General features: G+C 33.3%; 51 protein-coding genes (2 of these 51 only partly in view). 26 read left to right on the forward strand and 25 right to left on the reverse strand.

All coding sequences use genetic code 11. The features are described from left to right. Positions 1-519: the beginning of an NAD(P)H-hydrate dehydratase gene (locus CL818_RS09360; protein WP_272973844.1), read on the reverse strand. Its footprint begins 1,017 nt before the window's first position; only the first 519 of its 1,536 coding nucleotides appear in the window; it begins with the start codon at positions 517-519; the stop codon falls past the left edge of the window. A 134-nt stretch (positions 520-653) separates the two neighbouring features. Between CL818_RS09360 and gcvT the strand changes: the two genes are divergently transcribed. The 8 genes from gcvT (at position 654) to CL818_RS09400 (ending at position 9,670) form a co-directional block, all read left to right on the forward strand. Then, entirely contained in the window at positions 654-1,736 is a 1,083-nt protein-coding gene (gene gcvT, locus CL818_RS09365; protein ID WP_272973845.1) for a glycine cleavage system aminomethyltransferase GcvT, read from the forward strand. 47 nt (positions 1,737-1,783) lie between these two features. Continuing rightward, complete coding sequence (locus tag CL818_RS09370) at positions 1,784-2,587, forward strand: sugar nucleotide-binding protein (RefSeq protein ID WP_336380116.1); 804 nt, start codon at positions 1,784-1,786, stop codon at positions 2,585-2,587. Positions 2,588-2,621: 34 nt separating this feature from the next. Next, complete coding sequence (locus CL818_RS09375) at positions 2,622-2,906, forward strand: 4a-hydroxytetrahydrobiopterin dehydratase (RefSeq protein ID WP_013187976.1); 285 nt, start codon at positions 2,622-2,624, stop codon at positions 2,904-2,906. 30 nt (positions 2,907-2,936) lie between these two features. Then, positions 2,937-6,623, forward strand: coding sequence for a ShlB/FhaC/HecB family protein (locus CL818_RS09380; RefSeq protein ID WP_272973846.1), 3,687 nt, complete (start codon positions 2,937-2,939; stop codon positions 6,621-6,623). A 75-nt stretch (positions 6,624-6,698) separates the two neighbouring features. Continuing rightward, positions 6,699-7,256, forward strand: coding sequence for an RNA polymerase sigma factor (locus CL818_RS09385; RefSeq protein ID WP_272973847.1), 558 nt, complete (start codon positions 6,699-6,701; stop codon positions 7,254-7,256). After that, positions 7,253-7,816 (forward strand): DUF4179 domain-containing protein, encoded by a 564-nt coding sequence (locus CL818_RS09390; RefSeq protein ID WP_272973848.1) that lies wholly within the window; start codon positions 7,253-7,255, stop codon positions 7,814-7,816. The genes CL818_RS09385 and CL818_RS09390 overlap by 4 nt, the downstream gene beginning before the upstream one ends. After that, complete coding sequence (locus CL818_RS09395) at positions 7,797-8,903, forward strand: hypothetical protein (RefSeq protein WP_272973849.1); 1,107 nt, start codon at positions 7,797-7,799, stop codon at positions 8,901-8,903. The genes CL818_RS09390 and CL818_RS09395 overlap by 20 nt, the downstream gene beginning before the upstream one ends. A gap of 32 nt (positions 8,904-8,935) precedes the next feature. Beyond that, on the forward strand, positions 8,936-9,670 hold the full coding sequence (locus tag CL818_RS09400; RefSeq protein WP_272973850.1) for a head GIN domain-containing protein: 735 nt from the start codon (positions 8,936-8,938) through the stop codon (positions 9,668-9,670). 56 nt (positions 9,671-9,726) lie between these two features. On the opposite strand, the gene CL818_RS09405 is transcribed toward CL818_RS09400, so the two are convergent. Continuing rightward, entirely contained in the window at positions 9,727-10,347 is a 621-nt protein-coding gene (locus CL818_RS09405) for an L-threonylcarbamoyladenylate synthase (protein ID WP_272973851.1), read from the reverse strand. A gap of 9 nt (positions 10,348-10,356) precedes the next feature. Further along, positions 10,357-10,566, reverse strand: coding sequence for a hypervirulence associated TUDOR domain-containing protein (locus CL818_RS09410; protein ID WP_272973852.1), 210 nt, complete (start codon positions 10,564-10,566; stop codon positions 10,357-10,359). 70 nt (positions 10,567-10,636) lie between these two features. Between CL818_RS09410 and CL818_RS09415 the strand changes: the two genes are divergently transcribed. Next, on the forward strand, positions 10,637-11,581 hold the full coding sequence (locus CL818_RS09415; protein WP_272973853.1) for an alpha/beta hydrolase: 945 nt from the start codon (positions 10,637-10,639) through the stop codon (positions 11,579-11,581). Positions 11,582-11,653: 72 nt separating this feature from the next. On the opposite strand, the gene CL818_RS09420 is transcribed toward CL818_RS09415, so the two are convergent. After that, the gene (locus CL818_RS09420) at positions 11,654-11,935 is read right to left on the reverse strand and encodes a type B 50S ribosomal protein L31 (RefSeq protein WP_013187985.1); all 282 of its coding nucleotides are present in this window, start codon (positions 11,933-11,935) and stop codon (positions 11,654-11,656) included. Between the two features lie 169 nt (positions 11,936-12,104). On the opposite strand from CL818_RS09420, the gene CL818_RS09425 reads away from it, so the two are divergent. The 4 genes from CL818_RS09425 to CL818_RS09440 are packed head-to-tail and all read left to right on the forward strand — an operon-like array spanning position 12,105 to position 17,202. Further along, on the forward strand, positions 12,105-12,635 hold the full coding sequence (locus tag CL818_RS09425; RefSeq protein ID WP_219360176.1) for a DUF4199 domain-containing protein: 531 nt from the start codon (positions 12,105-12,107) through the stop codon (positions 12,633-12,635). Between the two features lie 3 nt (positions 12,636-12,638). Beyond that, complete coding sequence (locus tag CL818_RS09430; protein WP_013187987.1) at positions 12,639-13,592, forward strand: glycosyltransferase family 2 protein; 954 nt, start codon at positions 12,639-12,641, stop codon at positions 13,590-13,592. A gap of 46 nt (positions 13,593-13,638) precedes the next feature. Continuing rightward, the gene (locus tag CL818_RS09435) at positions 13,639-15,366 is read left to right on the forward strand and encodes a phospho-sugar mutase (RefSeq protein WP_272973854.1); all 1,728 of its coding nucleotides are present in this window, start codon (positions 13,639-13,641) and stop codon (positions 15,364-15,366) included. A 9-nt stretch (positions 15,367-15,375) separates the two neighbouring features. Then, positions 15,376-17,202, forward strand: a complete 1,827-nt coding sequence (locus CL818_RS09440) for an ABC transporter ATP-binding protein (protein WP_272973855.1) — start codon at positions 15,376-15,378, stop codon at positions 17,200-17,202. Positions 17,203-17,276: 74 nt separating this feature from the next. On the opposite strand, the gene trxB is transcribed toward CL818_RS09440, so the two are convergent. Next, positions 17,277-18,257, reverse strand: coding sequence for a thioredoxin-disulfide reductase (gene trxB / locus CL818_RS09445; protein WP_013187990.1), 981 nt, complete (start codon positions 18,255-18,257; stop codon positions 17,277-17,279). Positions 18,258-18,463: 206 nt separating this feature from the next. Here trxB and CL818_RS09450 point away from each other — a divergent pair, with 206 nt between their 5' ends. After that, positions 18,464-19,459 carry an NADP-dependent oxidoreductase gene (locus tag CL818_RS09450; RefSeq protein WP_272973856.1) on the forward strand — a complete coding sequence of 332 codons (996 nt, stop codon included), beginning with the start codon at positions 18,464-18,466 and terminating at the stop codon, positions 19,457-19,459. On the opposite strand, the gene CL818_RS09455 is transcribed toward CL818_RS09450, so the two are convergent. The 4 genes from CL818_RS09455 to holA are packed head-to-tail and all read right to left on the reverse strand — an operon-like array spanning position 19,456 to position 24,444. Further along, positions 19,456-20,496: an o-succinylbenzoate synthase gene (locus tag CL818_RS09455; protein ID WP_272973857.1), complete on the reverse strand. Its 1,041-nt coding sequence runs from the start codon at positions 20,494-20,496 to the stop codon at positions 19,456-19,458. The two genes, CL818_RS09450 and CL818_RS09455, sit on opposite strands and share 4 nt — an antisense overlap. A 22-nt stretch (positions 20,497-20,518) precedes the next feature. Further along, positions 20,519-22,465, reverse strand: coding sequence for a sensor histidine kinase (locus CL818_RS09460; RefSeq protein WP_272973858.1), 1,947 nt, complete (start codon positions 22,463-22,465; stop codon positions 20,519-20,521). Positions 22,466-22,499: 34 nt separating this feature from the next. After that, positions 22,500-23,432 carry a 1,4-dihydroxy-2-naphthoate octaprenyltransferase gene (gene menA / locus CL818_RS09465; protein WP_272973859.1) on the reverse strand — a complete coding sequence of 311 codons (933 nt, stop codon included), beginning with the start codon at positions 23,430-23,432 and terminating at the stop codon, positions 22,500-22,502. Between the two features lies 1 nt (position 23,433). Next, on the reverse strand, positions 23,434-24,444 hold the full coding sequence (gene holA / locus CL818_RS09470; protein ID WP_286972803.1) for a DNA polymerase III subunit delta: 1,011 nt from the start codon (positions 24,442-24,444) through the stop codon (positions 23,434-23,436). A 44-nt stretch (positions 24,445-24,488) separates the two neighbouring features. Here holA and CL818_RS09475 point away from each other — a divergent pair, with 44 nt between their 5' ends. The 6 genes from CL818_RS09475 (at position 24,489) to CL818_RS09500 (ending at position 29,442) form a co-directional block, all read left to right on the forward strand. Then, positions 24,489-24,938, forward strand: a complete 450-nt coding sequence (locus CL818_RS09475) for a type I restriction enzyme HsdR N-terminal domain-containing protein (protein WP_041241005.1) — start codon at positions 24,489-24,491, stop codon at positions 24,936-24,938. Between the two features lie 130 nt (positions 24,939-25,068). Continuing rightward, positions 25,069-26,019, forward strand: coding sequence for an aldo/keto reductase (locus tag CL818_RS09480; protein WP_272973861.1), 951 nt, complete (start codon positions 25,069-25,071; stop codon positions 26,017-26,019). Positions 26,020-26,097: 78 nt separating this feature from the next. Beyond that, positions 26,098-26,295 (forward strand): membrane protein, encoded by a 198-nt coding sequence (locus CL818_RS09485; RefSeq protein WP_013187998.1) that lies wholly within the window; start codon positions 26,098-26,100, stop codon positions 26,293-26,295. A 115-nt stretch (positions 26,296-26,410) separates the two neighbouring features. Beyond that, entirely contained in the window at positions 26,411-27,109 is a 699-nt protein-coding gene (locus CL818_RS09490; RefSeq protein ID WP_272973862.1) for an SDR family NAD(P)-dependent oxidoreductase, read from the forward strand. A 1-nt stretch (position 27,110) separates the two neighbouring features. Then, complete coding sequence (locus tag CL818_RS09495; protein WP_272973863.1) at positions 27,111-28,415, forward strand: cryptochrome/photolyase family protein; 1,305 nt, start codon at positions 27,111-27,113, stop codon at positions 28,413-28,415. A gap of 184 nt (positions 28,416-28,599) precedes the next feature. Next, positions 28,600-29,442: an OmpA/MotB family protein gene (locus CL818_RS09500; RefSeq protein ID WP_013188001.1), complete on the forward strand. Its 843-nt coding sequence runs from the start codon at positions 28,600-28,602 to the stop codon at positions 29,440-29,442. A gap of 53 nt (positions 29,443-29,495) precedes the next feature. On the opposite strand, the gene CL818_RS09505 is transcribed toward CL818_RS09500, so the two are convergent. Together CL818_RS09505 and CL818_RS09510 are read right to left on the reverse strand one after the other, a co-directional pair. Continuing rightward, positions 29,496-30,731, reverse strand: coding sequence for a class I SAM-dependent rRNA methyltransferase (locus CL818_RS09505; RefSeq protein ID WP_272973864.1), 1,236 nt, complete (start codon positions 30,729-30,731; stop codon positions 29,496-29,498). After that, positions 30,725-30,880: a hypothetical protein gene (locus tag CL818_RS09510; RefSeq protein ID WP_013188003.1), complete on the reverse strand. Its 156-nt coding sequence runs from the start codon at positions 30,878-30,880 to the stop codon at positions 30,725-30,727. The genes CL818_RS09505 and CL818_RS09510 overlap by 7 nt, the downstream gene beginning before the upstream one ends. A gap of 202 nt (positions 30,881-31,082) precedes the next feature. On the opposite strand from CL818_RS09510, the gene CL818_RS09515 reads away from it, so the two are divergent. Further along, positions 31,083-31,949 carry a sigma-70 family RNA polymerase sigma factor gene (locus CL818_RS09515; RefSeq protein ID WP_013188004.1) on the forward strand — a complete coding sequence of 289 codons (867 nt, stop codon included), beginning with the start codon at positions 31,083-31,085 and terminating at the stop codon, positions 31,947-31,949. Between the two features lie 78 nt (positions 31,950-32,027). Here CL818_RS09515 and CL818_RS09520 read toward each other — a convergent pair whose 3' ends face one another. Continuing rightward, positions 32,028-34,484, reverse strand: a complete 2,457-nt coding sequence (locus CL818_RS09520; protein WP_272973865.1) for a zinc-dependent metalloprotease — start codon at positions 34,482-34,484, stop codon at positions 32,028-32,030. A 107-nt stretch (positions 34,485-34,591) separates the two neighbouring features. On the opposite strand from CL818_RS09520, the gene CL818_RS09525 reads away from it, so the two are divergent. Next, complete coding sequence (locus tag CL818_RS09525; protein ID WP_272973866.1) at positions 34,592-35,911, forward strand: dipeptidase; 1,320 nt, start codon at positions 34,592-34,594, stop codon at positions 35,909-35,911. Positions 35,912-35,995: 84 nt separating this feature from the next. Here the strand turns inward: CL818_RS09525 and CL818_RS09530 are convergent, their stop codons facing one another. The 11 genes from CL818_RS09530 to CL818_RS09580 form a co-directional block, all read right to left on the reverse strand. Then, a complete protein-coding gene (locus CL818_RS09530; RefSeq protein WP_041241212.1) occupies positions 35,996-37,501 on the reverse strand; it encodes a DEAD/DEAH box helicase in 1,506 nt (501 codons plus the stop codon). Between the two features lie 159 nt (positions 37,502-37,660). Continuing rightward, positions 37,661-39,202: an acyl-CoA carboxylase subunit beta gene (locus CL818_RS09535; protein WP_272973867.1), complete on the reverse strand. Its 1,542-nt coding sequence runs from the start codon at positions 39,200-39,202 to the stop codon at positions 37,661-37,663. Between the two features lie 7 nt (positions 39,203-39,209). Next, on the reverse strand, positions 39,210-40,652 hold the full coding sequence (locus CL818_RS09540) for an acetyl-CoA carboxylase biotin carboxylase subunit (protein ID WP_272973868.1): 1,443 nt from the start codon (positions 40,650-40,652) through the stop codon (positions 39,210-39,212). After that, positions 40,649-41,143, reverse strand: a complete 495-nt coding sequence (locus tag CL818_RS09545; RefSeq protein WP_272973869.1) for an acyl-CoA carboxylase biotin carboxyl carrier protein subunit — start codon at positions 41,141-41,143, stop codon at positions 40,649-40,651. Before CL818_RS09545 ends, CL818_RS09540 begins: the two co-directional genes overlap by 4 nt. Before the next feature lie 113 nt (positions 41,144-41,256). Beyond that, positions 41,257-42,942, reverse strand: coding sequence for an efflux RND transporter periplasmic adaptor subunit (locus CL818_RS09550; protein ID WP_272973870.1), 1,686 nt, complete (start codon positions 42,940-42,942; stop codon positions 41,257-41,259). Between the two features lie 5 nt (positions 42,943-42,947). After that, positions 42,948-43,433 carry a DUF305 domain-containing protein gene (locus CL818_RS09555; RefSeq protein WP_272973871.1) on the reverse strand — a complete coding sequence of 162 codons (486 nt, stop codon included), beginning with the start codon at positions 43,431-43,433 and terminating at the stop codon, positions 42,948-42,950. Positions 43,434-43,445: 12 nt separating this feature from the next. Further along, a complete protein-coding gene (locus CL818_RS09560; protein ID WP_272973872.1) occupies positions 43,446-45,947 on the reverse strand; it encodes a heavy metal translocating P-type ATPase in 2,502 nt (833 codons plus the stop codon). 72 nt (positions 45,948-46,019) lie between these two features. Then, positions 46,020-46,544 (reverse strand): DUF3347 domain-containing protein, encoded by a 525-nt coding sequence (locus CL818_RS09565; protein ID WP_272973873.1) that lies wholly within the window; start codon positions 46,542-46,544, stop codon positions 46,020-46,022. Positions 46,545-46,555: 11 nt separating this feature from the next. Next, a complete protein-coding gene (locus tag CL818_RS09570; RefSeq protein WP_272973874.1) occupies positions 46,556-47,776 on the reverse strand; it encodes a TolC family protein in 1,221 nt (406 codons plus the stop codon). Positions 47,777-47,778: 2 nt separating this feature from the next. Next, a complete protein-coding gene (locus tag CL818_RS09575; RefSeq protein ID WP_286972815.1) occupies positions 47,779-51,555 on the reverse strand; it encodes an efflux RND transporter permease subunit in 3,777 nt (1,258 codons plus the stop codon). Positions 51,556-51,650: 95 nt separating this feature from the next. Next, complete coding sequence (locus CL818_RS09580) at positions 51,651-52,064, reverse strand: HYC_CC_PP family protein (protein ID WP_502692238.1); 414 nt, start codon at positions 52,062-52,064, stop codon at positions 51,651-51,653. Positions 52,065-52,186: 122 nt separating this feature from the next. Between CL818_RS09580 and CL818_RS09585 the strand changes: the two genes are divergently transcribed. Then, complete coding sequence (locus tag CL818_RS09585; protein WP_286972819.1) at positions 52,187-52,729, forward strand: acyl-CoA thioesterase; 543 nt, start codon at positions 52,187-52,189, stop codon at positions 52,727-52,729. Between the two features lie 468 nt (positions 52,730-53,197). Further along, positions 53,198-53,713 (forward strand): phosphatase PAP2 family protein, encoded by a 516-nt coding sequence (locus CL818_RS13600; protein ID WP_502692242.1) that lies wholly within the window; start codon positions 53,198-53,200, stop codon positions 53,711-53,713. Here CL818_RS13600 and CL818_RS09595 read toward each other — a convergent pair. Then, positions 53,703-54,593, reverse strand: a complete 891-nt coding sequence (locus CL818_RS09595; protein ID WP_286972823.1) for an SdiA-regulated domain-containing protein — start codon at positions 54,591-54,593, stop codon at positions 53,703-53,705. The genes CL818_RS13600 and CL818_RS09595 overlap by 11 nt on opposite strands. 54 nt (positions 54,594-54,647) lie before the next feature. Continuing rightward, a complete protein-coding gene (locus CL818_RS09600; RefSeq protein WP_286972825.1) occupies positions 54,648-55,193 on the reverse strand; it encodes a DUF421 domain-containing protein in 546 nt (181 codons plus the stop codon). Positions 55,194-55,391: 198 nt separating this feature from the next. On the opposite strand from CL818_RS09600, the gene sbnA reads away from it, so the two are divergent. Next, positions 55,392-56,369, forward strand: a complete 978-nt coding sequence (gene sbnA / locus CL818_RS09605; protein ID WP_286972827.1) for a 2,3-diaminopropionate biosynthesis protein SbnA — start codon at positions 55,392-55,394, stop codon at positions 56,367-56,369. Then, positions 56,369-57,671 carry the 5' portion of an FAD/NAD(P)-binding protein gene (locus CL818_RS09610; RefSeq protein ID WP_286972829.1) on the forward strand. It continues 440 nt past the right edge of the window, so 1,303 of the gene's 1,743 nt are visible here — the first part of the coding sequence; the start codon lies at positions 56,369-56,371; the stop codon falls past the right edge of the window. Before sbnA ends, CL818_RS09610 begins: the two co-directional genes overlap by 1 nt.

Below are 57,671 nucleotides of genomic sequence, written 5' to 3' on the forward strand. Positions count from 1 at the left end.
AGATTTTGTAGCTTCATCAACAAATAAACCCGAAGGCACATCAATAGCTAAAGTAAACGCTCTACTTGCATTAATATGTTTTACTAAATTGGCAACCCAAGGTACTAACGGCCTGTTTAAACCTATTCCAAAAATTGCATCAACAATAAAATCATTATGAGTTAGTTCTGGAAAATCGTCTTCAGATTTTAAAAGCTCTGGCCATTTATTAGTAAGCTCTTTATACCTATCATAATTAATAAGAAAATCTTTAGATCGTTTATCACTGTAGTTAACAACAAAAGCTTTTACGTTGTAACCGTGTTCCAACAAATGTCTAGCAATGACCAAACCGTCTCCACCGTTATTTCCTATACCGCAAAATATCTTTATTTCCATTTGCGCACCTTGTATACGCTGGTGTATTTGGTTAAACACTAAAGTACCAGCGCGTTCCATTAACTCCGTAGAGGTTAAGGATTGGTTTTTTATGGTTAATTGGTCTGCTTCGTGAAGTTGTTTTGCCGTGAAAAGTTTCATTAATACTGGGTTGGTTCTTAAAATTTAAAAGTAAGCAAAAGTTATGCAAAAATCTAACCTTTAAACTACTCAACATTTTTAAAATCCTATGAAACAATGCTTACATTTGCAAACTGAAAATTAATACACTATCAATGAAAAATACAGCACTTACATCAATTCACGAAGCACTTGGCGCTAAAATGGTTCCGTTTGCAGGTTACAATATGCCAGTTTCTTATGAAGGCGTCACTATTGAACATGAAACTGTTAGAAAAGATGTTGGCGTTTTTGATGTTTCTCATATGGGTGAGTTTTTAATTTCTGGCCCAAATGCTTTGGAGTTAATACAAAAAGTAAGTACAAATGATGCCTCTAAACTTACAGATGGTAAAGCACAATACAGCTGCCTTACAAATACAGAAGGTGGTATTGTAGACGATTTGATTATTTACTGTCTAAATCCAGAAAAGTATCTTTTAGTTGTTAATGCTTCAAACATAGAAAAAGATTGGGATTGGATCTCTATGCACAATACTATGGAGGCAGATATGAAAGATTTAAGCTCAGAATATTCTTTACTTGCAATACAAGGTCCTAAGGCTGTTGAAGCTATGCAATCGTTATCACCATACGATTTAAGTAGTATAAAGTTTTACAATTTTGTGGTTGAAGAATTTGCAGGAATAGAGAATGTAATAATTAGTGCTACTGGGTATACTGGTAGTGGTGGTTTTGAGATTTACTGTAAAAATTCTGAAGTAGAACAAGTTTGGAATAATGTATTAGAAGCTGGTAAAGAATTTGGTATTAAGCCAATTGGTCTTGCTGCCAGAGACACCTTACGTCTTGAAATGGGTTATTGTCTTTATGGTAATGATATAGATGATACCACATCTCCACTTGAAGCAGGTTTAGGTTGGATTACTAAATTCACAAAAGACTTTATTAATAGTGATGCTCTTAAAGCTCAAAAAGCTGAAGGTCCACAACGCAAACTTATAGCGTTCGAGATTGAAGATAGAGGTATTCCAAGACAAGGTTATGATATTGTAGATGAAGCAGGAAATACAATTGGTATAGTAACATCTGGTACTATGTCTCCTTCTTTAAATAAAGGTATTGGTTTAGGTTATGTCCCTAGCAATATGTCTGGATTTGGAGAACCTATTTACATTCAAATACGTAAGAAAGCTGTAAAGGCAACAATTGTAAAACTTCCGTTTTACAAGGGCTAAGTAAGCTGTAAACTACATTTTATATCTCAGATTCTAAAAAAATATTAATTCTTGGAGGCAGTGGCTTTTTAGGTAATGCGCTCTATAGGGAACTACTACCCTATTTTAATACGCATGCTACCTATTATACAGACAATGCTACCTTTGAGTCTAACTTTAAATTTCACCAATGGGATTTAGAGTCTGAAGATGTATCAATATTATTAGAGCAGGTTAAACCAAATGTTATAGTTTCTGCATTAAGAGGTTCTTTTGATGCTCAGGTGCACCAACACCTGTCAATTATAAATTACATTTTAAAAAACCCTTGCAAACTTATTTTCTTATCGTCTGCTAATGTGTTTGATGCCTTTACAAACTATCCGTCTTATGAATATGATAAAACATTATCTGAAAGTGTGTATGGTAGATTTAAAATTAAGATTGAAAATGCACTGTTAAGACTGCCAAATAATAAATATAATATCTGTAGGCTTCCTATGGTTTTTGGGGCAAAATCTCCACGATTAATAGAACTTACAGAGCATTATAAAAATAATGTCCCTTTTGAGGTATTTCCTAACGTAGTAACTAATGCTACTACCCACAAAAAACTAACACAACAATTACACTATATAATTAATAGAAACCGTAAAGGAGTATTTCATTTGGGAAGTAAAGACTTAGTGCACCATGACGATTTAATACAGGATATTTGTAAAGAATTAAAGTTTGAAAACCCATTACTTAAAAGTGTATACAACTCAAACGAAGATCGTTATTTAGCTGTAATGCCAAAAGACAACCTATTGCCTAAAAATTTACAGATGACAATTCAGGAAGTTATTAAAGACTCTGTAATCATCTCGTAATTAATTATTACCTTAACATTAAAATATATATACTATGAAACTTACAGAACAACAAATAGAAAACGCATTAAAAGAATTAAAAGGTTGGGAATTTGGAGATGATGCCATTCATACATCTTTTGAGTTTAATAATTTTAAAGAAGCATTTAGTGTAATGACAAGAATAGCTTTTGAAGCAGAAGCACAACAACATCATCCAGAATGGACAAATGTTTATAATGAACTTTCTATAACGTTAAGTACACATGATGCTGGTGGCGTAACAGAAAAAGATATTGAGATGGCTAAAACCATTGAAGATATAATTGACGCAGACTAACCATACTTACATTTAATTAAACCCTAATTAATGCCAAAAAACTATTTTAAAAGTGCCGTATATCTTGCGGTTGTAACATTATTATGCGCCTGTGCGTCCAAAACCACAAGGTATCTTAATACAGAGGACAAAATGTACAACCCAATTTCTTTAGATACTTTAGGAAGTACTAAAGAGTACCAAAGTGTATACCTATATGGTAATGCAGGCAGCAATAAAAATGGTCCAGATGAGGCATTATTACAAAAGTTCCAACAGTTTACTAATCAACATTCAACCAAAGACGATTATTTAATTTTTCTTGGTGACAATGTGTATGCCAACAGGCTAAAAAAAGATAACAACAAGGAACAGTTAGACATGTTGTTAAATGTCTTTAAAACCTTTAATGGCACACCATTAATAATTCCCGGAGAAAATGATTGGAATGAAAATGGTGTTGAAGGTCTTGAAAAATTAGAAGACTACGTTGAAGAGTTTATGGGTAAAGATGAAAATTACCTTCCAGAAAATGGCTGTCCAATAGAAACTATTGATGTAAGTTTTAATACAGAAATCATTGTTATAGATACACAATGGTATATTGAAGATTGGAGCAAGCAAGCAGAATTTAATGCTAAATGTGAAATAAAAACTAGGGAGAAGTTTATAAAAGTTCTTACAGACGAAGTTAGAAAAGCAAGACACAAAAATGTGCTTTTAGTAATGCACCATCCTGTTTACTCTAACGGTATTTATGGCGGAGAAATTTCTAATGATATTCTATTTAACCCTAAACCAGAAAACTTATTCTTACCAACCATAGGTGCACCTTGGACGTTTATGAGAACTCAAGGAGGTTTGTCTAAACAAGATTTACTCAACCCTTTAATGAACGAGCTAATCTCTGAGGTTAAAACAATAGCAAGACAAGCACCCTTAATGTTTGTCTTATCTGCCCACGAACAATCTTTACAGTATATTATACAAGACAACCTACATCAAATTATTTCTGGTACAGGTGGAAAAAAAGAAGGTTCTAGACTAGGAAAGAATGGTATTTATTCTTCTGGAAAAGCAGGATTTGCTGAGTTAAGATTATATGAAGACAGATCTTCAAGAGTTATTTTTTATGAGATAGATGAGAAAGAGAATATAGTTAAAGCTTTTGATAAAGAGGCCTTTGCCTCTCCAGAAGATTATGACCTCTCACAACTACCTAAAACATATCCAAAAACAGTAAAAACAACAATTTATCCTCCAGAAGAAACTAAGGTAAGTAAACGTTATGAAGAGTTTTTTGGAGAACATTACCGCTATTTATACGGTAAGGAAATTGAAGCACAAGTAGTATTACTTGATACATTATATGGTGGTTTAAAAGTAGAACGTGCAGGCGGCGGAAACCAGACCCAATCTTTAAGATTGGTAGATAAGAATGATAAAGAATACAACATGCGTGCTATTGCTAAAGATGCAGAACGCTTTTTACAATCATCTGGTTACAATGATTTAGATTCTGATGTGTATTTTGAAGACACAATTCCTCTGGAAATTATTGAAGACTTTTATACAGCTTCTCATCCTTACGGTGCATTTGCCATACCAAAGCTTGCTGGTGCTATAAATTTAGGACACACCCATCCAAAATTATTTTATGTTCCCAAACAAAAAACATTAGGAGAGTTTAATGAGTATCATGGTGATCGCTTGTATATGATTGTTGAAAAACCAGATAGCGATTTTAACAACGCACATATGTTTGGTTTTAATAAAGAAGTTGAAAGTACTTCAGATTTATTTGAAGAGCTTAGGAAAGATGAAACGAACGTTATTAATGAGAAAGAATATATAAAAGCAAGAATATTCGACATACTTGTAGGAGATTGGGATAGGCACGAAGACCAATGGCGTTGGGCACTTTTAGAGGACACAGAAAATACTGGTAAAAACGTTTACCTACCAATACCAAGAGATAGAGATCAAGTTTTTGCAAAGTTTGATGGAACATTTATTAAAACATTACAAAGTATAGTATCGAGCACTAAACAATTAGGGTTATATGGTCCAGATATAGAGTTTATAGATCCTTTTAGTGAAAGTGCTTTAAACTTAGACCGTGCGCTACTTCAAAAAACTAGTTTAGAAGATTGGCACGAGCAAATTGAACTCATACAAAAAAACATTACTCCAGAAATTGTTGACAAGGCTTTTAATGATATGCCTGTAGAATCTCAAGATGAAGTAACAGAACAAATTAAGAAAGATTTCTTAGCAAGGAAAGCTAATTTAAAAAGCATAATAGAGCGTTATTATGAGAATATTATAAGTTTTCAAACCTTACTCGGTACAGATAAAGATGATCATTTTATCATAACTAAATTACCCGATGGTAAAATTAACATTGAAGCCTATAGAATTAAAGATGGCAAAGATGAAGATCTTATTTTTAATAGAACGTTTAATGATAAAGACACGCATACCATCTGGATTTATGGCTTAGGAGATGATGATGTTTTTGAAATTAAAGGTGATAACACATCTAAAATTAAAATAACAATTGCTGGTGGTCTTGGTGAAGACACCTATAATTTTAGCAATGGAAAAAATGTAATTGTATATGATCAGGAACACCAAGACAATGTAGTTAAAGAAGAAAACGGTGCAAGATTTAGAATAAATGATGTGTATGAAAACCATATTTATGATCCAGAACGCAGGCCAAGTTCTGGAAGTGTATTTGGGCTAAATGTAGCCTATAATCCAGATTTAGGAGCTGTCACAAAGTTGCTTGTGGGCAAAGAGACACTAAAGTTTGAGCGCAACCCATTTACAAAAAAGTTTGACTTACTTACAACTTACTACCCATTAACACAAGCTGTAAGTTTTGAAGGCTCTGCTCAATTTGCCCATTTATTTCACGATTGGAATCTTAAAATCTCAAGCAGAGTAACCAGCAACAATTATACAGAGAACTTCTTTGGTTTTGGAAACTCTACAGACAATCCGTTTTCTAATTATGATGCTAATAGAATTTACACAAGACATTTTTCTGCAGGCGCATCAACTTACTATAAAGGAGAGTTTGGTAGTGCTTTTGAGATTGGTTTCAACTATTACAATGTAGGTACAGAAGCTTCAGAAGTAATATCTGGAACTGGTATAGGAGAGCAAGAAGACTTTGCCCAAATACATTCTACATATCATTATTTAAGCACAAATAGTAAAGGCTTCCCAAATAGAGGAATGGAGTTTAAAGCTAAAGGCTATTTTTCAGATAATTTATCAAGTTCTCAAACAACATTAGCTGTTGATCCGTCATTAACGTTCTGGAATGCTATAGATTCTTCTAGAGATGTTATTTTAAAAACATCTGCTTCTGGGCAATTACGTTTTGGTGATGCCATACCATTTTACCAAAGCGCAAGAATTGGAGGAGAACACAGCTTAAGAAGTTACAGATTACAACGCTTTACAGGACAACAATCTTTAGTAGGAAATGTGGAGTTACAGTATAATTTTAAACCGCTTAAAACTGTTTTCTTACCTATACGCAGTTTAGGATATTTAGGATATGATACTGGTAGAGTTTGGATAGATGATGAGTCTAATTCAAACTGGCACTATAGTTATGGTGGTGGTATAATATTTTCCGTTAGCGGCCTTACCTCTAACCTATCTTACTTTCATGGCGAAGAAGGTGGCAGATTTGCATTCAATATTTCTTTCGGAATTTAAATTTTTTCAAAATACTTTTCTAAAAGTGTAACAAACTTACAATAGCTGTATCTTTAGTATAAAGCAATTGTTTTTTTGACACTAACCGCCACACATATTAATGAAACATTAGAGCGTTGCCGCAAAGGTAATCAACAAGCGCAGCTTTTAATTTACAAACAGTATTATCGTGCTATGTACAACACGGCATTACGCATTGTGAAAGACGAAGCAGAAGCCCAAGATGTCATGCAGGAATCGTTTTTAAACGCCTTTACTAAACTCGATTCTTTTAAAGGAGATGCCACTTTTGGTGCTTGGCTTAAACGTATTGTTGTAAATAACAGCCTAACAGCTTACAGAAAAAACTCTAAATTCAGTGTGGTTGCTTTTCAAGATGTAGAAGAACGGTTAGATGTTCCTGAAGATCAAGGAATATCTAATTCAGACTCAGAAAGCAGTCCTAAAGTAAAACTCATACTAAATACTATGAACTCACTTAAGGATAATTACAGAGTGATCTTAACATTACATCTTATTGAAGGTTATGACTATGAAGAAATTTGTGACATTATGAATTTAACCTATGCAAATTGTAGGACAATGCTGTCACGCGCAAAAGAAAGTTTACGTTCTAAATTACCAGAACTATGAAAGATGAAGAATTAGATAACGTGTTTAAAGATTTAAATTTTGATGTCTTTGAGCCTGAAGAAAATCATGAGGAAGCGTTTTTAAAAAAGCTAAACGCACAAAGTATAGCACAAGCTAAACACCAAAAGGGTGCCATATTTAATCTATGGAAACCGCTTTTATCTGTTGCTGCCTGTGTATTGGTTGGTGTATTTCTTTTTAAAAGCTACACCTCTCCAACTCACGAAGAAACTGCAGATTTAGCAAGTGTTTCTAAGGAAATGAAACAAACTCAAGATTTTTACAGTGTTCTAATTACATCTGAGTTAAGTAAGTTAGAACAACAACAAACACCAGAAACAAAACAATTAATAGACGATACAATGCGCCAGTTAAATGTTTTAGAAAAAGACTATCAAAAATTAAAAAAAGACCTAGTAGATAGCGGTGAAGACAAACGTGTTATTTATGCAATGGTCACAAATTTTCAACAGCGTACTGCATTACTTCAAAATGTATTAGAAACTATTGAGAACATTCAAAAATTAAAAGAACAAGACAATGAAAGCAATATACTTTAATCTACTACTCATACTGGTTTTTCCAGCATTGGTTTTAGCAAATCCTGTTCATGACAAGAACTGGAAAGGAAAATATACTAAAGAGAAAAAAATTAATAAAGAGTTTTCTGTTACCTCAGATGCATTGCTAAACATAAGTAATGATTACGGCAATATAGATATTACCACTTGGGAAGAAAATAGAGTTGTTATTCAAGTTATTATTAAAACAAATGGAGATGATGAGCAAAAGGTAAGAGAAAAGCTAAATGACATTACAGTTAATTTTGAAGCATCAAGTTCTTATGTAACTGCAAAAACTAAGATTGATAAAAATGAAAGTCAAAGTTGGTGGAGTAGCTGGACTGGCGGCAACAATAGCCACAGTATAAATATGGAAATTAATTATATTATAAAGTTGCCAGCCACAAATGCTGTTACTTTAGAAAATGACTATGGTAATATCTCTATAGACAGATTACTAGGTAACGCCAATTTAGATTGTGATTATGGTAAACTTAATATAGGCGAATTATTGGCTGATAATAATAAAATTTCATTCGATTATAATACGGGTTGCACCTTCGATTATATTAAAAGCGCTACAATTAATGCAGGATACAGTACATATTCAATAGAGAAAGCAGGAAATCTTATTATAAGTGCAGATTACTCTAACGGAAGCATTAAAGAAGTAAAAAACCTTCAATTTAATGCAGACTACGGAAGTTTTAAAATTGACAAAGTAAACAACATTCAAGGTGATGGTGATTATTGCACCGTTAAGTTAGGAGATGTTTTTGGCAATGTAGAGTTAACTTCAGATTATGGGAATTTTATAATAGAACGGCTAACCAAAAATGCTGGAAACGTTAGTTTAAACGGCGACTACGCAGGTATGAAAATTGGGTATGACGCCGCTTATGAATTTACATTTAATGTAAATCTTAGCTATGCTGGCTTTACGGGAACAGATGGTTTACAGTTTACGCTTAAAAATAAAAGCAACTCCAATTCTACATACGAAGGATATAACATTTCTAAATCTGCTAAAAACAATTTATTTATAGATTCAGATTACGGAAGTGTAAAAATGAATCGACTTTAATCAATTATCTAATCAATCATAAAAACGAACACATGAAATTTAAATTAATAATCCTCGCAACACTTTGCTTTAGCTTACAATCTATTAATGCACAATGGTGGTCTAATGGTACAAAAGTAGAAGGCAACGGAACTATTAAATCCGAAAATAGATCTGTAGGTACTTATGATGAAGTAAATCTCTCAGGCTTTTTTGATGTTATTTTAGAACAAGGAACCGAAGGAAACTTAACGGTACAAGCAGAGAGCAATTTATTAGAGTACATTACTACAGAAGTAGAAAATAACGCTCTAAAAATTTCAACTAAAAAAGGGTACAACTTACGTACATCTAAACGCATGCAGGTAATAATTACCGTACCGTTTAAAGATATTGACAAAGTTGCGTTATCTGGATCTGGTGATATTATAGGAAAAGATCTCATAACAGCTAAGAACTTTAAGGCCCTTATTTCTGGTTCTGGTGATATCTCTTTAAGTGTTGAAGCTAAAACTATTGAGACTGCTCTATCTGGCTCTGGAGATATCAAGTTAACCGGTACAACAGATAAATTATCTGCAAAAGTTGCCGGCTCTGGAGATATTTCTTGCTATGATTTGAAAGCAAAAGATGTAGAGGCTAAAGTAAACGGTTCTGGAGATGTAGAAGTTTATGCAAGCAAATCATTATATGCTAGAGTTTCTGGTTCTGGAGATATTGATTATAAAGGAAACCCAGCAAATGTAGATAAAAAGACAAGTGGGTCTGGAGATGTTACAGCGCATTAAAAATTTTTACTCAAATAGTAAAACGCCAACTAAAGTTTTTAGTTGGCGTTTTACTTTTAATATATTTCTAAACTTCCTTTACCTTCTCGTATTACTTCGGCTTCATCACCTGTAAGATCTATAACTGTTGAGGCTATATTATCTCCATAGCCTCCATCTATAACAATATCTACGTGCTTGTCCCATTTTTCTAAAATAAGACTTGGGTCTGTAGTATACTCTATAACGTCATCTTCATCTCTAATAGATGTTGAAATAATTGGATTACCTAGCCCACTTACTAATGCATTGCAAATACTGTTATCTGGCACTCTTATTCCAACAGTCTTCTTTTTCTTAAAGACGTTTGGTAAGTTATTATTTCCTGGAAGAATAAATGTATAAGGTCCTGGCAAACAACGCTTCAATATTTTAAATGTACGCGTATCTATTTGCTTTACATAGTCTGATAGGTTACTTAAATCTTCACAGATAAAAGAAAAATTTGCCTTCTCTAGTTTTATATTTTTTAGCTTAGCAATACGCTCTAAAGCGCTTACATTAGAGATATCACAACCAAGCCCATAAACTGTGTCTGTTGGGTAAATAACCAAAGCTCCATCACGCAATGCATTTACCACTTGCTTAATTTGTTTAGGATTTGGGTTGTCTTCGTATATACGTATTAGTTCTGCCATATTTTTAATTTAATCTCTATTAACTTCACTTTCTAACTTTAAGACGTGGTCTCCATCTTCCTGCTTAATATAAAGTGCTTTATTATTTGTCTCTCCATCTCTAGTAACGTCTGTACCTTTTATGGTTTTAGTTACAGATTTAGTATAAGTTTCTACAACCTTTCCGAAAGCTTCACCACTTCCCCATTTCCAGGTTACACTAGTACCTTCTTTAATCATGTTTAGTCTTTTTCTTTAAAATTACTACAAAATATATAATCATATTAGGTTTTTTATGAAGCTTTAACAGTTGTTACACAGTTTTAGCACGACATTTGATTTAGAGGAATTAAAAAAGAAAAATATGACCATTATAAAATCTATATGTATTGCAGTATCTCTTATGCTGTCTCTTTCATGCAGTTCAGATAATTCTAGTACTACAACTCAAGATCCTGTTACAGAAAATCCTCAAGAAGAACCACAAAACCTTGAAGCAGAAGATATATTTGATGTAAGCTATGGCGACCATCAACAACAGGCTTATGACATATACTTACCTGCAAACAGAACTACAGAAGCCACTAAAGTAATATTATTAATACATGGTGGTAGTTGGACAGCTGGTGATAAAAGTGATATGAATTATTTTCTACCTATTTTACAACCACAACTTTCCGAATATGCAATAGTAAATATGAACTATGTACTTGCTAATGAAACTACAGCTGCATTTCCTAATCAGATAACTGATGTTGGTGCAGTAATAGAACACGTGAAAAATAATGCCTCAGAATATCACATAAATCCAACATTTGGAGTTATTGGTCTTAGCGCCGGCGCGCATATTGGATTGCAGTATACATATGCAGAAGATACTAACCAAGATATTAAAATGGCTTGTAGCGTTGTTGGACCTGTAGATTTTACAGATCCTTATTATTCTGAAAACCCTCAATTTCAATTTGTAAACGATTTGGTAGATGAAGATGCTTATCCTGAAGGTACAAATTTCGAAGAGGTTTTAAGTCCTGCATTACAAGTCTCACAACAAAGTGTGCCTACTATATTATTTTATGGAGAAAGTGATCCTTTGGTACCACTAAGTCAAGCTAATGCCATTAACGATGCTTTAGAAGCAAATAACGTTACACACCAATTAACAACTTATGAAGGTGGTCATGCCAATTGGAGTTTAGCAAGCTATGCAGATTTACAATCTAAGCTTTCAATATTTATTAATGAGCATCTTTAAAAACTATCAAGCATAAAAAAAGCTTCCAAAATTGGAAGCTTTTTTTTATTGTATAAAAGAGTACTAAAAAGTTTAGTCTTCTTTAGTTTCTTCAGCTTTAGCAGGCTTCTTAAACTTAGCATACTTGTTCTTAAACTTGTCAATACGACCAGCTGTATCAAGTAATTTAGCTTTACCTGTATAGAAAGGATGAGATGTTCTAGAAATTTCTAATTTCACTAATGGATACTCAGTACCATCAACTTCGATCGTTTCTTTAGAATTAGCAGTAGATTTAGTTAAAAATACTTCGTCGTTAGACATATCTTTAAACGCTACTACTCTATAGTTTTCTGGATGTACACCTTGCTTCATCGTTGTAATCTTTTTCAGTTTGATTTTTAGAAGTGCAAATTTAGTTATTTTACTTTAATTTGCAAGTAGTTATTGTTATTTTTTTAATGCACTATAAAATACAGTGTGCAATGTAACATATTCCTATATTTGTGTACTAAGATAGTATAACCATTAACACATTATACTCATGGAAAACGCTTACAGAAAATCTGCAACCTCTTACGGCATCACGTTAGGTGTCATCTTATCTTTATTAACAGTAATTGGCTATGCTGTATATCTAGACCTATTTACTGCTTGGTGGTTTGGTATACTAAACATACTACTTATTATTGTCTTCGGAATTTTATCTGCAAAGAAAACAAAACAACTAGTTGAAGGCTACACTACCTTTAAACAAGCATTTACAGGCTATTTTATAACAATTGCCTTAGGAACATTTATTAGTACAGTAGTAAGTTTATTAATATTTAATGTTATTGATACAGATGCTGCTCAAATTTTAAACGAGAAGATTATTGAAAACTCTGAAGCTATGATGCAAAAATTTGGTGCACCACAGTCTGAGATAGATAAAGCAATTGTTGCTATGGAAGAAGATAACCAATTCTCTATGATGAATTACATTAAAGGATGGTTTGGTTTCTTGGTATTTTACGCAGTAGTTGGGCTTATTGTTGCATTAATCTTTAGAGAGAAAGATCCTACCAAAGTATAATTCATGCAGTTATCTATTGTCATTCCGCTTTTAAATGAAGGCGAATCTTTAAACGAACTTTATAATTGGATTGCATCTGTGATGCAGTCCAATTCATTTTCATATGAACTTCTGTTTATAGATGATGGCAGTACAGATAACTCATGGGAAATAATTACTGCGCTCTCCCAACAAGACAAAAATGTAAAAGGCATACGTTTTAATAGAAATTACGGCAAATCTCAAGCTTTGCACGCAGGTTTTAAGTGCGTAAAAGGTGATGTGGTAATTACAATGGATGCAGATTTACAAGACAGTCCAGATGAAATTCCAGAATTGTATAACCTTATTATCAAAGATGGTTATGATCTTGTTTCTGGCTGGAAGAAAAAGCGTTATGACTCTAAGCTCACTAAAAACCTACCTTCTAAACTTTTTAATGCAGCCGCAAGGAAAACATCTGGTGTAAAGCTTCACGACTTTAATTGTGGTTTAAAAGCTTACAATCAAGTTGTTGTGAAGAATATTGATGTTTATGGAGAAATGCATCGTTATATACCAGTATTAGCTAAAAATGCTGGATTTACTAACATTACAGAAAAAGTAGTTAAGCACCAAGCCAGAAAATATGGGACAACTAAATTTGGAGCAGAGCGTTTCATTAATGGTTTCTTAGATCTTATTACCATTTGGTTCTTATCTAGATTTGCAAAACGACCAATGCACTTATTTGGCGCACTAGGTGTACTTATGTTTATTATAGGATCTTGTTCTGCAATTTATATTGGTATCTCAAAACTCTATAAACTGGCTCAAGGTTTACCAGCAATACTCGTTACCAACAATCCTTGGTTTTATATTGCCTTAACTACTATGATAATAGGAACTCAATTATTCCTGGCAGGCTTTTTAGGAGAACTTATACTAAGAAGTAAACGCCAACAAGAACGTTATAGAATAGCTGAAACCATAGCGTAATTTACCACATTGGTTTTTCGTATTTTTACACAAAATTTATTGACTCATGACTAACGACCAAGCCATCTTAAAAAAGGCCAACTCTTGGATGACCTCGACTTTTGATGCTGATACTACTGCAAAAGTAAATCACCTAATTACAAATAATCCTACAGAACTTGAAGATAGTTTTTATAAAAATCTTGAATTTGGCACTGGTGGTATGCGCGGTATTATGGGCGTTGGCACAAACAGAATTAATAAATATACTTTAGGAAAAAACACACAAGGCCTTTCTAATTTTATGAAACAGCAGTTTAACGGCGAGCAACTTAAGGTTGTTATCGCTTATGACTGCAGGCATAATAGTAAGTCTCTTGCAAAGACTGTGGCAGATGTTTTTACTGCAAATGGTATAGATGTGTTTCTATTTTCAGACTTGAGAACAACTCCAGAGTTATCTTTTTCAGTAAAATATTTAAACTGTCATTGCGGTATTGTATTAACTGCAAGTCATAATCCGCCAGAGTATAATGGTTATAAAGTGTATTGGCAAGATGGCGGTCAATTGGTGCCACCACAAGATGCTGCTATTATAAATGAAATAGATTCTTTAAAGTATGAAGACATTTTATTTAAAGGACAAGATGAACGCATTACTTATATAGACTGCACTATTGATGAAGCCTTCTTTGCTGCATCTGTAGATAATGGTAGTTTTAATACCCCAAATTCTGCTAAAGAAAATCTTAATATCGTATTCACGTCTTTACACGGTACATCGATAACTGCAATACCACAAGTACTTGAAAGAGCAGGTTATAACAATGTGAATATTGTAAAGGAACAGGCAGAGCCGAACGGCGATTTTCCAACAGTAAAATCCCCTAATCCAGAAGAACCTGAAGCCTTAAAAATGGCTACAGATTTAGCTTTAGCTATAAATGCAGATATTGTAATTGGTACAGATCCAGATTCAGATAGATTAGGTATCGCTGTAAGAGATCGTAAAGATCAAATGGTTTTGCTTAATGGTAATCAAACCATGGTGGTAATGACTTGGTTTTTGCTTGAACAATGGAAAAAAGCAGGAAAATTACATAATGATACTTTTGTAGGCTCCACTATTGTCTCTACACCTATGCTAAAGGTTATGACAGAAGCTTATGGTGCTCAATACCATGAAGGTCTCACAGGCTTTAAATGGATTGCTAAAATGATAAAAGATTTACCAGATTTAGATTTTATTGGTGGCGGTGAAGAAAGCTTTGGATTTATGGTTGGAGATTTTGTGAGAGATAAAGATGCGGTAACCTCTACTCTATTAGCGTGTGAGATAGCGGCTCAATTAAAAGCTGAAGGCTCTTCTATACTAGACAAACTTCACGACCTTTACTCAGAATTTGGCTATTATAAAGAAGAATTAATCTCTCTTGTGAAAAAGGGCAAAGATGGTGCAGAAGAAATAAAGCAAATGCTTATCGAGTTAAGAAACAACCCTTTACAAACTATAGCAGGCGAAACTGTTGTAAAGATGGAAGACTATGCAAACTCTACATCTTTAAACCCTGTTTCCAAAAAAACGACAGAGTTAAATATCCCTAAATCTAACGTTCTTATTTACTATACAGATAAAGGCACTAAAATAGCTGCAAGGCCAAGTGGAACAGAACCTAAGATTAAGTTTTATATAAGTGTAAATAGCACGTTATCTTCTAAAGAAACTATAGACGAAACTACAGCTATTTTAAATTCAAAAATTGCTTCAATAAAATCTCAACTTGGTTTGAGTTAAATATATTCTATGAATTATTTTAAAAAAATAATGAGGTTTGCGATACCTTATAAACGCTATGCCTTTTTAAATATATTCTTCAATATTTTATATGCATTGTTTAGTGGTCTGGCATTTATGTCACTAATACCTATGATGCAGGTATTATTTGATCCTGAAGATATAAAGGTAACCGAAAAGCCTGTATATACAGGTATTACAAATATTAAGGATTATGCAGAAAACTCTTTGAACTACTTTATTACAAATGTAGCTGGCACAGACAAAATGCAAGCTTTAATTATTGTAATCTGCTTAGTTCTAGGCTTATTTATATTAAAGAATCTCTTTAGTTATTTTGCCATGTATTTTATCACCTTTTTAAGAAATGGTGTTTTAAAAGACATTCGCAACACATTGTATGATAAGATAACAGAACTTCCTATTTCCTTTTACTCTGAAAAACGTAAAGGTGATACTATTGCAAGAATGACTAGTGATGTTTTGGAAATTCAGCATTCATTTTTATCTATCTTAGAGCTTATAGTAAGAGAACCACTAACAATAATCTTCACTTTAATATTTATGTTAGCGCTAAGTGTTAAGCTTACCATCTTTGTGCTCATTTTTATTCCGGTATCTGGATTTTTAATTTCCTTGGTCGGTAAATCTTTAAAGAAAAAATCTGATAGAGTCCAGAAAGAACAAGGTGTCTTACTCTCTGTATTAGAAGAAACTTTAGGTGGCTTAAAAGTGATAAAAGGATTTAATTCTGAAGCGTATTTTACAGAAAAATTTGAAGAGTCAACAAACAGACATTTTAAATTTTTAAATAGCTTAGTTAACCGAAACAACTTAGCAAAACCTGTTAGTGAAGTATTAGGTATAGGAATTATTTCTGTGCTCCTATATTATGGTGGCCGCTTAGTGCTGGTTGAAGGCAGCTTTGATGGCCCAGAGTTTATCACATTTATGGCATTAGCATACAACATACTAACTCCAGCTAAGGCAATTTCTAAGGCTAGTTATAATGTTAAACAAGGAAATGCAGCAGCAGAGCGTGTCCTAGAAATTTTAGAAACAGAGTCACCTTTAAAGGATAAACCAAATGCTAAGGATAAAGTAGATTTTACTACCAATATCGATATTAAGAACGTTAACTTTAAGTATGAGAATGACTATGTTTTAAAAGACTTTAGCATTACCGTTCCTAAAGGACAGTCTGTAGCTTTGGTAGGACAATCTGGTAGTGGTAAGAGTACCATAGCCAACCTAGTAACACGTTTTTACGATGTAAATGATGGTGAGATTACTATTGATGGTGTAGACATAAGAGATCTTAAAAAGAAATCTCTAAGGCATTTAATGGGCTTAGTAACACAAGATTCTATATTATTTAATGACACTATAAAGAATAACATACTATTAGGTAAACAAGATGCTACAGATCAAGAAATTATTGAAGCTCTTAAAATCGCAAATGCTTGGGAGTTTGTAAAAGACTTGCCAAAAGGTATTGATACTAATATTGGTGATAGTGGTAATAAATTAAGTGGAGGTCAAAAACAAAGACTCTCTATTGCTCGTGCAGTACTTAAAAATCCACCTATTATGATTTTAGATGAGGCTACTTCCGCTCTAGATACAGAAAGTGAACGTCTTGTACAAAGTGCGTTAGAAAACATGATGCTAAACAGAACATCATTGGTTATTGCACACCGTTTATCAACTATTCAAAATGCAGATAAAATTGTAGTCATGCACAGAGGTGAAATTGTTGAAGTTGGCAAGCACGACGAGTTACTAACACTAAATGGAACTTATAAAAAATTAGTAGACATGCAGAGTTTTGAGTAAACCCTTCAAAAACTATTAAACAAAAAAAGGTCTGCTTTAATAAAGCAGACCTTTTTAATTTTATAACAGATTATTTACCAGTTAGTCGTTGTGCTTACTTCTTCAATTGCACCAACATCTGCTAAATAACGCTCAGCATCTAAAGCTGCCATACAACCTGTACCTGCAGCAGTAATTGCTTGTCTATACTCTTTATCTTGAACATCTCCACTTGCAAATACACCAGGAATATTAGTTTCTGTAGTTTTTGGCTTAGTAACAATATAACCTGTATTATCCATATCTATTTGTCCTTTAAAGATATCTGTATTTGGCTTATGGCCAATAGCGATAAAAAGTCCTGTAATATCAATAGTTTCTTTTTCGCCAGTTTGGTTGTTTTTCATTCTTAAACCTTCAACAACTTGCTCTCCTAAAACTTCATCAATCTCTGTGTTGTAACGTAAATCTATGTTCTTTGTATTTGTTACTCTATGTTGCATAGCTTTACTTGCACGCATTTCATCTTTACGCACTAGCATTGTTACTTTATTACATATTTTAGATAAGTATGTAGCTTCTTCTGCTGCAGTATCTCCACCACCAACTATAGCCACATCTTGACCTTTATAGAAGAAACCATCGCACACTGCACATGCAGATACACCACCGCCACGTAGGCGTTGTTCACTTTCTAAACCTAAGTATTTAGCAGATGCTCCTGTCGAAATTATAACAGTATCTGCTTCAATCCACTTATCACCATCTACTTGTGCTTTATGAATACCACCTTTTTCAGTAGCAAACTTTACTTCAGTAATCATACCTATACGCACCTGTGTACCAAAACGTTCTGCTTGTTGTTGTAATTGTACCATCATAGTAGGTCCATCTATACCTTCTGGGTATCCAGGGAAATTATCTACTTCTGTTGTTGTAGTTAATTGTCCTCCAGGTTCCATACCAGTATACATGATAGGGTTCATATCTGCTCTAGCTGCATAAATTGCTGCTGTATATCCTGCTGGTCCAGAACCAATAATCAGGCATTTAATTCTTTCAGTTGTTTCGCTCATAGTTCTTGTAATAGTCTAATACAAAAGTAGGGTTTTGTAGGTAAAACTTACAAAGGGATTATGGTATGTTACTATTATATAATTGTTATATTTTATAATAACATAGGTTAGCATTTATAAAATAAGGCTTAACTAAATTTTAGGACCCAATTTTGGCGGAAGAAGATTATCCTAGATAACTTTGAAATACACAAAAAACTATAATTATGAATTCTACTATATTATTGAATAACAGACCAGAAGGTCGCCCACAAGAATCTGACTTTAAATTTGAAGAAAGCGAGAAACCTTCTGCAAAAGATGGTGAGATTTTATTAGAAACAAAGTACGTTTCTGTAGATCCTTATTTACGCGGAAGAATGAGAGATCAAAAATCATATATAGAACCGTTTGAACTTAATGAGCCTATAACCTCACATATTATTGCTGAAGTTATAGAAACTAAAAACGATAATTTTAAGGAAGGTGATTTAGTAACTGGAATGTTAGCTTGGAAAAAATATCAAACTACTTATGGAGAACAACTAAATAAAATTGATACAGATTTAGCGCCAGCAACGGCTTATTTAGGAATTTTAGGTATGACAGGTCTTACAGCTTATTTTGGTTTAACTAAAATTGGTGAACCAAAAGATGGCGAAACCTTAGTTGTGTCTGGCGCAGCTGGTGCAGTTGGTACAGTTGTAGGACAGATTGGAAAAATTAAAGGTTGCAAAGTAATTGGTACAGCTGGTACAGATGATAAAGTTGAGCTTTTAAAAGACAAGTTTGGTTATGATGAAGCTATTAATTATAAGACTACAGACAATATGAAAGAGACCATAGCTTCTGCAGCTCCTAATGGCGTTGATGTTTATTTTGATAACGTTGGCGGAGATATTACAGATGCTGTTTTAGCTAATATTGCTAGAAACGCAAGAGTGATAAACTGTGGTGCTATTTCAGTTTATAATGATACCGAAACACCTACAGGACCAAGAGTTGAACCTATCTTAATAAAAAATAGTGTGTCTATGCAAGGATTTACAATTGGTAATTACCAATCTCAATTTAAGGAAGGTATGCAACAATTAGGAAAATGGTTAAAAGAAGATAAATTAACCTATTCTGAAACTATAGTTGAAGGTTTTGATAATATTCCACAAGCTTTTATTGACTTATTTGACGGGAAAAATCAAGGTAAGATGATTGTTAAGGTTTAATCCTTAAAAGACACATTCCAATTTAAATTAGGGTCATAACATATATGGCCCTTTTTTATGTATAAAGGAGATTCAAAATTATTGGTGTACAAGCTACCTGTACCTAATCCTTGATACATAGAAGTGTCTAGATTATAGGTGAATTGAGAAATTGCATTTAATCCAACATTACTTTCTAGAGCACTTGTTAACCACCATCCAACTTTAAGAGACTTGGCTAATGAGATCCAAGACTTTGAACCTTTAAAGCCACCTATTAAGCTAGGCTTAAGAATTATATATTGTGGTTTTATTGTATTAAGTAACCTAGATTTATTCTCAGATTTAAAAACACCTATTAACTCTTCATCTAAAGCTATATCTAACGGTGTTTTTTCACAAAGTTTAGCCATCTCTTGCCACTGGCCTTGTTGTATAGGTTGCTCTATGCTATGTAATTTAAACTCACTAAGGGTCTTTAGCTTTTCTAAAGCATCTTTAGTAGAAAATGCGCCATTGGCATCTACTCTAATCTCTATATCTTTTTCAGAAAATTGAGATCGTATATATTTCAATAACTCTATTTCAGATTGAAAATCGATTGCACCTATTTTTAATTTAATACACTTAAAACCTTCTTTAATCTTAGTTTCTATCTGAGATTTCATAAAGCTTTTTTCTCCCATCCAGACCAATCCGTTTATAGGAATACTATCGTTTCCCTTTGTAAAATCAGATGGAAAAAGCTCATATGGATGTTCTGATTCTAAAGACTTAAATGCCATTTCTAACCCAAATTGTATAGAGGGAAACTCTTCCAATTTTTTATATAGTTTAGGTAAACCTAAATGAATATTGCTGCACACCCAGTTTAATGTATACTCATAATCCTTTCTGTCATCTACACTTAAACCTTTTAATAATCCACATTCTCCAATTCCTATAGCATCGTCATTAGTGACTTTTAAAAACCATGAGTCTTTTGTTTTCAAGATGCCTCTTGAGGTTCCGCTAGCTTGTTTAAATTGTAAAGTATGTTTAAAATATTGCGCTGTCATTCAGAATTATAAATTTTTAAATTTATTGAATTTCCTTAGGGAATATAAGTTTGTAAGAAGTTCCTTTTGAACTAGATTTTACTTTAAGCTCACCATCAAGCTGTCTTGAGAGTAACTCAATTAAACGGTGTCCTAAAGAGTTTGATTTCTGGACATCTTTAATATTAAACCCTTTACCAAAGTCTTGAAAGCTTAATGTGTAATGAGTTTCATTTGAGGTTAATGTGATATTAAACTTTACAGATCCGTCTTTAGATTGACCGTATTTAAAGGTATTGGTTAATATCTCATTTACAATAAGACCTATAGGAACCGCTTTTTCTACATCTAACTTATCTATTGATGAAATAATATAGTTAGTAACATCTGTTTTTCCGAAAGATGAAATAAGGTTACTACATAGTTGCTCTACATAATCCTTAAAGGTTATTTCACCAAATTGATCAGATTCATATAATCGTTTATGAATAAGTGCCATAGAGTGTACTCTATTTTGCCCTTCAAGAAAGGCTTTTTTGGTAGCTTCATCTTCCACCGTATTACTTTGCAACCCTAATAGACTAGAAATTGTTTGCAAGTTGTTTTTTACACGATGGTGAACCTCTTTTAATAACAGTTCATTTTCTTCGTTTTTAATGATTAGCTCTTCATTTTGAGTCTTAATCTTTGATCGTGCTTTTACTTTAAAACTGTAATTTTTATAAAAAACTACTATAAGTATAATTAAAGTAACCAATACAAAAATCATTAAAACTGTTTGAAGTTGTTTTAAATCTCGTTTAGCAGCTTGGTTTAATAACTCTAATCGTTGTTTCTTAATTATTGTGCGTTGGGTGCTATTTTCTAATGAAGATAATAACACTATAGATTGATTTTTCTTGCTTATGATATCTAAGGAATCTCGTAAATCAATAAAATTTCTATAGTAAAATGCCGAAGAATCTACTTTATTAAGTTGTTTATAATAATCTCCTCTTAGTTTAAGATATGTAAGGTCTGCATTATAAATCGATTTTTGTCTCTTTCGTTCAAAAACACTGTCTAAAACCTTATTAGCTTCATTAAGATCTTGTTCGTGCAAATAAACTTTAGCCATCAACAACCACTTGTGAATTCTATTATCTACATCATTAATGGTATAGCTTTCTTCAATATCTTCTTTAAGTATAGGGATAGCATTATTAAAATTATCTTGCTCAATATTACAAGCAATAATGTTCCCTTTTAACTGGTTATAATAAAACTGTTTGGTGTATTCTATATACCACGATTTCTCTTCGTAGTCTTTAGTGTTTAAAATTGGCTCAAGAGCTTTAAGACCTTTTTTAAAATTTGCTCTAGCACTATCAATTTTATAAGCTTTAAAAAACAGCTCACCTAATTTCTTATAGTAAGTCATTTTAGAAAACGAACCATTTTCTGGCTTATAGGCTAAATCTTTAAAATCCTGAACAGCTATATCATAAAGACCAACATCTGCATATAAATCATAAAACGTTTTAATGTATCCTAACCTAATTCTCTCTTCCCTTATTTCAATGGCTTTCGCAAGATCTACATTAGCTCTATATATTTCCTCAAGCATTATTAAAATATAACTGTAGTTCTCAAAACTAAAATTATCTTTCTTAGTTTTTAAAGTTTCAAGAATTGGTAATGCCTTACTAAACTTTGTTAGACTATGATAAGTTGATGCTAAAGGAAAACCTATTTTGTCTTTTAGATTAGCATCTATAGCAGTTTGGTAATAATGGTGTTCTAATACAGTCTCCCATTCTTGTGGTGTTAAATAGGTAAAAACAGAAGTGTCTCCTTGGCGCTTATCATACCACATGCCTAGTAGTTTCTCTACATTTTCATGTTGTTTTAAAAGAGTGTCTTTTTTGGTCTCTGTTAAAGAAGTGTCTTGCCCCAGTAAATTCTGAAAGCTAAAAATTAAAACAAATAAACACGTTAAAAAGATTCTCAACTACTCTACATTTTTAGTAAATATACTCTATTAGCTATGCATTAAAAACTAAAAGCTTCACTGCAAATAGTATTGCAAACAAAAACGTACTTAGTGCTACTTTTTTAAGTTCTGGATCTAAGAACATAGGTTCTTCTGTTTTTCTAACTTTATTAAAGTGAATAGCCAATATAATAAAGGAAACTAATGGCAGTATACTCCATAATGTATTATAGGTTAAGCAGGTATATACTAAAAAAGATAGCAATGCTAAAATCCCTAAACATTGATGATACACTTTAGCTTTATGCCATCCCATTTTTACAACGAGCGTGTGTTTACCAGAGTTTTTGTCACTATTAATATCTCTCAAGTTATTTAAATTTAAAACTGCTGTACTTAAACAGCCTATAGTTATTGCAGGTAGGAAAACTGTAAAGTTTAAGGCCTTAGTGTAAAGAAAATAACAACCTACAACACTCACCAGTCCAAAAAATATAAACACAAAAACATCTCCTAATCCTTTATAACCATAGGCAGAGTTTCCTACTGTATATTTAATAGCTGCAACAATTGCTGCAATGCCTAATGCAAAAAACACTACAGATAATATAAAATTATCCTTTCCAAAAGCTGTGTAAATAAGTAGCAGTGCCAGAACAAGTGTAACTAAAGATGTAAGAATAATTCCATTTTTCATGGCCTTATGAGATATTAAGCCACTTTGTATTGCGCGTTTAGGACCAATACGCTCTTCATTGTCTGTACCTTTTACACCATCACCATAATCATTGGCAAAATTAGAAAGTACCTGTAAACCTAAAGTGGTTGCTATAGCAAGCCAAAATATTGAAGATAATAATAAGTTAGAAGAAGATTGAGTTGCTTTAATGCCTATCGAAGCTCCTACTATTATACCAGATAATGATAATGGCAATGTTCTAAGCCTTGCTGCCATAACCCAAGACGTAAATAAAGATGTAGACATATTAATCCATTATTTTTACTAAAAATTCTTTTAAGAGATCTCCGCTTGGTATTGCATTAGAGTCTACGCCCTTACTTTTTAAATCCATAACTCTTAATAAAGATATAGCCTTACTAGAATCTCTCATTGAGTAATTTCTAGCCGCAGTAATGTAATCTTTAGAAAAGTAAGGACTTATTCCTAAAGCTGTTGCCACAGATTTGTCGTTTATATTAGATAAGCTGTGAACTTGTAAAAGTTTGCTAAAAAAACTAAATAACAATGCACTAGTGAGTACAATAGGGTTGTCTTTAGGGTTTTGCGAAAAGTAATTAATTATGCGGTGTGCTTTTAATTTATTCTTCTCTCCTATTGCATTTTGTAATTCAAAATTATTGAAGTCTTTACTTATCCCAATATTTTCTTCAATATGTTCTGGTGTAATTTCTGTACCCTTAGGTAATATAAGTTTCAATTTATTTAACTCGTTACTTACTTTACCTAAATCTGATCCCAAGAACTCTGCCAGCATATGAGACGCCTTTTGAGTTATACCATAACCTTGAGATTTTAATGTACGTATAATCCAAGGACTAATTTGGTTGTCATATAGTTTTTTACCTTCAAACAATACGCCTTCTTTATTAAGCGCTTTGTATAGTTTTTTTCGTTTATCAAGTTTTTTATACTTGTAGCAAACAACAAGTAATGTTGTAGGCTGCGGATTTTCCGCATAGCTTACCAACTTTTCAATAGTTCTAGATAAATCTTGAGCTTCTTTTACAATAATTACCTGTCGTTCGGCCATCATCGGGTAACGCTTGGCATTGCTTACAATATCCTCTACAGAGACATCACGGCCATATAGCGTCATTTGGTTAAAACCTCGTTCTTCTTCAGTTAAAACATTATCTTCTATATAATCTGAAATCTGATCTATAAAAAAAGCTTCTTCGCCATATAGAAAATAGAAAGGCTTAAACTTTCTATTCTTTATATCAGTTAGTATTGTTTGTAAATCTTGTAATGCCAAAATTATCTTGTCGTTTGTATATGGTAGTTTACCTTTGTATTGTGATGATGCCACTTAACTTTCCACGCTACGCGTTCCGATTCAAAAGTACCGAAAAAAAGGTGCATATCTTCGATGAGATTCGCAAAAGATTCTTTGTTCTTACACCAGAAGAATGGGTAAGACAACATTGTGTGCAATTTTTAATTGAGGATCTTAACATTCCTAAATCTTATATTAATGTTGAGAAAGAAGTGAAGGTTAATAGTATGTCTAAACGATACGATATTATCTCTTTTAATAAAGATGCCGGTATTCATTTAATTGTGGAGTGCAAGGCACCACATATTAAAATTAACCAAGAAACTTTCGATCAAATTGCAAGATACAATCTCACTTTAAATGCTAAGTATCTTATGGTTACTAATGGGTTACAACACTATTACTGCCAAATGAATGTGGATACCGAATCCTACACCTTTTTAAAAGAGCTTCCAATGTATAATTTGGACTAATTTTTACAAAATTTTAGAGTTAGCTACACCTCTAATTAACGTTTGTAAAGAATTTAGCTTAAAATAATCCTAAAGTCAATATTTTCTAAATCTCTAAGATTTTCAATTCTTAACTTTAAAAGAAAAAACTATGACAACCTTAAAATTTAGAGACGGAGACAGTATACCATCAATAGGATTGGGAACTTGGAAATCTGATCCAGAAGATGTAAAAAAAGCTGTAAAAATTGCGTTAGAAAATGGTTACAAGCATATAGATTGCGCCGCAGCTTATGACAATGAAGATGCTGTAGGAGAAGCTTTTAAAGAATCTTTTGAAAACGGAAACGTTAAGCGAGAAGATATTTTTGTTACATCTAAACTATGGAATAACGCCCATAAAAAAGAAGATGTAATTCCTGCACTTAAAAAGACGCTAAAAGATTTAAATCTTGATTATTTAGACCTTTATCTTATGCACTGGCCAGTTGCATTTAAACCAAGTGTAAATGGCTTTCCAGAAAAAGATGAAGACTATTTATCTTTAGAAGAAGCACCACTTCATGAAACATTAAATGCAATGATTGAAGCAAAGAAACAAGGTTTAATTAAACATGTTGGTGTCTCAAACTTTAGCAAAGAAAAGCTAGAAAGCTTGAAAGGTAAAGTTGAAGAAATGCCAGAAATGAATCAAGTTGAATTACATCCTTACTTACCTCAAAACGATTTATATTCATATTGTTCTAAAGAAGGTATTTTGCTTACAGGATATTCTCCATTAGGAAGTGGTGACAGATCTGAAGGAATGAAAGCAGATGATGAGCCATCATTATTTGAAGATGATACTATTAAGAAAGTTGCAGAACGAAATAATATTTCAAAAGGTCAAACTTTAATTGCTTGGGCAAAACAACGCGGTACAGCCGTTATTCCTAAATCTACAAATGAGGGTAGGATTAAAGAAAACCTCGAGAGTGATAATATTGAGCTAAGCAAAGAAGACTTAGAAGATATAGCTAATATTGGTAAAAACTACAGATTTATTGATGGCGAATTCTTTGTGACAGAAGGTAACAGTTACTCTAACATTTATGACGAGTAATCCCTAAAGTATTCTTAACTATACTACTAATACTAGCTATTCTCAGTATATTTAACATCTAACCAAAATTTAAATATTATGATTAAGATTTTAGCTTTAATACTTACCATAGCTGGTGCCATAGGTTTAGTAATTGGCGTTTTAGGAGCTTTTGGAAGTATGAATGTAGGTTTAAGTCCTTGGGCATTATTAATAATTGGTATCGTATTTTTCTTTGCAGGCGTAGGCATGCTTAAAACGAGAAAAGACACAGATCAAATAGATGCTGACAACTAAGCTACATTAGTAAATTATATAAATTAAAAGGGATTCGTATTGAATCCCTTTTTTCATATCTACTATTCAATATTCTGTTTAATTATTTCTTCGTATATTTAAACAAAAAATTGTTTTGAAAAAGAATATTGTATTAATTGGTGGCTCAAAAGGAATTGGTTTAAGTAAAACTGAACTATTGCAGGACGACCACAACCTTTTTGTTGCTTCTAGAACTACAGGAGAATTAGACACCTCTCTAGTAACCCATTTAGAGTTTGATGTACAAAAGGATGACATCACTTCATTAAATTTACCAGATCAAATCGATGGTTTGGTATTCTGTCCTGGCAGTATAAACCTTAAGCCATTTAAAATGCTGAAACCTTCAGATTTTGAAGAAGACATAAACATCAATTTCATGTCTTTAGTCAAAGCTGTTCATGCATTGTTACCAAAGCTAAAAAAGAGTGAGCAAGCTAGTCTTGTATTTTTTAGTACTGTTGCTGTAAAAGTAGGGATGCCATTTCATACCAGTGTAGCAGCCGCAAAAGGCGCAATCGAAGGTTTTGCAAAAGCATTAGCTGCAGAGTATGCACCAACATTTAGAGTAAATGTAATAGCACCATCACTCACAGATACACAACTAGCCGCTCAACTTCTTAATAATGACAAGAAACGAGAAAAAATAAATGATAGGCATCCTCTAAAACGGGTAGGAACAACTGAAGATATAGCTGCAATAGCAAAGTTTCTTCTCACAGATCAAAGTGCTTGGATTACAGGTCAAGTTTTTGGAGTTGATGGAGGTATGAGTACTTTAAACATTAATTAAAATGTCAAAAAAAGTTTCAATATTCTGGTTTAGGAGAGATTTACGCTTAGATGATAATGTAGGGTTTCTAGAAGCCTTAAAAGCCGATTATCCTGTTTTACCCTTATTTATTTTCGATAAAGACATATTAGATAAACTTCCTGAAAATGATGCTCGCGTCACGTTTATTTTTGAAACCCTACAAGAAATGCGTAAAGAGCTACAGGATGACTATGATAGTAGTTTAGCAATGTTTCACGATACACCTGAAAAAGTATTTAAATCTTTAGTGAAAGATTATCAGGTTCAAGAGGTGTTTACCAACAGAGATTATGAGCCATATGCAAAAGAGAGAGACTCAAGTATTAAGGAATTACTAAGCAAGAATAATATTTCATTTAATACATATAAAGATCAAGTAATATTTGAAAAAGACGAAGTAGTTAAAAAGGATGGCGATCCTTACTTAGTGTATACGCCTTACAAGAATACGTGGAAAGAGAATTTTAAAGACCACACTTTAAAGATTCATTATACATCTCAACATTTAGATAATACCGTAAAAAACACAAGACTACCAAATGTGTCTTTATCTGAAATGGGGTTTAAAAAATCCTCAATTTCATTTCCTGAGTACGATACTTCTCCAACATTAATTGAAAACTACAACGATACTAGAAACTTTCCAGCCAAGGATGGTACATCTAATCTAAGTCCGCATTTAAGGTTTGGTACAGTTGGTATTAGAAAAATATACAAGAAAGCTATAGATGCTAAAGACGAGACATTCTGGAACGAATTAATTTGGCGAGAATTCTTCATGCAGATACTTTATCATTTTCCGGAAACTGTAAATAATGCTTTTAAAAAGAAGTACGACCGTATAGAGTGGCGTAATAATGAAGAAGAATTTGAAAAATGGAAAAATGGTACTACTGGTTATCCTTTAGTAGATGCAGGTATGCGCCAGTTAAATGAAACTGGCTTAATGCATAACCGTGTACGTATGGTAGTAGGAAGCTTTTTGTGTAAACACTTATTAATAGATTGGCGTTGGGGCGAAGCATATTTTGCAGAAAAACTGTTAGATTATGAAATGTCCAGCAATGTTGGTAATTGGCAATGGGTTGCAGGCTCTGGTGTAGATGCTGCTCCGTACTTTAGAATTTTTAACCCAACAACTCAAATAGATAAGTTTGATAAAAATAAAACATACATTAACCATTGGGTTAAAGAGTACAACACAGATAAGTATCCAGAAAAGATGGTAGACCATAAAGAAGCTAGAGAGCGTTGTTTAAATGCTTATAAATCTGCTTTAAATTAAAAGCAACAACAATTTTACTTATACAACTAACCTTCAGTCACTTAATTACTGAAGGTTTTTTTAGTTTATAAACGCCCTCATTTTAATTAACAAACCTTCACATCATTTAACATAACAATAAGTAATCTGAAATACCAAAGCCATGCAATCTCTGTTATCATGGTTCAAACCAAAAACTAAAACAATGAAAAAAGTTATGGTGCTTTCAGCACTTTCTATAGGAATCTTAGCAACATCATGTGTATCTAAGAAAAAGTATGTTCAATTACAAAACGAATATGACAATACAAGATCTACTTTAACTAAAACTCAAGTTGAAAAAGAGGAGTTACAAGCAAAATACAATTCTATTCAGGATCGTGTTGAAGCTTACAATACTAAAATTAATTCTCTTAAAGACGAGAGTGATGCTAAATTTGAAACAGTTGGTGATGTCGCTGTAATTTCTGAAAATCAGAAAAAGCAAATGAGAAAGACATTGCAAAACGTTGATCCTCAAAAACTAGCTAATGCAAAAACCTTACAAGACTCAATTAACTTAGCTGTAGGTTATAGCTTAACCAAGTCTATGAGAGAGAATTTTGATGGTAACGATGAAGATATTGATGTTAATATCGACGAGACTGTGGTAATGATCTCTGTGTCAGACAAATTATTATTTAATAGTGGTAGTTATAGAGTTAGTAATAAAGCTAATAGCTTGTTAGAGCGTTTAGCTGCTGTTATAAACTCAGAACCAGCTATTGAGGTAATGATTGAAGGTCATACAGATGATCGTACAGTAAAACAAGGAAGTTATATTAAAGACAACTGGGATTTAAGTACAGAACGTGCTACAGCTATTATTAGAAAACTGGCAGACGACTATAATGTTGCTCCAGAAAAAATGATTGCTGCTGGTCGTAGTTCTTATAAACCTTTAGTGGCTAATGACTCTAATGAAAACAGAGCTGCTAACAGACGTACAAGAATTTTAATTCTTCCAAATCTTGATAAGTTCTTTGCACTAATGAGTAAAGAAGGATAATCACAATTCAATTTTAATTTAAAAAGGCTTTCTAAATTTTAGAAAGCCTTTTTTTATTGTGATATTTTAAAATATATAGTTTTAAGGTATGCACCTTCTGCAAACGCTATAGGATGATCGTCATCGTGAGCTGTTCTATCTAAAACTTTATAAGTAACATTTTGTTGTTTTAAAGCTTTTTCTGCCATAGCATAAAAATCTTGAGCCTCTACTCTACTGCTACAAGATGCCAATACAAGTGTGCCATTTTTAGATACAAGTTGTACACCCATTTTAGCAAGTTGCGCATATTTTTTTAAAGCTTTTTCTACGTCTGTTGCTTTCTTTGCAAAACTTGGAGGATCAATAACTACAACATCAAACTTTCTGTTCTTTTGTATGAGCTGTTGTAGTTTTTCAAAAGCGTCTCCTTCAATTATATGATGTGTACCTTTATGGTCATTTAAAGTTGCATTTTCCTTAGCTACTGCCAATGCCTGTGCACTAATATCCAAACTAGTAACATCTTTTGCTCCTTTAGCTAATGCATGAACAGAAAAACCTCCAGCATAGCTAAACACATCGAGAACAGATTTTCCTTTGCTCAACTCTCCAACACGTTTTCTATTGTATCTGTGATCTAGGAAATATCCTGTCTTATGACCTTTTATAACATTGGCCTTAAAATTAATACCGTGTTCAAAAAAGTGCACCTCTTCATCTTCTAGGTTTCCATACAGAATAGATCCATCAGACAAACCTTTAGTTGTTAAAAGCTGGTCTAGTTTTCTACTTAACCTAAGCACAACTGTTTTTACTTGAGTTGCATTAATTATATGTGGAAGAATATCACTTAAATAAGGTAACCACATTTCAGAATACAGTTTAATAACCAAGACATTTGCATATACATCTGCAATAAAACTTGGCATATTGTCATTCTCCCCAAAAAGGAGTCTGTAAGCATTTGTGTTGGTATCTAAAAGGTCTAATCGTTTAGCGTAGGCAGTATGTATTTTAGATTCAAAAAAAGAGGAATTTATAGTAGCAGGACTGCCATTGTGTAAGACCTTTATTTTTATGGGAGAATCTATGTCATACAATCCTAAGGCAATAAGCTTATTAGTATGATTGTCATAAATAATGGCCAAATCTCCAGATTTAGGAGAATGACTTTCTTTTACAATACTATCTGAAAATACCCAAGGATGACCTTGTTTAACTAAACCTTGGGCGGTTTTGTTAAGCTTTACAGCAATACGCTGTGTTTTAATTTTTGGTAAATGTGTAAACTGAGAAGCTTCTACCAAAGTTCAAAGTAAATTCCAGAAAGTATAATAGCGATAATACAGATAATAACAGCTACTATTATGATAGTGGCTCCTACTTTAGTTTTAGGTGTATCTTGAAGAATATAATCGTTTTCTTCAAACTCTTGTTTTTGCTTTTTATCTGACATGATGTTAAATTGGTTTTATTGCGCAAATATAAACAACAAAAGGTATAGTTTTTGCGTTATATAACAAAGAAATGAAAACTGTAAAACACATCACTTTTTACCGTTTATTAAGTTACTAAATTTAAAATAAAATGTTAAAAATTTGGAAAATCCAAAAATTTAATGCATTATGTGGTGTTAAACGAAAATATCCCTAGAATATATGAGACAACTCAAGATTACCAAGCAGGTTACAAACAGAGAATCTAAATCTTTAAATAACTACCTGCAAGACGTTAGTAAACTAGATTTAATAACGGCTGAAGAAGAAGTTGAGTTAGCACAAAGAATACGAGAAGGTGATCAGATAGCATTAGAGAAGTTAACGAAAGCTAACTTACGTTTTGTGGTGTCTGTTGCCAAGCAATACCAAAATCAAGGATTAAGATTACCAGATTTAATTAACGAAGGAAATGTTGGTTTAGTTAAAGCCGCTAAACGTTTTGATGAAACTCGTGGTTTTAAATTTATCTCTTACGCCGTATGGTGGATTCGTCAATCTATACTACAAGCACTAGCAGAACATTCTAGAGTTGTACGTTTACCTTTAAATAAGATTGGTGTTATTAACAAGATTAATAAAACATTCTCTTATTTAGAGCAAGCTTATGAGCGTCCGCCTTCTGCTGCAGAAATTGCAAAGGAGTTAGATATGCCTGTAAGCAAGGTGAAAACTGCAATGAAAAACTCTGGACGTAGCCTTTCTATGGATGCGCCATTTCAAGAAGGTGAAAACGACTCTAACTTATATGATGTATTAAAGAGTGGAGAAAGCCCAAGCCCAGATAATAACTTAATGCAAGATTCTTTAAGTGTTGAGATAGAGCGTGCTCTAGATACCCTTACAGAACGTGAAGCAGATGTTATTAGACTTAACTATGGTCTTGGAGGACAACAGCCGTTAACTTTACAAGAAATAGGTGAAACTTTTGATTTAAGTAGAGAGCGTGTTCGTCAAATTCGTGAAAAAGGAATTAGACGTTTGCGTCACGAAAGTAAGAGTAAGATCTTAAAGAAATACTTAGGATAGTTTTACGACTCTGTTTATTTATAAAAAAGCCGCTTTAAATTAATAAAGCGGCTTTTTTATATTCTATAATTAAAACTCTTAACCTTCTGGATTAAGGATTAAATTAATACGATCCTCTAAATCATCATAGTGGTATTTTGTTAATGTGTTAGACGATCTTGCAGATTTTAACTGGCGTTCTAATAACTTAAGTTCTCCTCTTACTAAAGCGCGCACATCACTTTGATCAACTGTATAATATACCTCGCCATATCTTCCTCGACTCATTTCTTCAGTTAGTAAATATTCCATTTGCTCTACAAAAGCACGTTGTAAGTTTCTTCTATATAAATCTGTTGGCTTTCCAGAAGTAACTTCATTAAAGATTCCTCTTCTAACATCCTGTAACATCTCTAAAGCAGAGTAATACTCATTCTCTGTAGTTTCAGCATTAATTAAGCGTCCTATTCTATCAAAGCTTAATAGGTTGTTTAAATGTCTTGTTTGTAAACTACGTAGGCGTTCAAAATAACCAGATTCAGATATATTTTGAACAATAGCTTTATCAATTAGCCATTGTGGTGTCTCAAAAATTGTATTGTGTAACCAAGATACAGACTGTTTTTGAGTGTCTTTATCTACAACAGTATAAACACTACCTTCTTGCTCTGGTGTTTTTAAATTTTCATACACACCACCAACATTAGTAACTACGTGTCCTACGTAACGAGACATAACCCCTAAAAGTTCTCCATACAGCTCTTCTAAATCTGCATAATCATTAGTTTGATCTGATGTCCACTTTGGTAAATTTTCAGCAACATACTTTAAGTTTTTTATACCATATGTACTTGCATTTATAGGATTGTTTCCTATAGCTTCGGTTTGAGATTGTGGATCAAAACTACTGCTTTGTTTTCCAAATTTATATTTTGGATCATTTGCTTTTTCAAGTATCCAAGAATTTAAAGTTTGCAACTCTGCTTCTGGAGAATTTGCATTAGGAATAACACGATAACCCCAGTTTGCAGCATAGTGGTCGTATGGTCCCATTTGGCGTACAAACCTTATATTTTCATCTCCAGGTTGTGCTATATAGTTATAACGCGCATAATCCATAAGACTGGCAGCTATACCATTATTTTGAGTAAACTCTCCATCTCTATAATCTTCAACATTATATGCATAGCTGGCTGCCATATTATGAGGAAAACCTAATGCATGACCTACTTCATGTGCAATAACTTGACGCATCATCTCTCCTATTTCTTCTGCATTAGTATCTAAAGTTCTAGCTGAAGGATTTGCTGCGCCAGTTTCTAATAAATATCTATTTCTGTAAGACCTAAGGTGGTTATGGTACCAGATAATATCACTTTCTATAATTTCTCCAGAACGAGGATCACTCACACTTGGCCCAACAGCATTTCTGGTGGTACTAGCAACATAACGCACTACAGAGTATCTTATATCTTCTGGACTAAAATCTGGATCTTCTTCTTTGGTTGGAGCATCTTTAGCTATAATTGCATTTTTAAAACCTGCAGTTTCAAAAGGTTTTTGCCAATCTTCAATACCTTGTTTTATATAGGTTTTTAAACTCTCTGGCGTACCAGGATCTAAATAATAAACTATTGGTTTAATAGGCTCCACCAATTCTCCTCTCTCATAAGCAGCAGGATCTTTAGGTTCCAATCTCCAACGTCTTATATAAGTTTTCTTATCTGCTTTTAAAGCTTCACTCGAGTAATCTATCTGGCTTGTTGTAAACCAACCTACACGAGGATCAAACAATCTTGGTTGCATTGGTTCTTCTGGCAACAAAATCATAGATTGATTCATTTGAAGACTTATTGATTCTGTAGCTGAGTTAGATGGTGGCTCAGAAGCATTGTAGGTAAAATCCTGTTTAACCTCTATATTTTCAGGGAATGACTTTATGTTATTAATAAAGCTTCTATCCTTATCTAGGTTTTTTACTTTATAAGATTTTCTTAGTCTTGAGCTCAAACCACTTATAGCCTGAACATCTGAAGATAAGAATTTAGTAACATCAATAACCGTAGCTGTACTATCTGCACTCAAGGCTTCAATATCAAATGCATAAAGTGTAGGCTCATAATTATTTACTAAGACAGAATTATTAATTGCTGCAGAAGTATCCAAAGCAACTTCTGAGTAGCTTTTTACCTTTAATAAGATTTTGTCCTGAAACCTAACCCAATGTACCACTTGCTCATTAGTTTTGCTTCCTGCATTCATATAACCACCGCCTAAATTTGATGGTATTTGAGCTATCCTACTTACCCAAAGCATATCTTTTTGCAGGACAGCATTCGGTATTTCATAGTAATATTTTTCACCTATTTGATGAACTTTAAATAAACCATCATCTGTTTTTGCAGCACTCGTAATGACTTTCGAATAAGGTTTTATCTTATCGTCTTTTGAAGCTGAAGATGTTGGTGTATTGGTTGATTTTTTTGTGGTTGATTTTTGGTTGGCGCACCCTAATACTACTAGTAGCGCGGTTAATACAACTAATGGGTATTTCATTATATAGTAAGATTTAGCCATCTAAGATACCAAAAATTGAGAAAGCTTAAACCACTAAAGAATCATATTTTAGTGAATAGTTGTACTTTAGCTACAAACTACCACCAATGAGAAATGTCCTTTCACTAGTATTATTAGTCTTTATTTCAATAAGTTGTAAAGAAATTGAACCTAAAGAACTAACCGAAAATCAACTGCTTGCAAAGGCCATGTCTATTCATTTAGAAGTTATCACTTTAGATACACATTGTGATATAAATATTCGAAATTTCACAGACTCCATTAACTATACACAAAAATTAGAAACACAAGTTAATCTTCCTAATATGAAAGAAGGAGGTTTAGATGTGGCTTGGTTTATTGTGTATACAGGACAAGACTCTTTAAATGACATAGGTTATAAAAACGCATACGATAATGCTATTAGCAAATTTGAAGCTATACATAGGTTAGTAGACAGTATTGCTCCAAACGATATTGCTTTAGCAACAACCTCTAAAGAAGTAAAAGATATACACGAATCAGGCAAACTTGTTGCGATGATAGGTATAGAAAACGGTTACCCAATAGGTACAGATCTTAGTAACGTCAAGACATTTTACGATATGGGTGCACGCTATATGTCTTTATCACATAATGGGCACAGCCAATTATCAGACTCTAACACTGGAGAAGAAGATGGTGTCTGGTTACATAATGGGTTAAGTGAATTAGGAAAAGAAGTGGTTTCTGAAATGAATCGTGTTGGTATGATGATAGATGTATCTCATCCATCTAAAGAAGCCATGCGACAAATGATAAATTTAACCGAAGCGCCAATAATAGCTTCACACTCATCTGCCAGAGCGCTTTGCGATCATAGTAGAAATTTAGATGATGAGCAGTTACAATGGTTAAAAGATAACAATGGTGTTGTACAAACTGTAGCATTCAGCAGTTATTTAAATACCGAAAAGCACAATGCATTTAATGACGCTAAGCAAAAGTTATACAAATCAGTTGGACAAAAGATGGGTTTTGAAATCATTGAGCGTGATAGCGTAAGACTTTTAGACAATGAAGCAAGGACGGCATATTATGATAATTATAGAAAAGTTATAAATGCTTCGAAAGAGAAGGTTGAAGCCTTAAAGCAGGAAATAGCACCTGTAAATGTTTCAGATTTTGTAGATCATATAGATTATCTCGTTGAAAAAATTGGAATTTCTCACGTAGGCATTAGTTCAGATTTTGATGGTGGTGGCGGTATTCACGGTTGGGAAGACGCTTCTGAAACCTTTAATGTAACATTAGAGTTAGTTAGGCGTGGTTATACTCAAAAAGAAATTGAAATGCTTTGGTCTGGAAACTTATTAAGAGTTTTAGACGACGTTGAAGCGGTTGCAAAACGAATTCAAGGAAATGAAACTGAGGTTGCAACTAATTAATCCTTAGTAATAAAGCTATAAAAAAACAGCAAGCACTTAATGGCTTGCTGTTTTTTTTATAACTTAAATCAAGTTTCTTGAATACTAAAACTTACCGTTAAAGCTTAAGCGTAGTTTACGCATATACTCTTCTTGTAACCAATTTTTATAGTTCTTGGTATTGTTTATTATACAATATGAGAAAATACGTATTCTATACTCTATATCATCCTTAAGTAGCTTAGCAAGCTCTCTTGCATCAAAAACATCTTCACTGTTTTCAATACACATTTTTGAGTGTTGCTCTATAGATTTTTCAATAACCATCTTAGACTTTCCATGAGACTTCATAATCTTCTCATATTCTGCTCGAACATTAAATGAGATGTCTTCGGTATTTTTAAAACGCTCTCTTAAATCGTCTGGCATAACATATTTAAACTCACGTTCAATCTCATCATCACTACGAAGGTGTTCTAAGAAATAGTCTGGAGATTTAAAAATACGATGCCAATCTACAGGTTCACTCCACATACCAAAACGTGCAGCGTTATTACCAAGATCTAAAACTGTAAATTCTTTCTTATCACCAAGCACACGAGAACCACGTCCTATCATTTGATAGTATAGCGTTAATGATTTTGTAGCTCTGTTAAGTATAATTGTTTCAACAGAAGGTTCATCAAAACCTGTAGTTAAAATACTTACAGATGTTAAGATAGCATCTGGTGTTTCATTAAACCACTTAAGAATAGCTTTACGCTCTTCTTTAGTGTGTGTATTGTCTAAGTGCTCTACTTCGTACCCAGCGCGTTTAAAAGTAGTATAAACTTCTTCTGAAGTACGTATACCATTATTAAATATTAAGGTCTTTGTACCTTGTGCTTTGGCTTCATAGGCTTGCAAGAGTTTACCTTGCATTACCATATTTCCATAAAGTTCTTCGGAAGATCTTACGGTATAATCTCCTGTCATCCCAACTTGTAATGTTCCTAAATGAACATCATAGCTATAGGTTTTTGCTTTTGCTAAAAATCCTCTTTTAATTAATGAAGGTATATCTTCTCCTACAATTAGATCATCATAAACCTCATACATAGGAAGTTTAATGTTTGAGCTTAAGGGAGTTGCAGTAACACCTAACATAAAAGAGCCTTCAAAGAATTTGAAAAGCTTTCTGAATGAGTTATAGTGAGCTTCATCTATAATTACAAGACCTACATCTTCTACATCAAAAATATCATCTTGTAAACGATTGTTTAAGGTTTCGACCATTGCCACAAAACAATTGTACTTGTCTTGATCTGGAAGCCTTTTAACTTTAGAGTTTACAATTTTATTCTTTACACCAAACTCTTTAAGCATTTTAGAAGTTTGCTTACAAAGCTCTATCCTGTGTGTAAGAATAACTACCTTTTTATTGGTTTGCTCTATATAACGGCGTACTAATTCTGAAAATATCACGGTTTTACCGCCACCTGTAGGAAGTTGATACAGGAGATTGTAATTATCTGGATGCTTCTCGATACGGTCGAAGATTTTCGCAATATCGGTTGCTTGATAATCGTAAAGTTCTTTTTTGTTATTTATTCCAAAAGTTGTGTTTGCCATAGCCATTCTAAAAAACTTTGCAAAATTACAGTTTTTTAATGCTTACGAAAAACAAAACCAAGGTTTCTATAAAAAGAAATTATAATTGCTTTAAAATGAATAAAAAAGGAGATGATTTAATTTTCAAAATCATCTCCTTCAAAAAATATGTTTTTCTAATTAAAGTGGAATATTACCATGTTTGCGTTCTGGTCTTAACACTGTTTTATTTTCTAACATAGCAAAAGATTTAAGAAGCTTGCGTCTGGTATCCTTAGGCATAATCACTTCATCTATAAAGCCTCGCTGTGCTGCCTTAAATGGATTAGCAAAGGTTTCTGCATATTCTGCCTCTTTTTCAGAAAGCTTAAGCTCTGGATCTTCGGCTGCTTTTATTTCACGCCTAAATATAATTTCACTTGCACCCTTTGCTCCCATTACTGCAATTTCTGCAGTTGGCCAAGCATAATTCATATCTGCACCAATATGTTTAGAATTCATAACATCATATGCACCGCCATATGCTTTTCTGGTAATTACTGTAATTCTTGGTACTGTAGCTTCACTTAAAGCATATAATAATTTAGCACCGTGCAAAATGATACCATTCCATTCTTGATCTGTTCCGGGCAAAAATCCTGGAACATCCACTAATACTAACAATGGAATATTAAAGGCATCACAAAAACGAGTAAATCGAGCTGCTTTTTTAGAGCTATCTACATCTAAAACACCAGCCAAACTCATAGGCTGGTTGGCTACTATACCAATACTTTTTCCGCCTAATCGGGCAAAACCAACAATAATATTATCTGCGTAGTCTTTATGAATTTCGAAAAAAGAGTCTTTATCTATTATCCCCGAAATTACCGTATGCATATCATAAGGTTTATTAGCAGAGTCTGGTATAATACCTTCTAGTTCTTCTCTAACCTCATCATTTAACTCATAAGAAATAGCTTCTGTTTTTACTTTATTATTTTGAGGTAAGTAGCTTAATAATTGCTTAATCTGTTCAAGACAAACTACATCATTACTAGCGGTAACGTGTGTTACACCAGATTTAGTGGCGTGCGTTCTTGCACCACCTAATTCTTCTGAGGTTACTGTTTCATTTGTAACGGTTTTAACCACATTTGGACCTGTAACAAACATATAGCTACTATCCTGTACCATTAAGGTAAAATCTGTCATTGCAGGTGAATAAACAGCACCACCAGCACAAGGCCCCATAATGGCAGATATTTGAGGTATAATTCCAGAGGCTTGTACATTTCTGTAAAAGATATCTGCATATCCTCCTAAAGAGCGTACACCTTCTTGAATACGTGCTCCTCCAGAATCATTAAGACCAATAATTGGAGCACCTACTTTTAAGGCGTGATCCATAACCTTACAAATCTTTTCTGCGTGTGTTTCTGATAATGCACCTCCAAAAACAGTGAAATCTTGTGCATAAACATAGACTAGTCTGCCTTGTATTGTACCGTATCCTGTTACAACACCATCACCATAAAACTTCTGTTTGTCCATACCAAACTCTGTTGTTCTATGCGTAACCAGTATGCCCATTTCTTCGAAAGAACCATCGTCTAACAAATAATTTACACGCTCTCTTGCAGTAAGTTTATGTTTTTCATGTTGTTTTTTTATACGTGCTTCGCCGCCACCCAAATGAGCTTGTGCTATTTTTTCTTCAAGTTGTTTTTTTATATTACTCATCCTGATATTACGATTTTGGTAGTCTTAATTGTTTTGAATCTTTTAGGTATTGTCTTAACGCTACCTTAGCTGCCAATTCTGCTTCTTCTGTAAACTGAGCTTTCAGTTTTTCTGGAGAATAGTTGTTTTTTACAAAGTGAGTATTAAAGTTTCCGCTTCTAAATGCATCATTCTCAAACACAAATTTTCCAAATGGCAATGTTGTTTGGATACCTTCTACTTCATAAGCATCTATAGCTTCAACCATAAGTTGTATTGCTGCTTCTCTAGTTTTACCATAGGTAATTAATTTAGCCAGCATTGGATCGTAATAGATAGGCACTTCCATACCTTCTTCGAAACCGTTATCTACTCTTATTCCATTTCCTTCTGGTAACTTGTAAACTTCTAGGTTACCTACACTTGGAAGAAAATCATTTAAAGGATCTTCTGCATAAACTCTAAGCTCAACTGCATGACCATTAATTTTAAGATCTTCTTGTGTAAAGGATAACGTCTCTCCGTTAGCAACTTTAATTTGCTGCTCAACAAGGTCTATTCCTGTAATAAGTTCTGTTACAGGATGCTCTACTTGTAATCTTGTATTCATTTCTAGGAAGTAGAAATTATGATCATCATCAATTAAAAACTCTACAGTTCCAGCTCCAACATAATCACAAGCTTTTGCAACTCTTACAGCTGCAGCTCCCATGTTTTCTCTCAGCGTTTCAGATAAGACACTAGATGGTGCTTCTTCAACAACTTTTTGATGACGTCTTTGTATACTGCACTCACGCTCAAACAAATGAACTGTATTGCCATGTTTATCGGCTAGTACTTGTATTTCTATATGTCTAGGAGATGCTATATATTTTTCAATAAATACAGAACCATCACCAAATGCAGATTTTGCCTCACTTATGGCTCGTTTCATTTGAGATTCTAATTCTGTCTCTTTTTCTACAACACGCATACCTTTTCCGCCACCACCAGCAGAAGCTTTTATAAGAATAGGAAAACCAATCTGTTTAGCTATGCTTGTAGCTTTATCTACATCTTCAATAGCTTCATCTATTCCTGGAACCATTGGTATATCATAAGATTTTACAGCTTCTTTAGCTGCTAACTTACTTCCCATAACTTCGATAGCATGAGTATCTGGACCTATCCAAACTATACCACTTTCTTTAACTTTTTTAGCAAAACCTGCGTTTTCACTTAAAAAGCCATAACCTGGATGAATAGCATCAACATTTAATGCTTTAGCTTTTTCTATAATTACATCGCCTAAAAGGTAGGACTCCGACGATGGTGGTGGTCCTAATAAAATAGCTTCATCTGCATAACGTACATGTGGTGAATGCCTATCTGCTTCAGAATAAACGGCAACTGTCTTTATACCCATTTCGCGTGCTGTTTTCATAACACGAAGGGCTATCTCGCCACGATTGGCAACTAATATTTTTTTCATGATAATGGTTCTAGGGTAAGCAATAAGGCATTCTTCTCAACGGTGTCTGCTGTAGAAACTTCAATAGATTTAATGACACCATCTCTTGGTGAAAGCAGTGCGTTTTCCATCTTCATAGCTTCTAGCACACATAGTGTATCGCCTTCTTTTACACTGTCTCCTTCCTTTACATCTACACTTAAAATAACACCTGGCATTGGTGCAAAAATATCATTCTCTATAGCATCTGCTCCTAAGCTTAATCCCATTTCTTCAATTAGAAGATCGAGATCATTTTTAATGGCTACCTGATATCTATTACCATTTATACGAATTGTATATTGGCGATTAAGTACATCTTTACCTTCTATATGTACAGATTGGGAGGCAGAATCTTCTAAAATATGTTGTTTGTTATTGGGTTGTAAGCTGGTATCTAGGGAATTGACGTCTTGAGCATCTAACTGAAACTCAAACTCATCATTAACCGAGAGTTTATAAGTATTGGTCATAGATCTGTTATTATGATTTAAAGATAATAAGTCCTACAGATACTACAAATTAATAGCCCCTAAAACTATAAACTAACAAAATGAAGTACCATAAATACTATATGGAAAGTTGATTATAAACGCCCAATTACGCTACCACAATCTAACATCGCCTCACCAAAATATGGATTTTTAATTCCCTTTTCCAATGCTAGCCATTGTGCACCATTGTTATTGTTTGCCATTGGACATTCTTGAATATAATATGTGGTGTTTTGACTGCTAAACCCTTTTGATATTTTAATTAGATTTTTTGAAAGTCCTACAAAGGCAGAGCGCTGTTGTGCCAAAGTTTCTGATTTTATAAAATTTTGAGTAGTTGTTTCTAAAGCTTTTAATGCTGAAACATCTTTTAGCTTTTCAGTATTTCGGATACTTTTTAGAAGATTGTTTGAAGCTTGGTGGGCAGCCTTAGTATCTGAGTTTACCAATGCATCTTTTAGAACGATATATTTTATCATGACATCGTTTAAATAACTTGAATCTTCTAGTTGTTTATTCATAGTATCTGAACCTGTTGTTGGGTTCATCATAGATTGCTTGCCTTGTAGCTGTGCCGCAGCATCAACTGTGAATGTGCCATTTGTAACTACCTCATCTCCTATTTTTAATCCAGACTGTATTTCATAATTATCATTTACAGTTCTTCCTAATGTAACATTGCGCATTATAAATGTTGGTGATGTAGCAGTGGTTTTAATATATACTAAAGACTCTTCTCCTGTCCATAACACTGCACTTTTAGGCACTGTTATTTGGGTATTATTATCGGTGTCAAGTTTTATTGTGCCGGTAACAAACATACCAGGTTTTAATAAGTCTTCTTTATTATTTAGTGTTGCTCTTACACGAACAGTTCTTGTACTTGTATTTAAAATAGGGTCTATAAAAGACACCTTAGCATTAAATGTTTTATTAGGAATAGCTTTAACTACAACACTAATGTCCTGACCTTCTTTTATATCATGTATTGTAGTTTCATATGCATCAAACTCTGCCCAAACGGTACTTAAATTTGCTACTTTAAATATAGGTTGCCCATCCATAACGTGAGATCCTTTGTTTACCATTAGTTCTGTTACTACTCCAGAAACTTGGGCGTAAATTGTAAAACTAGGTTTAGGGATTCCTGTCTTTAACACCTCTGCAAGTTGTGATTGTGGTATCATCCAGTTCATAAACTTATTTTTCACAGCAGTATAAAGCTGAGGCTGTGCATCTTTTATTCTGTATGCAGTAATAAGTTCCTGTTGTGCAGCTACAAGCTCCGGAGAATAAATTTTAGCTACTGCTTGTCCTTTTCTTACAGTTTCACCTACAGATGTGACATAAAGTTGATCTACACGGCCATTAAAATGAGCTGGTTGTGTAGCTGCTTTGTCATCATTTGCTTTTATTTTTCCAGACAACTCTATAGATGAGTTACTAGAAGACATTTCTCCAATAACTGTTGTTTGAATATTAGCCAATGCCATAGCATTTTCTGTCATCTTAAACTCATTGGGTGCCAATCCTGTTGCAGAGCTTTCAGCTGGAATTAAATCCATACCACAGATTGGACAATCGCCAGGCTCTTGTTGTCTAACTTGAGGATGCATAGAGCAGGTCCAAATTTCTGAGCTGTGTTCCTCCAAAGAATGCTTCTCTTCTTTAGAGGTTTTATTTTCTGAAGAAGAGTTTGATGTTGTACCAAACAATAACCAACCTGCAAAAAGCCCTATGAGAACAGCAAAGATTAAATATATAACGTTCTTATTCATTGTTTTTAGTTTTTGCTTTCTAGGCGCTTTATCATTTGTTTCATTTCTTCAATTTCTTTCTTCTGTGCTTTGATAATATCTTCTGCCAACTTTTTAACTTCTGGATCTTTAATTTCAGCTCTTTCACTTGTTAATATTGCTATGGAATGGTGTGGAATCATAGCTCGCATCCAAAGTACATCTCCAATTATAGGTTGTTGAGCACGAACTAACCCTAAAGCTCCAACAAATAAGATAATACTACCTGCTACAATAGCTATGTTCTTTTTAGAGTTTTTATACATATTACGCATAGCTAAAAACATAATTATTGCCATTGTAGAAATTCCTAAACAGGTCATGTAAAAACGCGTTAAGCTAAAGTACACATGATCTATTTGGTAAGTATTTAAATACATGGTAATATACATTGTTATAAATGATGCTATTAACATTCCTATAAACTTAGTATAATTACCTATTCCTGATTTTTTATCTGATTTAGAATTCATAATTTATATAGTTTAAATTGATTTGTTTTTTAATCTTAAAGCGTTCCCTATTACAGAAACTGAACTAAAGCTCATAGCCAAAGCTGCAATCATTGGTGATAACAACACACCAAAAAATGGAAATAAAATTCCTGCAGCAATAGGCACTCCTAAAGTGTTATAAATAAGCGCAAAAAATAAGTTTTGCTTTATATTTTTCATAACTGCCTCGCTTAAATTTCTTGCTTTTACTATACCTTGTAAATCTCCTTTTACTAAAGTTATTTCGGCACTTTCAATTGCCACATCGGTTCCTGTACCCATTGCGATACCTACATCGCTTTTGGCTAATGCTGGTGCATCATTTATACCATCACCAGCCATTGCAACACAATGACCATTAGTTTGCAAACTCTCTAATTCTTTTAGTTTTTGCTCTGGTAGCATTCCTGCTTTAAACGTTGATAGGTTAAGACGCTTTGCAACAGCTTTTGCTGTATCTTCATTATCTCCGGTAAACATTATTACCGAAATTCCTTTTTCTTGAAGTTGAGTTATTGCCTTAGCACTTGTCTCTTTAATTTTATCACCTATTACTACTAAACCTACAATTGTTTCATTTAAAGAAAGATAAGAAACTGTTTTTCCTTCTTTTTGAAAATCTGCCGCTTTATTAATAGTATCTTTTGATAGTTGTACTTTGGCATATTCCATCATTTTAGAATTACCTAACGCTAAGGCTTTACCATCTAATTTTCCTTCGACACCTTTACCTGTTACTGAATTAAATGCTGTGACTTTTAATACGTCTACATCCTTTTGCTTGGCATAATTTACTGTTGCATCTGCTAAAGGATGTTCGCTATTGGTATTAAGAGAAGCTATTAGTTGTAATACCTCAGCTTCTGTATAATTATTATCTAAAGCTACTACAGTTTCAACAGTTGGCTTACCTTCAGTAAGTGTTCCTGTTTTATCTACTATAAGCGTGTCTATTTTATTCAGTTTTTCTAAGGCTTCAGCATTTTTTATAAGCACACCTTGAGAAGCTCCTTTTCCTACACCTACCATTATAGACATAGGTGTTGCTAATCCTAATGCACAAGGACAAGCTATAATTAAAACTGCAATCGCATTTACTAACGCATAGACATAAGCTGGATTTGGTCCCCAAATTGCCCAAATACCAAAGGTGAGTATTGAAACCCCAACAACTATTGGCACAAAATATCCTGAAACCTTATCTGCTAGCTTCTGAATTGGTGCTTTGCTCCTACTAGCGTCGTTAACCATTTTAATGATTTGAGATAGTAATGTTTCATTACCTACTTTCTCAGCTTTCATTAAGAAAGATTGGTTGCCATTTATAGTACCACTACTAACTTTATCATCTTCTGATTTATCTACAGGTATAGGTTCGCCTGTAATCATAGATTCGTCTATGGAAGATTGCCCTTCGGTAATATGGCCATCTACAGGAATTTTTTCGCCAGGCTTTACTTTCAAAATATCACCTTTCTCTATTTTTTTAATGGCGACTACCTCTTCTTTACCATCAACAATTTTAATAGCTTTATTAGGTGCCAGTTTTAATAGTTCCTTAACCGCAGAATTTGTTTTGCTATGAGCTCTAGCTTCTAAAACTTGCCCCATAAGCACTAAAGTTAGGATAACTGTTGCAGCTTCAAAATATACATGTACCGCACCTGATTCTGTTTTAAATTGCGGTGGAAAAACTTGAGGAAAGAGTAATCCAAAAACACTAAACAACCAAGCAACTCCAGCACCTATACCTATTAGAGTAAACATATTGAGATTCCAACTCATTACACTTTTATAAGCGCGCTCAAAAAACATCCAAGTGGCATAAAACACCACAGGCAATGACAGTGCAAATTGTATCCAGTTCCAATAGGTTTGCTCTAGTACTGTGTAAAGCGGATTTTCAGGAATCATTTCACTCATTGCTATTAGAAAAATTGGAAGCGTAAATGCAACAGCTATCCAAAATTTCTTAATGAGCTTTTTGTAATTCTTCTCCTCAGATGTAGCATCTGGTTGTTTTGGAACTAAATCCATACCGCAAATAGGGCAATCTCCTGGTTCTTCCTTTTCTACTTCAGGGTGCATAGGGCACGTCCATTGGTCTGTAGTATGTTGTAGTTTTTGTTCTTCAACCAGATCCATTCCGCAGACAGGACAATCTCCAGGTTTCTCATATGTTTTATCACCTTCACAATGCATTGGGCAATAATAAACACCGTTACCATTGTTTGATATTTTAGGAGACGTTGTTTCTTCATTTTCTGCTGAAGCTTCTTTTTTTTCAAGATGAATACTATAACTACCACCATCTTCTTTTAAGGCCTTTTGAAATGTTTTTAAAGGCAGATGTTTCTCCATTTCTATGTTAGCAGTACCCTTTTCAAGGTTAACAGAAACCTGTTTCACGCCTTTTACAGAAGACAATATAGTTTCTACATGAGATTTACACCCATTACAAGACATGCCGTTAATATGATATGTATGTGTCATAATTATAATATTCAGTTACACCTTATAAATTTAATACGCTAAATTGATTCTTTTAAAGAACCAGCATTTAATCTATTGAATTTTACTATCTATCTTACCGCATTTTAGCATCTTATCTCCAAAATATGGGTTTAGTATTTTTTCTTCTAATGATAACCAATAACCACCAGTATTATTAAGAGCCATTGGGCAATATTGTTTGTAAATAGCACCGCTTGTTATAGATGATGACACCAATTCTTCTATCTCATCAGAAAGTCTTGGCATTTGTGCTCTTGCCTCTTCAAGTGTTTTGGCATTTTGAATTATAAATACAGTTTTTAGGTCTTCTCCTAACACTTCTTTCAACTCTTTTGCTCCACTATTCGCTTCTTTTAAATTTGAAGCAACCAAGGCATCTTTTATTTTTAAATATGAATTAAATAACTGTTCTGAAGTTTCATTGTTAAACTTTAATTCTGCTGTCTTAGAAAGTTCTTCTTCATTAAGCTCTTTAGATGTATCCTGTTCAACTTTGTTGGTTTCTCCTGCGTCTTTGCAAGCCATTAGATTTAAGACTAAGACTGATGCTATTGCTATTGATTGTAAATTTTTCATAATTAAGATATTTATTTAGTTAAGTAATTTAATGTTGCTGTTTGCAAATAATAGTTTGTGATGCTTTTAATAATTGCTTTTTCAAATTTTAATTGTAATTCCTGTAAGTCGAGAATATCATTAAAGTCTATAATTCCTGTTTCATAGCTTTTGGTTAATATATCTTCTGCATCTTTAGCGTGTTGTAAATTTTTTAATTGTGTTCTGTAATTCATTAGTGCAGTTTCTCTAGCACTTAATGCTTCAGCTAAAACGGCGTTTAATTGGTTTTCTCGTTCTTTACGTTCATTTGTAATTTGCTTTTGGCGTAATTCATTCTGCCTACTCACAGATTTATATTTAGCATTAAAAATTGGAATGGAAACCGAAAGCATAGGCATAAGAATATCTTTACCGTTATCACTAAAGTTTTGAGAAGGTCGCTCTGCAACATTTATATAATCTATACCTACTCCAAAATCTGGAATTCCTTCTTTTTTGTTTAGTGTTTCATTAGAAACTACAGACTCATATAATTTGTCAAATTTTATTAATTCAGGATGTGTAGTTACAGTAGTGTTACTTACAGACAAACTATCCAAAGGCATTTGGCTTAGGTTTACCACCTTTATTTGAGTACCTACAGGTTGATTTAATAAACTATTAAACTCAGCTTGTTCAGCCTTAAATGTATTTTTCAAAGCTTCAATTTCTTGAAGAAGTTCATTTTTTCGTATCTGTAATTTTAGCAAATCGACTGCTGATGCCTTACCAACTTCTATGTAGGTTAATGCTAGCTCTTCATAAGTTTCAAGTAGGCTAACTTGTTCTCGCAACACATTCTGCATATCCATCGCAGCATATAACTTATAATACGATTGAGATACATTTAGTTTTAACTGCCTTTTGGCTATAGCTACATTTACATACTCTGCATCTGCCATTGCAGCAGCGTAATTTTTACGAGCTGTTATTGTTCCAAACCAAGGTAACATTTGCCGTGCAGAAAGCTTGAACTGCTGTGGCCCAGTACGCGTTTCTGTTTCACTTATAAAATAACCTACGCTAAACTCTGTATCTGGTAAGGTATTTACTTCGTTACGTTTTTCTAGGGCTATTTCGTATTCATTATTAGCACCACTAATTTTAGGGTTGGTAGTTTCTGCTTGCTGTAAATACACATCAAGTTGTTGTGCATTGCCAGCAATAGCTAGAAATACACTAAATAAAAATATGCTGTTCCTAAAATTCATAGTTAACTTAATTTAGGGTTATTTGGTTGAATATTTTCTTGTTTTGATAAGGCTATTTCTTTTCTCCAACTAAATAAAACCGGTACCACAAATAAGGTCATTAAAGCTATAAGCATTCCTCCAAAACTTGGTATTGCCATAGGAATCATAATATCACTACCTCTTCCTGTTGATGTAAGCACAGGTAAAAGTGCCAGCATAGTTGTAGCTGTAGTCATTAAACACGGTCTAATTCGTTTTTTACCTGCTTCTACAATACTTGCTCTAATTTCATTTTTAGTAGCTGGTTCGTTTTTATTAAAGGTTTGTGTTAAATAGGTTGCCATTACTACTCCATCATCTGTAGCAATACCAAATAAGGCTATAAACCCAACCCAAACAGCCACGCTAAGATTTATAGTCTTCATTTGAAAGAGGTCTCTAATATTTTCACCAAACACATTAAAATTCATAAACCAATCTTGACCGTAAAACCACATTAAGATAAAACCTCCTGCAAATGCAACTGCTATACCTGTAAATACCATAAATGCTGTAGAGACAGATTTAAATTGAAAATATAGAATCAAGAAAATTATGATTAACGCCATAGGTACTACAAAAGACAGAGTTTTTTCTGCCCGAAGTTGATTTTCATAGGTTCCTGTAAACTCATATGAAATTCCTTTAGGAACGGTAAGCTGCCCTTTTACTATATAATCTCTAATTTTTGCTTGTGCATTCTCTACTACATTTACCTCAGCATAACCGTCTAACTTATCAAAAAGGACATATCCTACTAAAAATGTGTCTTCACTTTTAATAACTTGAGGCCCTTTCTCATATTTAATGCTTACCAGCTCCTTTAAAGGCACTGGTGCTCCATTAGCTACTGGCACATAAATTTGTTCTAAATCTTGTGGCGATGCTCTTTGTGCTCTAGGATACCGTACTCTTAAATTATAACGCTCTCTACCTTGTACTGTTTGAGTAAGTGGCGCACCTCCTATTGCAACCTGAAGTACTTGCTGTACCTCTTCTATTGAAATGCCATACCTTGCTAATTGATCTCTTTGAATATCTATAAGTAGATACGGTTTACCAACAATCCTATCTGCAAATACAGCTTGTTGCTTTACACCTTCAGATTGTTTTAAGATTTCTTCCAACTGAATTCCAAAATCTTCAATATCTTTTAAATTTTGTCCTTTTACTTTTATTCCCATTGGTGCCCTCATTCCTGTTTGTAGCATTACCAATCTTGTTTCTATAGGTTGTAATTTGGGAGCCGATGTTATACCTGGAAGATTAGTCACGCTTACAATCTGATTCCAAATATCGTCTGGAGAAGAAATTTCTGGGCGCCAATTTCTAAAATATTCTCCATCGTCATCCTCAATTAAGTCTTTGGTCTTTACACGTGTGGTACTCTCATAAACTTTTTGTTTTTCTGAAACTGTTTCAGTATTGATAGTGGAATTTAAATTATGTATTAATGCTCCATTTTTGAGAATAAACAAGCCATCTTCATCTACTTTATAAGCTTGCATCTTACCTTCAGCATTCAGCTTATACTCTGGTTTGTATTGTATAATATTCTCATACATAGATAATGGTGCAGGATCTAATGCAGACTCTGTTCTTCCTGCTTTACCAACAACTGTTTCTATTTCAGGAATACTTGCTACAGCCATATCCAGCTGCTGCAATACCCGTTTATTTTCTTCTATACCTGCGTGAGGAAGTGATGTAGGCATTAATAAAAATGACCCTTCATTTAAAGATGGCATAAATTCTTTCCCAGAATTACGCATGATTATAGCTCCTAAAATGACAATAATTGTAGGTATGCTTAAAAATGCAAGCTTATGATTAAGCGTCCATCTTAAAATTGATGTATAATACTTTTGAAAGAGAGTAAATAGACCTAAGAGCCCGAAACTAATAAGCGCGACGATTATTAGGTTTGTAAAAAAAGAGTGGTTTACTCCTAATGGTCTCCAATATATTGCTAATAATACTACTATTGCTAATACTACACTAGCTATCGTTAATTGACTTGCAGTTTTGTCACTAAGTAATCTCTTAAGCTTTAATATGCCTAGCAGGCCAAATACAACAAGCATAAGGCCTAACCAGTATCCGAATAATACCCCAAACAATCCTATTACTATAAGTGATGCGTTAAGGGCAATTCTGTACGTTACTTTAAATGATCTCTTTTTAAATAGAAATGCTGCAAATGGTGGTATTAAGAATAATGCCACAATTATTGATGCTGTTAACGCCATAGTTTTAGTAAACGCTAAAGGCCTAAATAATTTTCCTTCAGCACCAATCATCGTAAATACAGGAATAAAACTAATTATCGTAGTTAATACCGCAGTCACAATTGCACCAGAAACCTCTGCTGTGGCATTATANATAACTGAGTTTATAGATTGTTTTTCCTNTTGTTTAGNATTTTCATCAAGATGCNTTATGATATTTTCTGAGAGAATTACACCAACATCTACCATAGTACCTATGGCAATTGCTATTCCAGAAAGGGCAACAATATTAGCATCTACATTAAATAGTTTCATGCTTATAAATACCATTAAGACTGCCACAGGTAATAATCCTGAAATAAGNATTGAAGCTCTTAAATTAAATACCATAATAATAATCACTAATATGGTGATAAGTATCTCAAGAGTAAGCGCTTCATTTAAGGTACCTATAGTTTCATTTATAAGTTGAGTACGATCGTAAAATGGTACCACCGTAACTTGAGAAACTCTTCCGTCCTTTAAATTTTTTGAAGGTAATCCAGTCTGAATAGATTCAATTTGGCTTTTTACATTATTTATAACCTCAAGAGGATTTGCACCATAACGTGCTACAACTACACCACCAACAACTTCTGCACCTTCTTTGTCTAAAATACCACGTCTTGTTTCNGGTCCTAAGACTACNTTTGCGATATCTTTTATAGAAATTGAAGTGAAGTCTTTAGAGGTAACTACTGCATTCTCTATATCNTNAATAGATTTTAGGTATCCTAAACCTCTTACTAAATANTCTGCTTTATTTATCTCTAATGTTTGNGCNCCNATATCCCTATTGCTTTGCTTTACAGCTTTCACAACCTGACTTAAGGATATATTATACTGCCGCATTAGTTCTGGGTTTACATCTATCTGGTACTCTTGAACGTAACCTCCAATTGATGCTACTTCTGAAACTCCATTTGCTGAAGACAGTGCGTATTTTACATTATAATCCTGTATGCTTCTTAACTCGTGTAAATCCCAACCACCAGTTACATTTCCATCTTTATCTCTACCTTCTAAAGTATACCAAAATATTTGACCTAAACCAGTTGCNTCTGGTCCTAAAGTAGGGTTTACACCATCTGGAAGTAAATTTGAAGGAAGTGAGTTTAATTTTTCTAGTATGCGGCTTCTACTCCAGTAAAACTCTACATCTTCTTCAAAAATGATGTATATACTAGAAAAACCAAACATAGAAGAACTTCTCACAGTTTTAACTCCTGGAATTCCTAAAAGTGAAGATGTTAAAGGATAGGTGATTTGATCTTCAATATCTTGAGGAGACCTACCTTGCCATTTGGTAAATATAATTTGTTGATTTTCTCCTATATCCGGAATGGCATCAACAGCTACGGCATTTTTNGGTATAATACCTGTATCCCAATTAAANGGAGANGTTACTATGCCCCAACCTATTATAACTAATAATAAGATGAGTGCTACAAGCTTATTTTGTATGAAAAATTTAATGCTTTTATTCAGCATAATTAAAGTAATTAGATAAATATAAATGGTATTAAGACATACCAAGANTTTCCTATTNTTTGAATAATAGGATTCACTTAAAAATTATCTAAACTTTAAATTAAATAGGTGTCATGTAAGACTAAGATGTCCCGNACTATGAGTGGTGGTGCATAATCATCTGTAGGCAAAGGTTGTGAGGTGTCATCAGTATATAAAGCTACATAAGACAATGTATATGCAACTAAAAATTGCTGATCTTCTAAAGTTATTGTATCCCAAGNGATCTTTAAATCATCTTGACCATCTATTACAATTTGCTTGTCTGAGCAACAACNAGATTTTTCGATGTTAACCGAACAAGTTTTAGAAAACGCTTTTTCCATTGCACAAGCTTCAGCTTTATGCAACACAGCCATATCCATTAACATATCGCCACAATAATGTTTATCTACAGTAAAAGATACAGTAGAAAACAACANTAATAGTGTCATTACAATAGCAGATATTTTTTGGNAAAATTGTTTCACACTACAAAAATACAATTTTTAATTTTGACTACTAATAAAAGACTTTAATTGAAAACCTCTTGGTTAATTTACTAAGCAATTAAGGTATTAAATAAGTATATTACTTAAAAATACAATATAAAATGGCATCCTATAAACACAAAAAAGATTCTAACATAGAGCTTTCACAGCTTATGCTTCCTTCTCATTCTAATTTCAGAGGNAAAATTCACGGTGGTTATATTTTAGAAATTATGGATCAGGTAGCCTTTACGTGTGCTTCAAAATATAGTGGTGCATANTGTGTAACTGCNAGTGTTGATACTGTAAATTTTAGAAACCCTATTGAAGTTGGAGAGCTTGTTACTCTAAAAGCATCAATAAATTACGTTGGTAATACATCGATGGTTGTTGGCATTAGAGTAGAGTCTGAAAACATTAGAAACGGCTCTAAAAAACATTGTAATTCNTCATATTTTACAATGGTAGCAAAAGACGATGATGGGAACAATGTAAAAATTCCNGGTTTAATATTAGAGACAGACAATGATATAAGACGTTTTGTAAAGTCTATTAAACGAAAGGAAATGGACCGAAAGCGTGAAGAAGAATTTTCTGATGAAGACTTTAGTAAAGCAAAGTACAAGTCGAAATTAAAAGATTACAATGTAGAAATNAACTCTTGACAGATGTTAGTTAAATATAAATTGCCTGTTTCAAAATAGAGGCCTAATTTTGCATTCAAATTTNAACCTATGCCAAATAGAATAGTTTATTCGCTTATTATCCTTTGCTTAATTGCAACTTCTTCTTTACAAGCACAATTACTATCGCCAACNTCTACGCCAGGTAAAGCAGATAAAGATTACGGTTTTACAATTAAGGAGAAAAAAGAAGAGCGTGAAACACTTTGGCAGTTGTTTAAATATGATGCAAAAAATATTTTAGGTGGTGTTGGTTATGCTTATACTAGACCGTTATCTTGGCAAAAAGATGATTTTATTATACTAGGAGCTACAGTAGCTGGAACTGCTGCGTTATATACTTTTGATAACGAATCTAGCCGTTATTTTAGAGATCAGGTAGATGATGTGCCTCAGGTTATTAGGGANTACGGCTTTTATTATGGTAGCCCTCAAAATAATTATATGGCAATGGGTGCTGTNTACTTAACAGGTTTAGTTATAAGAAGTGAAAAGGTAAGACGTGTAGGCGTACTTTTAGCAGCTTCTGCAACTGCTGGCGGTATATTACAACAAGCTGCAAAAATTGGTGTTGGAAGAGCTAGACCAAACCATATTGCAGATAGAGATAGATTTAAACCATTTGATTTAGATGCTGGTGCCGGTTTTCACTCTTTTCCTTCAGGGCACACAGTATTATCTATCACAAACGCACATATTATTGCAAAGCTATTTGAGAGTCCTTGGATAAAAGCTGGTGTATATGTTATTGGTGCCATTCCGCCTATTTCTCGTGTATGGGAAGGCGCACACTGGNTAACAGATGTTGCCTTAAGTACTGTAATGAGTATTGCTATTGTTGAAGCTATAGATAAGTTCTTAGACTCTAANTATGAGACTAANCTTACAAAAGGTCCTAGAGAGAAAANTTTATCTTGGGATTTAAGATTAGGTCCTGGACAATTAGGTGTTGCAGTTACTTTTTAATGCTGTCTTTCTTTACAGTNTTTTCTTCTAACAATACGTGAAGAATATTNGCATCTGTAGNGTGAAATTCATTTGAGATATACANGNCACCATCCTTACTAAAGGTAATACCTTCAGGTTGCTGAAAATCGTCTGGGTTTAATAACTGTATCTTTTTTACTTTACCTTGTGGAGANAAGATAATAAGCTTAGGATTTACTCCTTCCAACACATAAAACTCTTTTGTTTTGGGGTGTATTGCAATATCTGANGGTCTAAATGTTTTTTGAACTTTCTTAGTANTAAACTCAGAGAAACTTTTGTCTTTTAAATCTATAGTTACAATTGGGTTTTTAGCCATTTTTTTTGAATCTAAAGAAAAGGCGTAAACACCTTTATTACGCTTACTTTTAGGGTCTCTATCNTTAGCAATTATTANTAGCCTATTATTATCTTCATCATAAGCTAAAGACTCTACATTNTGNTTAGATTCAAAAATNGTTTGGTAGGTTGTAACGCTTTGTTTTGTTTTNGAGGTATAGTTTGATACTTCAAACAATAAACCATCACTGCGCATAACATAGGCAGTGGAATCTTTTATAGCCAAGCCTTCATAATCTCCACGTTCACCAAANGCGATAGTGTCNGTAATTTTCATCTCGTGCAGATTGTAATGAAAAATTATTCCGTCTTCATCTTGTACTGCAGCTATAGTACTGTCTTTTACCCAAGAAATTCCTGACACTTCTTTAAGAGCACCTGGTAACTCCCAATTTGTTTCTATGCTATACGTGTAGTCTTCTATNCTTTGTGCATAATAACCGTGTTTACTAAAAAAATAAATAATAATAGCAGACACTGCTAAAATGGCCAAGATAATTGTTACTTCTAAACGTCTCATAGTTTTTTTAATTGTAAAGCAATACCTACTTCCTCTTTTGTCTTTTAAGAGTTTTTAATTTAACCTAGCTTGTATNGGTAACCCTTTTACACCTTTNAANATACGATCTTCTAAATTTGTATCATCCTTNCTATGTAGTACAGACATATCTCCAGTAGACTCTAAAATTACGGCTTTAACTTCAGAAAAATTTAGAGCGTTGGCTTCCCTCAACTTTGCAATTAAATCATCTTCACCCACATTCGTTTTCTCCAAGTTTTCATACAAAATCTCACCTTCGTACATTAACATCATTGGTGCATTTGTAAGTAGTTTACTCAATGTTTTAGACTTTCTTATTGCAAATGAAAATATGGTTTGAAACATAATNATACCNGCTAANGCAATTCCTCCTTTTAAAAGAGATTGGTTGGTATTCATTATTACTGTGGCAAGAATAGAACCTATTGCAATAGTTGATGCAAAATCAAAACTCGACATCTTTGCAAAAGTTCTTAATCCTGAAACTCTTGTAATGAGTATAATTATTCCAAAAATCACTACTAGAGATACGATAACCTTTAGTAGAATAGATAAAGATGCGAATGTCCAAGTTTCCATAGTTCTTAATATTTTATGTTAGCAAATGTCAATTTATAATAATGTAATTACTCTTGAAGTGTATCACTTCNACTTTTGAAAATTTTTAACTACCTATTGTTAAAGTATGTTATTATAAAAAAACACAGNCTTGTTTTTGTTTANTTTTANTTGNTGTTACTTCAACATTATAATATTGGCAATATCTGCAAGACNATTATGAACNCTACACTTACATTACCTATAACCAACCACTCAGTNTATGAGTCCATACTAACTACNATTGGCCANACNCCATTAGTTAANTTAAAAAAATTATCTNCGGAGTTAGGCTTTCAAATTTATGGAAAGCTTGAGATGACAAATCCAGGTGGAAGNATTAAAGATAGGACATCATTAAACATTATTGAAGAAGAAATTGCCAAAGGGAACATTACTAAAAACACGACACTTGTTGAAAGCAGTAGTGGCAATATGGCCATAGGTTTGGCACAGGTTTGTTCTTATCATAATATACCTTTAGTAATTGTTGTAGATCCAAAAGCTAATAAGCATACTTTAAAAATATTAGATGCTTATGGNGTAAAAGTAGATATGGTTGAAAAAGCTAGCCNAAATGGAGGTTATCTTGGTGCTCGCTTACANAGAGTACAAGAGCTTGTGGCACAACTTCCAAATGCTATATGGACAAATCAATATGGAAANAAAGCCAACCCGAAAGCACATTGGCAAACTATGAAAGAGATTTATGAAGATTTACCTGANGTAGATTATGTTTTTTCTGCCACNAGNACTTGTGGNACNTTAATGGGTTGTGCAGATTTTATTAACTCNGAACATTTAAACACAAAACTTATTGCAGTAGATGCTAAGGGAAGTGTGATTTTTGGAGACCAACCAGAAGAACGNCATATTCCTGGTCATGGNGCTGGTTTACCATCTCAATTTTTAGATAAAAATGCCATTCATGATGTGGTTCATATTACAGATAAAGAATGTGTAACTGGTTGTCANAAACTACTTAAATTAGAAAGTATTTTAGCAGGCGGATCTTCTGGTGCAGTTACAACAGCTATAGAAAAATTAAAACATAAAATTCCTAAACACAACACGTGTGTTCTCATACTTTGTGATCGCGGCGAACGCTATATAGATACAATTTATAATAAAGNTTGGGTAGCTCAAAAACTAGGATAATGCAAACTGAAACTTTTCATATAGGAATNGTAGGTTTTGGTCCCAAAGGATTATATAGTTTTGAAAGGCTTCTCGCCTACTTAAATCATTTTAAGGTTGAGACTCAAGTAAACATTCACCTATTTAATGAGTCGTCTTCTTTTGNTGCTGGTTGGGTTTATCATAAGGATCAACCAGAGTATTTGTTAATGAATTATCCTAACCAATTCATTTCATTACAACCAACTTCAAAACCTTCAGCGNTTTGTGAGGTGTTGTCATTTTCTGAATGGTTAAGCGAAAAGCAAAAAGAATCAATTANAGAGCTTGATCCAAAAGTGTCTTCTCGTAAAANTGTTGGTGCNTATTTANGTTTTTACTTTGAAAANTTTTGTANTTGCTTACCTAATAATGTTTCAGTTTATAAACANATTNCTTCGNTTGAAGACATTAAACAAAAAGGAGATGATTTTAAGCTNAAAACTTCGACTAATAGTAAATTTCCTTTATTAAATTCAATAGTAATTACAACAGGCCATACACCTAGCATTACGAGTAAGGAAGAACTCTTAAATGTCCCAAATAACATACCTTTTGTATATCCTATTGAAAAGAAATTAANCGTTGTAAATCCACAATCTACCGNAATCTTAAAAGGAATTGGCTTAACAGCTATNGATGCTATTTTAGGNNTAACCGAAGGTAAAAACGGTNAGTTTAAACAANAGAGCAATANTNNNTTNTCCTATTTAAAAAGCGGAAACGAACCGAAAATTATTTATCCCTATTCTAGGTCTGGTATTCCTATTATTCCTAGAGGTGAAAATGCACTCAACTACGAGCAAACTAGCTTTTTCCTAAAAGATTTTATANCCTCTCAGAATTTTAAACCACATTCACTCGATTTTGAAACNGATGTNTTACCTATTATAAAACAAGATATTGTAGGCGAATTTTACAATACATTATTTCAATTACATAATGNTTCTTATAAGCAATATGAAGATTTTAATGACCTTAATANNCGCATNGANAAATTTCATAAAGAGCATCCAGAAATTGAAAAATTTGAAGCAGAAAANTTGTTAGCTCCTACTCTAGCNNTAAATGTTGCTTCATTTAANAATGTNTATGAGTTTTGGACATTTTGGTGCCTAGAAAATGAGAANGCTAAAAGCCCATANGTTGCAGCNGCAAGTGCTTGGCGCTATNTAAGCAAGGATTTTAATTTACTGTACAGCCAACAAAAGCTTACTAAAAAGTCAAAACAACTATTTCAAACAAAATATTTTGGGTTGTTTAATAAGATCTCATACGGTCCAC

The organism is Croceibacter sp., from assembly GCF_002716225.1.
Taxonomy (GTDB): domain Bacteria; phylum Bacteroidota; class Bacteroidia; order Flavobacteriales; family Flavobacteriaceae; genus Croceibacter; species Croceibacter atlanticus.

Bases quoted from the DNA above. Each gene is read 5' to 3' on its own strand.
- gcvT (WP_272973845.1), top strand. From the start codon at position 654: ATGAAAAATACAGCACTTACATCAATTCACGAAGCACTTGGCGCTAAA.
- CL818_RS09375 (WP_013187976.1), top strand. From the start codon at position 2,622: ATGAAACTTACAGAACAACAAATAGAAAACGCATTAAAAGAATTAAAA.
- CL818_RS09380 (WP_272973846.1), top strand. From the start codon at position 2,937: ATGCCAAAAAACTATTTTAAAAGTGCCGTATATCTTGCGGTTGTAACA.
- CL818_RS09390 (WP_272973848.1), top strand. From the start codon at position 7,253: ATGAAAGATGAAGAATTAGATAACGTGTTTAAAGATTTAAATTTTGAT.
- CL818_RS09395 (WP_272973849.1), top strand. From the start codon at position 7,797: ATGAAAGCAATATACTTTAATCTACTACTCATACTGGTTTTTCCAGCA.
- CL818_RS09400 (WP_272973850.1), top strand. From the start codon at position 8,936: ATGAAATTTAAATTAATAATCCTCGCAACACTTTGCTTTAGCTTACAA.
- CL818_RS09405 (WP_272973851.1), bottom strand. From the start codon at position 10,347: ATGGCAGAACTAATACGTATATACGAAGACAACCCAAATCCTAAACAA.
- CL818_RS09410 (WP_272973852.1), bottom strand. From the start codon at position 10,566: ATGATTAAAGAAGGTACTAGTGTAACCTGGAAATGGGGAAGTGGTGAA.
- CL818_RS09420 (WP_013187985.1), bottom strand. From the start codon at position 11,935: ATGAAGCAAGGTGTACATCCAGAAAACTATAGAGTAGTAGCGTTTAAA.
- CL818_RS09425 (WP_219360176.1), top strand. From the start codon at position 12,105: ATGGAAAACGCTTACAGAAAATCTGCAACCTCTTACGGCATCACGTTA.
- CL818_RS09430 (WP_013187987.1), top strand. From the start codon at position 12,639: ATGCAGTTATCTATTGTCATTCCGCTTTTAAATGAAGGCGAATCTTTA.
- CL818_RS09435 (WP_272973854.1), top strand. From the start codon at position 13,639: ATGACTAACGACCAAGCCATCTTAAAAAAGGCCAACTCTTGGATGACC.
- CL818_RS09440 (WP_272973855.1), top strand. From the start codon at position 15,376: ATGAATTATTTTAAAAAAATAATGAGGTTTGCGATACCTTATAAACGC.
- trxB (WP_013187990.1), bottom strand. From the start codon at position 18,257: ATGAGCGAAACAACTGAAAGAATTAAATGCCTGATTATTGGTTCTGGA.
- CL818_RS09450 (WP_272973856.1), top strand. From the start codon at position 18,464: ATGAATTCTACTATATTATTGAATAACAGACCAGAAGGTCGCCCACAA.
- CL818_RS09455 (WP_272973857.1), bottom strand. From the start codon at position 20,496: ATGACAGCGCAATATTTTAAACATACTTTACAATTTAAACAAGCTAGC.
- menA (WP_272973859.1), bottom strand. From the start codon at position 23,432: ATGTCTACATCTTTATTTACGTCTTGGGTTATGGCAGCAAGGCTTAGA.
- CL818_RS09475 (WP_041241005.1), top strand. From the start codon at position 24,489: ATGATGCCACTTAACTTTCCACGCTACGCGTTCCGATTCAAAAGTACC.
- CL818_RS09480 (WP_272973861.1), top strand. From the start codon at position 25,069: ATGACAACCTTAAAATTTAGAGACGGAGACAGTATACCATCAATAGGA.
- CL818_RS09485 (WP_013187998.1), top strand. From the start codon at position 26,098: ATGATTAAGATTTTAGCTTTAATACTTACCATAGCTGGTGCCATAGGT.
- CL818_RS09495 (WP_272973863.1), top strand. From the start codon at position 27,111: ATGTCAAAAAAAGTTTCAATATTCTGGTTTAGGAGAGATTTACGCTTA.
- CL818_RS09500 (WP_013188001.1), top strand. From the start codon at position 28,600: ATGAAAAAAGTTATGGTGCTTTCAGCACTTTCTATAGGAATCTTAGCA.
- CL818_RS09510 (WP_013188003.1), bottom strand. From the start codon at position 30,880: ATGTCAGATAAAAAGCAAAAACAAGAGTTTGAAGAAAACGATTATATT.
- CL818_RS09515 (WP_013188004.1), top strand. From the start codon at position 31,083: ATGAGACAACTCAAGATTACCAAGCAGGTTACAAACAGAGAATCTAAA.
- CL818_RS09520 (WP_272973865.1), bottom strand. From the start codon at position 34,484: ATGAAATACCCATTAGTTGTATTAACCGCGCTACTAGTAGTATTAGGG.
- CL818_RS09525 (WP_272973866.1), top strand. From the start codon at position 34,592: ATGAGAAATGTCCTTTCACTAGTATTATTAGTCTTTATTTCAATAAGT.
- CL818_RS09530 (WP_041241212.1), bottom strand. From the start codon at position 37,501: ATGGCAAACACAACTTTTGGAATAAATAACAAAAAAGAACTTTACGAT.
- CL818_RS09535 (WP_272973867.1), bottom strand. From the start codon at position 39,202: ATGAGTAATATAAAAAAACAACTTGAAGAAAAAATAGCACAAGCTCAT.
- CL818_RS09540 (WP_272973868.1), bottom strand. From the start codon at position 40,652: ATGAAAAAAATATTAGTTGCCAATCGTGGCGAGATAGCCCTTCGTGTT.
- CL818_RS09545 (WP_272973869.1), bottom strand. From the start codon at position 41,143: ATGACCAATACTTATAAACTCTCGGTTAATGATGAGTTTGAGTTTCAG.
- CL818_RS09550 (WP_272973870.1), bottom strand. From the start codon at position 42,942: ATGAATAAGAACGTTATATATTTAATCTTTGCTGTTCTCATAGGGCTT.
- CL818_RS09555 (WP_272973871.1), bottom strand. From the start codon at position 43,433: ATGAATTCTAAATCAGATAAAAAATCAGGAATAGGTAATTATACTAAG.
- CL818_RS09560 (WP_272973872.1), bottom strand. From the start codon at position 45,947: ATGACACATACATATCATATTAACGGCATGTCTTGTAATGGGTGTAAA.
- CL818_RS09565 (WP_272973873.1), bottom strand. From the start codon at position 46,544: ATGAAAAATTTACAATCAATAGCAATAGCATCAGTCTTAGTCTTAAAT.
- CL818_RS09570 (WP_272973874.1), bottom strand. From the start codon at position 47,776: ATGAATTTTAGGAACAGCATATTTTTATTTAGTGTATTTCTAGCTATT.